We start from the raw sequence: 57,671 nt of genomic DNA on the forward strand, positions 1-57,671 counted from the left end.
CGCGTACCACGCCGGGGCAGCCCCTCAAGCTCCAGCGCGGTGCGGCTAACATCGCGGTGCGTGGGGGGCTGGACGTCACCCCGGTGCGCATCTCGTGCACACCGCTGACGCTGGGGAAAGGGGAGAAGTGGTATCGTGTGCCGCCGATGCGGTTCCATATGGTGATCGATGTTCAGGAAGACCTGCCGATCGCCCCGTTCCTGAACGGAACGGAGGGGGGGGATCCGTTGGCGGGGGGAGAGGCGCTGGCAGCCCGGCGACTCACGGACTATCTGGCCAACTATTTTGCGGGAGATCCATCGCGTGCAGGCACTTGAGCACGAGATCAAGGAATTGATCATTTCGTCGTTGTCGCTGGAAGACATTTCCCCGGACGACATCGACACCACCGCGCCGCTGTTCGTGGAGGGCTTGGGCCTCGATTCAATCGATGCGCTCGAGCTGGGACTCGCGCTGCAGAAGCGCTATGGAGTCAGCCTGTCGGCCGACTCGCAGGAGACCCGCCGGCATTTCGCCAGCGTGCGGGCACTGGCGGATTTCGTCGTCGCCCAGGGCAAGGCTTGAGCGACGGCAGGACTGGCAAGATGACCAAGAACGAACTCTTTGAACGGATCGTCACGATCCTGCACGACAGCTTCGAGATCGACCCCGCGCGCATTACGCCGGAGGCGAAGCTCTACGACGACCTGGACATCGACAGCATCGATGCGGTCGACCTGATCGTGCAACTCAAGCCGCTGCTGGGACGGAACCTCCAGCCGGACGCGTTCAAGTCGGTGCGCACGGTGCAGGACATCGTGGACGTGCTGTACGGACTGATCCGCGACGAAGCCGCCTGACGCAGGCCGCCCCGTGTCCCGGATAGGCGCGGCCATCTTCGTGGTCCTGTCGGTGGCGTACCCCCTGGTGGTGTACTGGGCCATGGGCCGCTTCGAGCCCCGTTGGCTGGCGGTACTGCTGCTGGTGCTTGCGTTGCTGCGTGCGGTCGCGACGCGACAGGCCGTGTGGCTTGTCGCAGCGGCCGGCGCCACGCTGCTTGCCTTGCTCGCCACGGTCTCGAACGAAGCGCTTCCACTGAAGCTGTATCCCGCGCTCGTCAACGCGGTGATGCTGGCCGTGTTCGCCACCAGCCTGGCGTTCCCGCCGTCGGCGGTGGAGCGCATCGCCCGCATGACCGAACCGGACCTGCCACCGGCCGGCGTCGTGTATACACGGCGGGTGACCCAGGTGTGGTGTGTGTTCTTCGTCTTCAACGGTGCGCTGGCGGTAGCGACCGCGCTGTGGACATCCGACCGCGTGTGGGCCCTGTACAACGGCCTGATCGCCTATGTGTTGATCGGCACGTTGTTCAGCGTGGAATGGCTGGTACGCCGTCGCGTGCGGGCGAGACACTCGCATGGCTGAGTGGTGCCCGCTGGCTGACGTAGCCCTGCAGCCGTTGCCTGGCCGCACCTTCGCGCGCAGCGGAGGGCGCGTGCTCGACCACGCGGCGTTCCATCGTGAGTTCGTGCGCTGGCATGCGGCGTTCGGGGCAGCGCCGGGCGCGAGGTTCGCGCTCCATTTCGAAGATGCGACCCGCTTTGCCGCGGCCCTGTTCGGCGCCTGGCATGCGGGGAAGACCGTCGTGCTTCCCGGCGACGCACTGAGCGGGACCCAAGCGCGCCTTCAGTCGCACGTGGACGGATTCGCAGGTGACTGGCCGGGCACGATGGCCCTGAGCGAAGGCGTGGCGAACGACGGCGTCTTCGCGCCACTGGATCCCGAAGCCACGCGACTCGTGGTGTTCACCTCGGGCAGCACCGGCGAGCCGGTGGCCATCGAGAAGCGGCTCCGCCAGCTCGATGCCGAGGTGCGCGCCTTGGAGCGCGCGCTCGGTGAAGGCCTGGAGGACGTCGCGATCCACGGCACGGTCTCGCACCAGCACATCTACGGTTTGTTGTTCCGCGTGCTGTGGCCGCTGGCGGCGGGTCGCGCGATCGTGCCGCGCGCGTTCTTCCCTGAGGATCTGTTGGCGGCCATGGAGGGTCACGATGCGGTGCTGTTCGCCAGCCCGGCCCACCTGAAGCGGCTGCCAGCGCAACTGGACTGGTCGCGGCTGCACGGGCGCCTGCGCGCGGTGTTCTCGTCAGGGGGCGCACTGCCGGCCGAGGCCGCCCATGATGTCGCCCGTTTGCTTGGGGTACCGCCGGCGGAAATCCTGGGCAGCAGCGAAACCGGCGGCATCGCCTGGCGTCGATGGGACCGCGAGCAGCCCGCCTGGCAGCCACTGCCCGGCGTGGACTGGAAACTCACGGAGGGTGCGCTGGAAGTGCGTTCGCCGCACTTGGCCGAACCCGCCTGGTGGCGTACCCAGGATCGCGCCGAAGCCGATGGCGTAGGTGGCTTCCGCCTGTTGGGGCGAGCCGATCGCATCGTGAAGGTGGAAGAGCGGCGGGTTTCGCTGGATGCACTGGAGCGACAGATCCTGGCCCATCCCGCCGTCCGTGAAGCGCGCGTGTTGTTGCTGGGCGGGAGCCGCAGTGCGTTGGCGGCCGTGGTCGCGGTTGAAGCGGACGTTCCGCTCCCCGATGACGCGGCGGGCCGCCGTGCCCTGGCGAACACCTTGTCGCATCATCTCGCGGGTGCACAGGACGCGGTAACGCGCCCGCGGCGCTGGCGTTTCGTGGCCGCGATGCCGGCGAACGCACAGGGCAAGGTGACCGAGGCGGCGCTGACGGCGCTGTTCCGCCCCGAACGTCCCGAGACGCGCTGGACGCTGCGCGAACCTGCGCATGCGCGGGTGGAACTGCCGCTTGATGCGTCGCTGGCCGTCTTCGAGGGGCACTTCACCCAGGCGGCGATCCTGCCAGGGGTCGCGCAACTGGACTGGGCGGTGCAGCTGGCGCGCGAAGCGTTCCCGTTGCCGCCGCGGTTCCTCCGCATGGAGGCGCTGAAGTTCCAGCGTGTCGCGCGGCCGGGTGACGTGATCCGCCTGGATCTCGAGTGGCAGGCCGAGCGCAACACGCTGGTGTTCCGCTATGTGTCGGAACACGGGCCGCATGCCAGCGGACGCGTGGTGTTTGCCGATGGGGAATGAATCCATGGCCGCGGCGAACGGTTTCCGTCCGCTCGTGGTGATCCCGGTCTTCGACCACGAGCACGCCATCGCGACGATGGTGGAAGGCGTGCGCGCGTCCGGCGTGCCATGCCTGCTGGTCGATGACGGTTCCGGGGCTTCCTGCGCCCGTGAACTGGATCGCCTGGCGGCACTGCATGCGTCCGACGTGAGGCTGCTGCGCCTGCCGGTGAACCAGGGCAAGGGTGGAGCCGTGCTGGCGGGCTTCCGCGAGGCGGCCAGGACGGGCTACACGCACGTGCTGCAGATCGACGCCGATGGCCAGCATGACCCGAGCGACATCCCGGGTTTCCTCGAAGACGCGCAAGCGCATGCGGACGCCATCATCTGCGGCGTGCCGCTGTACGACGCGAGCGTGCCGAAGGGTCGCCTCTACGGCCGCTACCTGACCCATGTCTGGGTCTGGATCAACACGCTCTCGTTCAAGATCCGCGACTCGATGTGCGGCTTCCGTGTCTATCCGCTGCCTCCAGTACTGCGTTTGATGGACGAAGAAACCATCGGCCGTCGGATGGATTTCGACGTCGAAGTGCTGGTGCGCTTGTTCTGGCGTGGCGTCGAGGTACGCAATCGCCCCACCCGGGTGACCTACCCGCTGGACGGCGTATCCCACTTCGATGTCTGGCGCGACAACGTGCGGATCAGCCGCATGCATACCCGCCTGTTCTTCGGCATGGTCTGGCGACTGCCACGCCTGCTGGCGCGCAAAGCGAGGGGTGGACGCGCGTGAGTGATCGCTCGCACCACTGGGCCGAAATCGGCGAATCCACGTCCGTGCGCGGCATCCTGCTGCTGTGTGCGGTACACCGCTGGCTGGGGCGCTGGCCGTTCCGCATCTGCGTGTATCCGGTCGTGTTCGTGCACTGGCTGCTCAATGGCACGGCGCGCCGCGCGTCCGGCCAGTACCTGGCGCGCCTGCACGACCATCTCGGCGTACCGCCGCGGCGCCCGTGGGCATGGCAAAGCCTGCGGCACTTCGCGGTGTTCGCCGAGACGCTGCTCGACAAGATCCTGGCGCTCGGCCAACGCTATCCGGTCGACAAGGTCACGATGGAACGCCAGGGCGTGCTGGCCCGGGTGAAGGCGGGCGAGGGCGGGCTGCTCGTCACCGCGCACCTCGGTTGCCTGGAGCTGTGCCAGGTGATGGCCGACCAGGTGCCGGGGTTCCGCCTGACCGCGTTGGTGCACACGGCGCATGCCGAACGCTTCAATCGGCTGATCCGTCGCCTGGATGCCGGCAGCCGCGTCGAACTGCTGCAGGTGACGGACCTGGGGCCGGCCGATGCGGTGAAGCTGGCCGAGCGCGTGGCGCGCGGCGAGTTCGTCGCCATCGCCGGCGACCGCGTGCCGTTGCGGGGCGGGCGTTCGGTGAAGGCGTCATTCCTCGGGCACGAGGCACCGTTGCCGATCGGTGCCTACGTGCTGGGTGCCGCGCTGCGTTGCCCGGTCTTCACCATGGCGTGCACCCACGTGGGCGACGGTTACCGCGTCCGCTTCGAGGCCTTCGCCGAGCGGATCGAGTTGCCGCGCGGATCGCGCGACGAGGCGCTGGCGCGCTACGCTGCGCAATTCGCGGCATGGATGGAGCGGCAGGTCCGCGATTCGCCGTACGACTGGTTCAACTTCTACCCCTTCTGGGATCAGGTAACGCATGACGCCCGCCATGAATGAATCCGCCGCGCCCGTGTTCGGGGACGCGCCCCTGCGCATCGAGGACGTGGTGGCGCTGTCGCAGCGACGCGTCCCGGCCGTGCTGTCGCGCGAGCCCGCGTTCCGTGCGCGCATCGCCAAGGGAGCCGACTTCCTCGACCGCCTGCTGCAAGAGGAAGGCGTGATCTACGGCGTGACCACTGGCTATGGCGACTCCTGCACGGTGAACATTCCGCCGGCGCTGGTCGCGGAGTTGCCGCATCACCTGTACACCTACCACGGCTGCGGACTGGGCCGTTTCCTCGACGCGACCGAAACGCGCGCCGTGCTGGCCGCGCGCCTGGCGTCGCTGGTGCGCGGCATGTCCGGTGTCAGCCTGCCGCTGCTGGAAGGGCTGGAAGGCCTGCTGCGCCACGACGTGCTGCCCCTGATCCCCGCCGAGGGTTCGGTGGGTGCCAGCGGCGACCTGACCCCGCTGTCGTACGTGGCCGCCGTCCTGTGCGGCGAACGCGACGTGCTGCATGAGGGCCGTATCCGCCCGGCGGCGGAGGTGTTGGCCGAGATAGGCCAGGCACCGTTGACGCTGCGGCCCAAGGAGGGCCTGGCGATCATGAACGGCACCGCGGTGATGACGGCACTCGCGTGCCTGGCCTTCGATCGCGCCGAGTACGTCTCGCGCCTGGCCACGCGCCTGACCGCGTTCAACGTGCTCGCCAGCAACGGCAATGCGCACCACTTCGACGCGGTGCTGTTCGCCGCCAAACCGCATCCCGGCCAGTCGCGGGTGGCGCAACGCCTGCGCGAAGACCTGCACAGCGATCGTCCGCCGCGCAACGAGCAACGCCTGCAGGACCGGTATTCGCTGCGTTGCGCGCCGCACGTGATCGGTGTGCTGGAAGATGCGCTGCCGTTCCTGCGCCAGTTGATCGAGACCGAGCTCAACAGCGCCAACGACAACCCGCTGATCGATCCCGAACGCGAGCAGATCCTGCATGGCGGCCACTTCTACGGCGGCCACATCGCGTTCGCGATGGATGCGCTGAAGAATACCGTCGCGAACGTTGCCGATCTGCTGGACCGCCAGTTGGCGTTGATCGTCGATGCTCGCTACAACCATGGGCTGCCGGCGAACCTGTCCGGTGCCACCGGGCCGCGCGCGGCGATCAACCATGGGTTGAAGGCGCTGCAGATCAGTGTGTCCGCCTGGACGGCGGAAGCGCTGAAGTTGACGATGCCGGCCTCGGTGTTCTCCCGTTCGACCGAATGCCACAACCAGGACAAGGTCAGCATGGGCACGATCGCCGCGCGCGACTGCCTGCGCGTGCTCGAACTCACCGAGCAGGTCGTCGCCGCCATGCTGATCGCGGCGCGCCAGGCCGTCGGCTTGCGCCAGCGCGTCGGCTTGCAATCGACACTGGGCGAAGGTCCGGCCGCGATGTACGACGACCTCTGCGCACGCATCACGCTGGTCGAGGAGGATCGCGCGCTCGACGGCGAGCTTCGCCAACTGGTGACGGACATCCGCGCCGCGCGATGGAATGTCTATGCCGGCTGAGCTTCGCGATGATCTGCGCATCGAAGTGGCGCTGAGTCCGGCGTTCCATGACTGCGACGCCATGCAGGTGGTGTGGCACGGGCACTATTTCAAATACCTCGAGATCGCCCGGTGCGCGCTGCTGCAGCGGTTCGACTACGACTATCCGCAGATGCAGGCGTCCGGCTACATGTGGCCCATCGTCGATACGCGGGTGAAGTACATCCGCCCACTGCGGTACATGCAGGCGCTGCGCGTATCGGCTCGGGTAACCGAGTGGGAAAACCGGCTGAAGATGGAGTACGAGATCCGCGACGAGGCGAGCGGGGAGGTCCTGACGCGTGCCCATACGCTGCAGGTCGCGGTCGACGCGGCTTCAGGCGAGATGCTGTATCAGTGCCCCCCGGTCCTGTGGGAACGCCTGGGAGTCCCTGCGCCATGAAGTCTTGCCGCTTGCTGGTTTCCTTGCTCCTCCTGGGTTTCGTCGTGTCCCCAGTTCATGCGGGTGCCGCGAATTCGTCTGCGCCCGATCCGTTGGCGCAGGTGCGCACGCAGGTCGCACAGGTGCCGTTGCTGCGGGGCGGGTTCTCGCAGGAGAAAGAGGTGGCCGGTTTCCGCAATCCGCTGCGCTCTTCCGGCCGTTTCGTGCTGGCGCGCGAGAAGGGCGTGATCTGGACGACGGTCGCACCGTTTCCGTCCGAAATCGTCATCACCCGCGATCGCATCGTCAGTCGCCAGCGCGACGGGAGTGCGCGAGTCGAGGTGGATGGTCGCCAGCAACCCGGGCTCCGGACCGTGAACGCGATGATGTTCGCCCTGATGAGCGGCGACATGAAGGCACTGACCACGACCTTCGACGTGAAGAGCGAGCCCGCTGCCGGGAAGGGATGGCGAATGGTGCTGTCGCCGCGTTCGCGCCAGCTCGCCCAGGCGTTCACGTCGGTGCGCCTGGCCGGCGACCGCTACGTGCGCGAAGTGGAACTGCGTGAGGCCAACGGCGACGTCACCCGCATCCGCTTCGACGGCATGAGCGAAACCCCCGCCACGCTGACGCGCGAAGAGGCGGGCCGGTTTGACTGAGTCGCAGGTGTCGCCGGAAGCGGACCGCAGGCTGCGCGGCTGGCGCTGGCTCGCGCTGGCGTGGCTGCTCGCGCTGGTGGCCGTGGCCTGGCACCAGTGGGGCTTCTGGCAGTCGCCACGGATCGACAGCGACATCCTGGCGTTGCTGCCGCAGGACGCAGGAGATCCTGCTGTCGCCGACGCCACGCGCCTGATCGCCGGCAACAGCTCGCGCGACGTCGTGGTGATGCTCGGGGCGGACGACACGGAAGCCGTGTTGCGTGCGCGCCAGGCGTTCGAAGCTTTCGTGCAGGATCGCGCGACGAAGGGAACGGATCTGCTGATGGCGGAGCGTTCCCCCGAAGACTGGTTCAGCCAGGCACGCGACGTCCTCGCGCCGCATCGCGATCGCCTGCTGACGGCGGCACAGCGGCAGCAGCTCGAAGACACGCCGGTGGACACGCTTGCCGAGTCGGCGCTGGCCGCCCTGTACGGTCCCATGGGTGCGCCGCGCCTGACCGAGTGGCGCAGCGATCCGCTCGGCTTGTGGCCGCAGTGGTGGCAGGCCCAGGCCGCTGCGTCGGGGATGACGCTGGATGGGGACGGTTTGCTGCAGGCCGAAGACCGTCATTGGGCGGTGCTGCAGTTCACCTTGCGCGATTCCGCCTTCAAGCTGGATGGCGAACGCAGGCTGCAGGACCTGCTGGATGGGGCGTCTGCGGCGGCGACCGCCGCCGCACCGGGCCTGCATGTACTGAAGGCGGGCGTACCGCTGCATGCGGAATCCGCGGCGGTCCAGGCCAATCGCGAGGTCAACACCATCGGCTGGGGTTCGCTGGCGGCCGTGCTGCTGCTGGTCTGGCTGGCGTTCCGCTCGCTACGCCCGCTGCTGCTGGTCGCGCTGTCGTTGTTGGTGGGCTGCGCGGTCGCGCTGACGGTCACCGTGCTGGTCTTCGGCAAGATCCACCTGCTGACGCTGATCTTCGGTGCGAGCCTGGTGGGCGTGGCGGAGGACTACGGCATCCACTGGTTCGCGTCCCGCCAGGGTGAACCCAAGGCACGGCGATGGTCGTTGCTGCGCCACCTGTTGCCCGGCTTGTGGCTGGCACTGCTGACCAGCGCGATGGCGTACCTCGCATTAGGCCTGGCGCCGTTTCCGGGGTTGCGGCAGATGGCGCTGTTCTCGGTGGTCGGCCTGGCGGCGGCGTTCCTCACCGTGATCTTCGCCTTCCCCTGGCTCGACGGTGGCGAGGTACGCGCGACGGCGTTCTCGCGCTGGCTGGGCGGCACGCTGGCGGGTTGGCCTCGCCTGGCGAGTCGCCGGAGCGGCATCGTGCTCGCGGTCATCATCCTGGTCGTGACGGTGCCCGGGCTTCTGCGCGTCCAGGGCAACGATGACCTTCGCAGCCTGCAGTCGTCTCCCCCCGCGCTGATCGCGCAGCAACGGGACGTCGGGCGCCTGCTGGGCATGCCGAGCCCAGCGCAGTTCTACCTGGTGCAAGGGCGCGATGCCGAGCAGGTCCTGCAGCGTGAAGAGCAACTGGTGGCGCGTCTGAGCGAGGCGGAAGCCAAAGGCCTTGTAGGCGGACACCGCGCACTCAGCGACTGGCTTCCTTCGCAGCAGCGACAGGACGCCGATGCCGCGCTGACCAGGCGCGTCGAGAACGAGGTATTGGCGAAGCTGTCGGCGGCGACGGGCGAAACCCTGGGGCGTGGGGCATTCGCAGCGCGTCCGCTCGACCTCGATACGTTCATCGCATCGCCGGCGGCATTGCCGGTGCGCCATCTCTGGCTGGGGCCGGTGGGGCAGGGCATGGCCTCGGTAGTGATGGTCAACGACCTGTCTCGCCCGGATGCGCTCGCCACCTTCGCCGCACAGGCGGATGGGCTCGACGGTGTGCGCTGGGTCGACCGCACGGCCGACATTTCCCGCCTGCTGCAGCACTACCGACGCATGATGACCGGCCTGCTGCTGGCGGGCGTGGTCGTCGTCTTCGGCGTGCTCGCGCTGCGCTACCGCTGGCAGGCCTGGCGCGTGATCACGCCTACCTTGCTCGCCGGCGTGCTGACCGTGGCGCTGCTGGGCTGGCTCGGCCAGCCGTTGCAGTTGTTCAACGTGCTGGCGCTGATGTTGCTGCTTGGCATGGGCATCGACTACGGCATCTTCCTGGTCGAACACCGCGGTGATGCCAGCGCCTGGCTGGCGGTCTGTGTCGGCGCAGCGAGCACATGGCTGTCCTTCGGCCTGCTGGGCCTGTCGGCGACGCCCGCGTTGCGTGCTTTTGGCTTGACGCTGTTGTTCGGCATCGGCCTGGTCTGGCTGTTGTCGCCGCTGTTCCGGCCCGCGCCGGATCATCTCCCCACGAACGGAAACACTGCTGCATGAAGACGGAACGCACTGACATCCTGATCATCGGCGCCGGCCCGGCCGGCTCGGTCGCCGCCGCGATGCTGCGCCAACAGGGCCGCAAGGTCCTGATCGTCGAGCGCGAGCAGTTCCCGCGCTTCTCTATCGGCGAGAGCCTGCTGCCGCAGAGCATGGAGTACATCGAAGCCGCCGGGCTGCTGCAGGACGTGGTCGAGGCCGGCTTCCAGTACAAGAACGGTGCCGCATTCGTGCGTGGCGAACGCACCACGGAGTTCGATTTCCGCGACAAGTTCTCGCCGGGCTGGGGCACGACCTACCAGGTCCAGCGCGCCGACTTCGATCACGTACTGGCGAAGGGCGCCGAGCGCATGGGCGCGGAAGTGCGCTACCGCCACGAAGTGCTGGCGGCCGAGCCGGGTGAAACGCCGCGCGTCACCGTGCGGTCGCCCGAGGGCGAGGAGTACGCGATCGAGGCGGACTTCATGCTCGACGCCAGCGGTTTCGGTCGCCTGCTGCCGCGCCTGCTGAAGCTCGAATCGCCGTCCAACTTCCCGGTGCGCGGTGCGATCTTCACGCACGTGCGCGACCACATCCCGGTGGATGCGGGTTTCGACCGCAACAAGATCCTGATCACCACGCACCCCGAGCATGTGGATGTCTGGTACTGGACCATTCCGTTCTCCAACGGCTGCTGCTCGCTGGGCGTGGTGGCCGAGCAATCCTTCCTCGATCGCTACACCGGTACCGAACTGGAACGCCTGCAGGCCGTCGTCGGCGAAGACCCGAACCTCACGCGCCTGCTGAAGAACGCCGAGTGGGCGGTGTTGCCTGTGCGGCAGATCACCGGCTATTCCGCGAACGTGCGCTCGCTGTGGGGGCCGGGCTACGCGTTGCTCGGCAACGCCGGCGAGTTCCTCGATCCGGTGTTCTCGTCCGGCGTCACCATCGCGTTCAAGTCAGCGCAGCTCGCGAGCGAATGCCTGCGTCGCCATTACGCAGGCGAGAAGGTGGATTGGGAAGCCGAGTTCGCCGAGCCGTTGCGCGGCGGCGTGCAGACCTTCCGACGGTTCGTGGAGTCGTGGTACGCCGGTGGCTTCCAGAAGATCATCTTCCATCCCGATCCGCAGCCCGACATCCGCCGGATGATCTGTTCGATCCTGGCCGGCTACGCCTGGGACAAGAAGAATCCGTACGTCGCCGAAACGCAGCGCCGGTTGCAGGTGCTGGAGCAGCTGTGCAGCGGCTGATCGCCCTGCTGCTGGCCATCCTGCTGACGGCGTGCGCGTCGCAGGCCAAGCGCGCGCCCGGTATCGCGTTGCCGCCGTTGCGGCTCGCGCCGGCCACGCTTGGGAAGGAGCTCGCGCTGCAGCAGCGCCTGGTGTTCCGGTTCGGATCGCAGCTGCGCGAAATGGATGCATTGCTCGAAGTCGATGCGCGCGACGTGCGGTTGGCGGTGCAGGCGATGGGCCGCACCGGGGTCACCCTGCAGTGGGACGGCGCCCAGCTGTCCGAACAACGTGCGCCCTGGTTGCCGTCGGCGGTGCGTAGCGAGCGGGTACTCGACGATGTCCAGTTCAGCTTGTGGCCGGCGGACGCCGTGCGCGCGGCGCTACCTCCCGATTGGACGCTTTCCGACAATGGCAGTACGCGTGAGCTTCTTCACGGGGGCCGTGCCTGGCTGATCCGTGAACGCGTGAATGCGACCACGCTGCAGGTTCGCAACGTCGCCGATGGCTATGATCTGACGATCGAATCGGTGGCCGGCGGAGACGTGCTTCCTTGAACGGCGACGCCATTTTCCTGAACGACCTCGGCATCGTGTGCGCCCTCGGTGAGGACAAGCCTGCGGTGCGCGAATCCCTGTTCCGCGACGACGCGCCCATGGGCGTGGCATCGGACGACACGCTGATCGCCGGCCATGGCCTTGCACTGGGCAGGGTCGTGGCACCGCTGCCTTCGCTCGACCACCATCCTGTGCAACTGCGCGGCCGCAACAACGCGCTGCTGCGCGCGGCTTACCTGCAGATCCACGACCGCGTGCAGCAGGCCATCGACCGCTACGGCCCCAGCCGCGTGGCCGTCGTGGTGGGCACCAGCACGTCGGGTATTGGCGAAGCCGAGAAGGCGATGGCGCATTGGCGCGCACAGGGCGAATGGCCTGCCAGCTTCCACTACGTGCAACAGGAGATCGGCGCGCCTTCGCGCTTCCTGGCGGCGGAAGCGGGTATTCGCGGACCGGCGTGGACGCTGTCCACCGCGTGTTCCTCCAGTGCCAAGGCGATGGCGTCCGCGGCACGCCTGCTGCGCACCGGCGTGGTCGACGCGGTGATCGCGGGCGGCGCGGATTCACTCTGTGAATTCACCGTGCGCGGCTTCATGGCGCTGGAGTCGGTGTCGGCCGAGCGCTGCAATCCCTTTTCCCAGCATCGCCATGGCATCAACATCGGAGAAGGCGCGGCCCTGTTCCTGATGACGCGCGAGCCCGGACCCGTACGGTTGGCAGGGTGGGGCGAAACATCGGACGCCCACCACATCTCGGCACCTGCACCCGAAGGCCATGGCGCAATCGCGGCCATCGCGCAGGCATTGGAGCGTGCAGGCCTCGACGCGGGACAGATCGACTACGTCAACCTGCATGGCACGGCGACGCCGCAGAACGATGCGATGGAAAGCCGCGCCGTGGCCGCGGCGCTGGGCACGCGCGTCCCGGTCAGTTCCACCAAGCCGTTGACGGGCCACACGCTCGGCGCCGCCGGCGCGATCGAGGCCGGCCTGTGCTGGCTCGCGATGGTGGACAACACCGGCCACCGGCTGCCGCCGCACTGGTGGGATGGCACCGCGGATGCCGCACTGCCGCCGCTTGCCTTCGTCGCGCCCGGCGACCGTGCTGCAGGGCCGTTGAAACATGTACTGAGCCAGTCCTTCGCGTTCGGTGGCAGCAACGCGGTGCTGGTGTTCGGGGGCGAATGAAGATGGACGTGCTGTACGACATCGAGCGCGTGGTGCCGCACCGGGGGACGATGCGGCTGGTCGACCGTCTGGTGGCCTGGGGCGAAGACACCGTGGCGGTCGAACTGCGCGTCCCGGAGGAGGGGCCGTTCAGCCACGCTGAGGGCGTGCCTGCCTGGGTGGGCGTGGAGTACATGGCCCAGGCCATCGCCGCGTGGGCGGGTTGTCATGCGCGCCAGGCGGGCCGGGAGCCTTCGATCGGCTTCCTGCTGGGCACGCGCCGCTACGAGAGCCGGGTGTCCTGGTTCCGGGCCGGGGCATTACTTCGGGTGGAGGCGCGGCGCGAGCTGCTGGGCGACAATGGCTTGGGAATGTTCAGCTGCCGCATCCTGGGGGACGGCGAAGAACTGGCAACCGCCAACGTCTCGGTGTTCGAACCGCCGGACGCGATGGCCTATCTGGAGAGTGCGCAGTAATGAGGGGAGAGACAACGGTCCTGGTCACCGGGGGGAGCCGGGGCATCGGCCGCGCGATCGCGCTGCGGCTGGCGCAGGATGGATTCGACGTGGTCGTGCATTGCCGTAGCCGGGTGGAGGAAGCCGAGGCCGTCGCTGCGCAGGTGCGCGCGCTCGGGCGCGACGCCCGCGTGCTGGCCTTCGATGTCGCCGACCGTGCGGCCGCCGCGCAGGCGCTCGACGCCGACATCGCCGAGCACGGCACGTACTACGGCGTGGTCTGCAACGCGGGCATCGCGCGCGACACCGCCTTCCCCGCGATGAGCGGCGAGGACTGGGATGCCGTGTTGGGCACCAACCTCGATGGCTTCTACAACGTGCTCAATCCGCTGGTGATGCCGCTGGTGCGCCGGCGCAAGCCCGGCCGCATCGTCACGCTGTCATCGGTGTCGGGCCTGGTCGGCAATCGCGGGCAGGTCAATTACAGCGCGGCGAAGGCCGGCATCATCGGCGCGACCAAGGCGCTGGCGCTGGAACTGGCCAGTCGCGAGATCACCGTCAACTGCGTGGCCCCCGGTCTGATCGATACCGAAATGGTCAGCGGCGAGGTGGTCGACGAAGCCCTGAAGATGATCCCGATGAAGCGGGTGGGCAAACCGGAGGAGGTCGCGGCCGTGGTGTCGTTCCTGATGTCGCCGCAGGCGTCCTATGTCACCCGCCAGGTGATCTCGGTCAACGGAGGGTTGGTCGGATGAGTCGCGTAGATCGACGCGTGGTGGTCACCGGCGCAGGCACCATCAGCCCGCTGGGACACGATTGGGAGAGCGTGCACCTGCGCCTGCGCGAGTGCCGCAATGCCGTGCGCCACATGGAAGACTGGGACAAGTACGAAGGCTTGAACACGCGCCTCGCGGCGCCGGCCGAGCCCTTCGACCTGCCTGCGCACTACAACCGCAAGACCACCCGCAGCATGGGGCGGGTGGCGGTGATGGCGGTGCGCGCCACCGAGCTGGCGCTGGAACAGGCCGGGCTGTTGGGGCATCCGGTGCTGAAGAGCGGCAAGGTCGGTGTGTCGTACGGCTCGTCGGCCGGCAGCCACGAAGCCATCGGTGACTTCGGTCGCATGCTCAACGCGCATACCACCGAAGGCATCAACGCCACCACGTACCTGAAGATGATGAGTCACACCGCACCGGTGAACATCGGTGTGTTCTTCGGTCTGACAGGGCGTGTCTATACGACGTCGAGTGCCTGTACCTCGGGCGGCCAGGGTGTCGGCTGCGCATACGAAGCGATCCGCAACGGCAAGCAGGTGGCGATGATCGCCGGCGGGGCCGAGCAGTTGGATGCGACCGCCGCTGCGGTGTTCGACACCTTGTTCGCCACCAGCGTGCGCAACCACGAACCGGAAAGTACGCCACGCCCGTTCGACGCGAACCGCGACGGCCTGGTGCTGGGCGAGGGCGCCTGCACGCTGGTGCTGGAGGAACTGGAACATGCGTTGGCACGCGGCGCGACCATCCTGGGCGAGATCGTCGGCTATGGCACCAACAGCGACGGGCAGCACGTGACCCAGCCCAGTGCGGACACGATGGCGCAGGCGATGCGTCTCGCACTGGAGGACGCCGAGCTGTCGCCGGACGTGATCGGCTACGTCAACGCACACGGCACGGCCACCGACCACGGCGACATCGCCGAAACGACCGCCACGGCGGCGGTGTTCGGCAGCCGCATGCCGATCAGTTCGCTCAAGAGCTATGTAGGCCACACGCTGGGGGCGTGCGGCGCCTACGAGGCGTGGATCACGCTGCAGATGATGCGCGAGGGCTGGTTCGCCCCCACGCTGAATCTGGAAACACGCGATCCGCGTTGCGCCGACCTGGACTACATCACCGGGGAAGGGCGCGAGTTGCAGACCGACTACGTGATGAACAACAACTTCGCGTTCGGCGGCATCAACACATCGATCATCTTCAAGCGCTGGAAAGACTGAGGTTCCACATCCACAGGGGGAGAGATGGACAAGCGTGTTGTTTCGCTGCTGCTTGCGGCCGTGTTTGCGTGCGCCGCAGCACCTGGGTTCGCTGGCAAGCATGATCCGATGGATATCCCCGTCTACGAGCGGGTCGAATCGACGAACGGGATCCCACCCAGCGCCGCGCGGATCAAGGCGGCCATCCTGCATGCGGGCAAGACGCGGGGCTGGACCATGGTGGAGAGCGAGCCGGGCCGCGTCACCCTGCGCTACGCGCCACGGACCCATGAGGTCGTGGTGGCGGTTCGTTACGACAACAACGGCTTCAAGATCGAGTACGTGTCCAGTGTGGAAATGAACTACCGGATGAAAGGCGGCGCGCCCGAGATTCACGGCAACTACAACCGCTGGATCCGCAACCTTTCCCAGGACATCCAGATGTCGCCCGTGTTCCACCGTGCAGAGGCGGCGGCGCCATGAGGTTGCGTCACGCGCTGCTGGGCCTGGGTTTGGCGATCGCGTCCTTGCCGGCGCTGGCCGACGACATCATCCGCACATCGCCGCAAATCGAACTGCGGGCAGGCTACAAAGGCTATCCCGAGTTCGAAGAATGCGCCTGGATGACGGAATACCCTGCGCATCTTGTGGTGTACGCCAGGGGACAGGTCGAGCTGACCGACGCGTCCCTCGATACGGTGCCGGGACGGACCTTGCGCGTGCGCATCATGCACATGCGCACCGCCGACGGTGGCGGCTTCTCGGGCCCCAAGTGGGCGATGATCCGCGCCGAGCTCTACGAAGACGGCAAGCTCATCGGGCAGTACCAGCCCTATCGGCGCACGATGACGATGTTCCGCGATGGCTGCTCGTCGCTCAGCAAGATCAGCGATGCATTGGCCGCGGACACGGCCGCCTGGCTGCGTCGGGGCGATTTCAGGATCGAGTATCCGGACGACCAAGCGGCGATCGAGATCGGCCCGGAAGAGGACGTCCCGCCGATCCAATGACCGACGCCGTGCAGTCGGCGCCTGCACGGTATCCGAACATCGCGGCTGGCAGCCTGTGCGAAGGCTGCGACCCCATCTCTTTCCCCCAAACAGGAGTAACACCATGAAACGATTTCTGATCGCTGGTCTCTTGACGATGGCGGTGCTGGCGCCGCGAGCGGATGCGGCCGACACCCGGGTCGAACTGCCGTTCCAGGAGCTGGTGAACTCGCCGGAAGCCAAAGCCGCCGGTATCGACGGAAGCGTGCGTTTCTACCTTGCCGGCCAGAAGACGCCCACGGTGGTGTCGCGCTTCGGTGAGGACGTGACCAACAAGAAGACCAATGGCGTGGGCAAGTCCGATGCCGAATCCTGCCGCTGGGTCGCCTTGTCGGCGTTGAAGGCCCTGCAGGAAGGTGCAAAGGATCGCGGCGCCAATGCGGTCATCGACATCGTCAGCTACTTCAAGAAGAACGAGTTCCGCAGCGCCACCAATTTCGAATGCCATGCGGGCGGCATCATGAGCGGCGTGGCCTTCAAGGCCACCTACGCGAAGGTCAAGTAATCGTCTTCGCAGTGCCCACGCGGCCGTCCTCGAACGGCCGCGTGCGTTTCATCAGTCGCCGGGCAGACGCACGCGCCGCAAGCGCAGCGCGTTGCCGACCACGGACGCCGAGCTAAGGCTCATCGCCAGCGCCGCGAACATCGGCGAGAGCATCGGCCCGCCCAACAGCCCCAGCACGCCGGCCGCGACCGGCACGCCCAGCGCGTTGTAGGCGAAGGCGAACGCCAGGTTCTGTCGCATGTTGCGCACCGCGGCTTCGGACAGCGCCTTGGCCCGTGCGATACCGCGCAGATCGCCCTTCACCAGCGTCACCTGCGCGCTGGACATGGCCACGTCCGTACCCGTGCCCATCGCGATGCCGACATCGGCCGATGCAAGGGCCGGGGCGTCGTTGATGCCGTCGCCCGCCATCGCGACATGACGGCCTTCCTGCTTCAACCGCGCAACGAGTGCAGCCTTGTCCGCGGGTCGAACGTCGCCATGGACCTCATCGATGCCGAGGCGCGCGGCGACCGCTCGCGCGGTGCGCTCTCCATCGCCGGTCGCCATGACGATGCGGAGCCCGCCTTCGCGCAACGTACGCAAGGCGTCGGGGGTGCTTGCCTTGATGGGGTCGGCTACCGCGATGCTCCCGGCGGGCGCGCCATCGACGGCAAGGAACATCACGCTGCCGCCTTCTTCGCGCACCCGGTCGGCATCGCCCTGTAGCGCCTGGACGGCGACACCTTCTTCGCTCATGAGGACGGTGTTGCCGAAGGCGATGCGATGACCGTCAACGCGCCCGCGGACGCCGATGCCGCTGCTGGATTCGAAATCGTGCGCCGGCGAGAGCGTCAGTCCTCGACGGCGTGCTTCCTGCACCACGGCGTGGGCCAGCGGATGCTCGCTGCCGGCGTCCAGGCTCGCGGCGAGGCGCAGCACGGTGTCTTCGTCGAACGGAGGCATTGCATGCACCGCTGTGAAGGCCGGACGGCCTTCGGTCAGCGTGCCGGTCTTGTCGACGATCAACGTGTCGACCTTGCGCAAGGTTTCGATCGCTTCCGCATCGCGGAACAGCACGCCAGCCTGCGCGGCGCGCCCGCTGGCCACCATCACCGACATCGGTGTGGCCAGGCCCAGCGCACAGGGGCAGGCGATGATCAACACCGAAACCGCATTGAGCACCGCGTGCGTCCACGACGGTTCGGGCCCGAAGAATCCCCAGCCCAGTAGCGTCGCCAGGGCCGCGCCGAGGACGGCAAGCACGAACCAGAACGACACCCGGTCCGCGAGCCGCTGCAGCGGTGCGCGGCTGCGTTGCGCCTGCGCGACCAACTGCACGATCTGCGCCAGCACGCTGTCGCTGCCGAGCTTCTCCGCGCGAATGACCAAGCTGCCGGCACCATTGAGCGTGGCGCCGATCACCCGATCGCCGGGACCGCGTTCCACGGGCATCGGTTCGCCGGTGAGCATCGATTCGTCGATATGGCTACGGCCGTCGATCACTGCGCCATCGACCGGTACTTTCTCGCCAGGCCGGACGCGCAAGCGGTCGCCGACGTGCACATGCGACAACGCGATGTCTTCTTCATCGCCATCGTCGCGCAGGCGACGGGCTGTCTTCGGTGCCAGGTCGAGCAAGGCGCGAATGGCGGCGGACGTCTGCGAGCGTGCCTTCAGTTCCAGCAACTGGCCCAACAGGGTCAGCGAGACGATCACCGCGGCGGCTTCGAAGTACACGCCGACGTGGCCGTGTTCGCGGAACGAGGGCGGGAACAGCTGGGGTGCCAGCACGGCGACCACGCTGTAACCGTAAGCCGCCGCCACGCCGGTGCCGATCAGCGTCCACATGTTGGGACTGCGATGGAGGATCGACTGTGACCAGCGCTGGAAGAAGGGCCAGGCGGCCCAGAGCACGACCGGGGTGCTGAAGGCGAACTCCAGCCACGTGCGCACGATCGGTGGGATCACGGAGAGGTACATGCCTCCCATCGCGAGCAGCAGGGTCGCCGCGCTGAAGGGCAGCGTCCACCAGAAGCGTCGGCGAAAATCGGTCAGCTCGGGGTTCTCTTCGTCGTCCAGCGAGGGCAGCATCGGTTCCAGCGCCATGCCGCACAGCGGACAGGTGCCGGGCGCATCGCGCACGATCTCCGGATGCATCGGGCAGGTGTACTGCGTGCCGGGTGGCGCGATAGCGGATGGCGTTGCCACCGACGGGGCCAGATAACGCGCGGGATCGGCAACGAACTTGGTGCGGCACCCGGCGGAGCAGAAGTGGTACGACGTGTCGCCGTGTTCCGCGTGGTGCGGCGTGGTGGCGGGATCCACCTGCATGCCACAGACCGGATCGGTGGCGATCGTCTCGTCGACCGCCGACGTGTCCTTGTGGCTGCTGCAGCATGCAGCCTTCCCCGGTGTCGCAACGTGTCCCTGAGATCCGTGGTGATGCATGCCGCTCATGCCTCGCCTCCCAGCGCGGAGAGGATCGGGCACTGGTCCAGCGCACCGTGGCCAGGGCAGGCGTCGACCAGCGTCCGCAGGCCGTCGCGCACGCGCGTCAGTTCGGCGAGGCGCCGCTCTACGTCGGCCAGCTTGTCGGCCGCGGCGGCGCGGATGCCGGCCATGTCGCCGCTGTCGTTCCGGCTGAGGGCGAGCAGGTCGCGGATCTCTTCGAGCGTGAAGCCGAGGACCTTCGCGCGGCGGATGAAGGTCAGCCGCAGCACGTCGTCCGCTTCGTAGTGCCGGTAGCCACTGGCGCTGCGTGTCGGCGCGGGCAGCAGGTGCTGCTTTTCGTAGTAGCGCACGGTGTCGATGGGAACGCCGGTGCGGCGGGACAATTGTCCGATGTTCATGCGGGGACTCCTCGAAGTACCTGCAGTCTGCACCCTGGAGTACGCTCCAGAGTCAAGGGGTAGGGCGGCGTCCGTGCCGCCCTTTCCGGATCACGGCGAATGTTCCGCGTAAGGCGTGGTGCTGCCGTCGCGGTGCAGTGCGAGCACGGTGTAGGAAGGCGCATCGACGCCTTCCACTTCCATTCCGGGCGAACCCATCGGCATGCCGGGCAGGACGAGTCCGCGGATGGCCGGCTTCTCGCTCAACAGGCGACGGATGTCCGATGCCGGTATATGACCCTCGATCACGTAACCGCCAATTTCGGCGGTATGGCAGGAGGCATGTGCGGGCAGGATGCCGAGGCGCTCCTTTACCGGGCTCATCGCCTCTTCGACGCGGTCGTCGACGTCGAAGCCTTCCTTGCGCAGGTGCTCGACCCACAGGTGGCAACAGCCACAGTACGCATCGCGATGCACGGTGATCTTCGGCGTCGCGACTTCCATGGCTTTCCGTTCCACGGCAGGCGCGGGCGTCGCTGCAAGGGCGCTGTCCATCGGCGCCGGGACCGCCTGTGTGCAGGCGACGAGCGTGGTCGCGAACAGCAACGTCGCGAGGTGGGGCAGGGGAATGCGATAGGACATGGCGTTCTCCTCAGAACCAGATCCGGACACCCGCAACGACGCGGGTATCGCGTGGCGATTCGCCTTCGGCGCGCCGCAGATCCGCGGTATCGCCGAGGGCGCGCTCGTGCACGACGCCGACATAGGGCGCGAAGCGGCGACTCGCTTCGTAGCGCAGGCGAAGCCCCGCTTCGATGCCGGTCAAACCCCGGGCGATGCCGTAGTCCGGATCGTCCTTGGCGGCGAGGTCCACTTCCACCAGCGGCTGCAGGATCAGGCGGTTGGTGATGCGCAGCGTGTATTCGGCTTCGACATTCGCCGCGATCTGGCCGCCTTCGCCGACATACGCGGTCGCCGACACCTCGAAGCGGTACGGCGCCATGCCCTGCACCCCGAACGCCGCCCAGGTGCGCGCATCGCCGGGCGTGAAGTCGTGTTTGATGCCGGCTACCACGTCCCACCACGGTGAAACGCTACGGCCGTAAAGTACCTCGAGATCGGCGCTCTCGGTGCGGCCGCCCATCCGCTCGCCCTCGCTGCGCAGCCAGAGGGTCGGCAGGGATTCGTGAGAAATACAGCCGAATCCGCTTTAAGTTTTTGATGTTGCGTGCTTTTCTTCTTCATACGCCGCTGAGGCCACGAAGTGGCCTATTAGCACTTCGCGTCGAAACTGAATAGACAGAGTCCGCTACCCTCTCGGCTCGGCGATCTGCGTCCAGTGGGGCTCCAAAACGATCTCGGTGAATTGGAGAGGCGCGACCTTACGTTCCAGGTCGAGCGTGTAGTCTCCGAACCGATTGATGTGGCTGGTCCGATACGGCGACAAGCCGCCCAGAACCTCGGGATTCAACTCCATCCCCTCCTCCTGCAGGCTGGCCAACGTGCGTGTCATCTGGTCTACGTTGTGCAGGATGATCATATTGGCCACGAGCTGGTTGTACTTCACGACCTTTCGCTGCTCATGAAGCACGTTCTCGGCAATGATCCCTTCTCCGCCGAAGAAAACCCATTTGACGAAGCCATTGAACTCTTCGCTTTTGTTGGTGGCCGCCTGGATAGTCCGACGCATGTCCACGTCATCGATGTAGCGCAGCAAGAACAGCGTGCGAATGACCTTCCCAAGCTCCCGGAAGGCGAAGTACAACTTGTTCTTCCGGCTGTAGGTTCCCAGCCGGCGAAGGATCGTCGAAGCGGTGATCTTGCCCAACTTGATCGACACCGTGACCCGCAGCATGTCGTGCAGATGCGTTTCGATCAGGCCCCAGTCGATGCTGTCGCCGAACAGCGCCTGGATGTTCTTGTACGGGCGACCCGCCTCCGCGCGGAAGAAGGTCAGATCCTTGATGTTGCGAATACGTGGCATCAACTGAATGCCCAACAGGTAGGACAAACCAAAGACCGGATAACTCTGGGCCTGGGTATCCCCATGCACGATTTCAGGCTGGATATCAGACGTGTTGGCCAGCAATCCGTCCAGAATGTAGATCGCTTCGTGCACACCGCACGGAATGAAGTGACTGAACAGCGCCACGTACTTGTCAGAGACGTGGTAGTAGCCGATGCCGCCATAACCACCGTAGCGGATGTGGTACTCCGAGAGCAGGTTCTGCTCGTACATGCTCCACTTGGTGCCATCGGCCGACGCACTCTTGCCCGAGCCCCAGTAGCCAGGCAGATCGAACTTGTTGAACGTATTGATCACCTGCACGATCGCCTTGTCCAACGTGTCTTCAGTGACGTACTTGAGGTTAAGCCAGGAAATCTGGCGCCGACTGAAGCCCTTGATTGAGCGCGCAGTCTGGGTCGGGCCCAGGTTGCACCCGTAGCAGAACAGCGTAGTGATCACCCGGCGCATGAGATCGTCCACGCGCGCATTGGTGCCCGCAATCGGCCGGAAATGACGGTGCAGCTTGAGCCATTGAGCCGCATCGATCAGCACGTCTACGATACTCATCGCCGGCAGCCTCTCGGTGATAAGAGCATCGACCGTGGCAATGGCGCTGGAGATCTCAGGCCGTTGCAGCTTCCGGAGCACCAGGCGCCCATCCACCACATCGGCGTGGACGTTCTCCGGAAAACGTGCATCCACCGTGTCGGCCAGTGAGCTCAGCTCTTGCTGCAAATGGCGCACGAACTCGCTGGCCTCGGTGGCCAGACCAGATACCTCACCGTAGGCCTCCAGCTCCTGGGCGAATGTGGCCTCATCCACCAGTTGCTCTCGGTAATCGTCGTAGCGCTCCCCGTGGGGAATGAACAGATCACCGGATTTGAGTTCGTCTTTGATCTGGGCCAGCACAGCTAGCTCAAAGTACTTGCGATGCACCCAGCCCGGCCCCAGCGAGTCCGCTTTGCGGCCGAAGACGTGCCTGCGCCAGTTGACTGACAACCAGCCCAGATCCTTTTCAACATCCAGACCGATCGAGCTGGCCTCAATCATGTCCCGCCGCTGACCGCGGAGCGACAGCAGAGCAGCGATCATGCGTTCCATGCCCGCGTCCTGGCTGGTGGAGCGCAGTTGCATGATCTCCAGGCAGTTGAACAGCAACGGGCGGACAACGCTGTAAGGCTGGATCAGGAATGGCAGGTAGTTGCGGCCTGCGTACGCCATATGTTCATCGCATTCGGCCAGCAGTGTGGAAATGTCCGCCACCAGACTCAGTCCGATGGCATCCACACGCTGTGTGTCCGTTCCGTCGATCTGATAAGCCTGCAGGATCTCCTTGAGCTGCGCGATAAGCGTATCAGCACGCTTGCCGTGCTCTACTTGGTAGGCCAACAGTCTTTGCTGGGCCGTGTTCTCCAGGTTCTGCATCAGCCGGATGTACAGGTCGGCCGCATCGTCCAATGTCTTGGCGTACTGGGACCGAATGAAGATCGTCGCCAAGGCATAGCGCTTGGCCGGCTTGAGTTCGGCCAGTTCGCTGGCATCGAGCGCACGCGCCATGGCGCGGAACTGCTTCAGCTTCGGAACCGGAATATCCACGGCCGGCAACTGCTGGGCCAGATGTTGCAGGCGTTGGATATGTTGCAGATAAAAGCGCACTTCCTTATTGGTGGGCCGTTTGGGCTCGCGCTTTAGCGCATTCCAGCCGGTATATGTGGCATTGGCCGGTGCGGCCAACAGTTCCTTGATCAAGCTCTTGGCTGGCGCGGTCAAGGCCTCATTGATGCTGCGGTAATACTGCTCATGCACCTGCTCGCGGGCCTGAACCGCAATCTTCTCCAGCGTACTGAAGCCCGGCAGCTCAAAGCGATGGTGAACCAGCTCCTCCAGCAGCACGTTGATGATGTCGGCGATGACATGCTTGGTTTGAGCGGCGGCCTGGGCCACCGTTGCCAGCCATTCCCTCCCGCTGACATCCAGCGGACGAACGCGCAGGAACTTTCGCAGGCGCGCCATATGGGCGCGTTTAGCGCCGGAGACGTCGTAGCGATTCAAGTCTCGGATGGATAGCGCCCGGCGCAGCCCGGCTGCCTGGGCAATATGTTGCCGAATCCGTTCTGGGACATCGGCTAGGATCACGAAGTAGCCCAGCCGCTGGAACATCTTCAGGTGAATGAGCACAGCCAACTGAGTGGTTGGCTGGGTCGCCATGCTACGTGCGAGGCGCACTTCGCCGCCGCTGGGCGTGTAAATCTCGTCCAGTTCCTTGGCCGTGGGATCAGGTTTCAGGCGCGGATACGCGGTCTCGTGCAGCGTCGCCATGCAGTGCCCTGGTCAGGGTTGAGGTCAATCCCAGTGACGCCCGTCCTCGGCGCGCACGGAGGCTTCCAGAAAGCAGTGGTGGTTATCGGCAACGCGATGCATCTCATCCAGCAGCATGGCCATCCTCTCGTCCATGTCCGCGGCGTCGACCACCGGCATCGTGAGTCGGTACTCGCTTCCCTCGGCATCAAGCCGATGGGCTTGAAACGGGGATAGGCACATCGCCTCAATGCGTGCCCGAGCGCGGCCAGCGCCCCTGCCTCGGGGCGTAAACGGGCTCACTAGCAGGCGCAGCGTCAGGCTCACGGTCGCGGCCGGCGCTGGCAGCGCCGCCGAGGCGAGCGCGGGGGGCGGCGCGGCCTGGAGGCCGGCTTCAACGCGTTGGCGGGCGAACGGATCGCGGCCCTGGATGTAACGCATGGCCGAGTGCACGTCTCGCCATCCGACGTACTCCATCAGGGCTTTCACGTCCCAGCCGTTGTCATTGGCCCAGCCCGCAAAGCCCCGGCGAAGGGAATGGCTGCTGTAGCCTCCCACGGCCTCCAGACCTGCGGACTGAAACAGGTCGCGCAGCAAGGGGATCAGGCTGTTCGGATGCAACCCTTGGCTGCCGACGTTGCCCCATTGATCGACACGCCGGAACAGCGGGCCTTGAGTTAGCGCGGCTGCCTGCACCCAGGCCTGCGTGGCACTGACCGCGCACAAGCGCGACAGAGCGGGCACCTTGTACGTATTGCCTGCCGACTGTCTGTCGCCCTTGCTGCGCGGCAGGAAGCAGATCATTCCCTGCTCGGGTACCAGTTCCAAGTACTCAATCTGCAGCCGGATCAACTCATCGCCGCGGAATCCTCGCCAAAAGCCCAGTAACACCAGCGCCTTGTCGCGCATGGCACGCAAGGCATACGCGTGGTCGGCGCGCTCCTGGGCCGCCAGCGTGGCTTGGTCCAGCCACCCGACTACTTGGGTCAGCTGGGCCAGCTGCAACGGCGTGGCCTGCTTTTCGATTCGGGGGTGTAGCGTCTGAATGCCCTTGAGGACCTTGCGTACCAGCGGCGTACGCGTGGGATCGACGAACCCGTGCTCGGCGTGCCAATGCGCCAGTGCTGCCAGTCGTTGCTTCAGCGTGTTGATTGCTGCCTTGGGGGCCTGCTCGGCCAGATAGCGGGCCACGCTATCGGGCGTCGCCGGCAGATGGCCACCCCATTCGACCTCGAAGTGGCGCAGCGCCGAGGCATAGCTGCGCTGCGTGTTCTGACGCGTGGCCGCTTCGAGGTAGCGGTCCACATCGCTCACGCCTGGCAGCACTCCGCCGACGCGCAACCGGCCGGTTGTCGCAGCGTAGAGAGGATCGTGCACTCGGCACGTTGTCCGCCATGGCAACTGGCGATCACCCGCTCCAGTTCCCGGGCCATCCTGCGCAGATCCTCCATCCGGGCCTGGATATCAGCCAAATGACTGCGTGCCAGCCGATCTACGTCCATGCAGGACATCTGGTCGTCCCCGGACAACTGCAGCAGGCTGCGGATCTCTTCCAGACTGAAACCCAGATCCCGGCCGCGGGTAATGAAGCGCAAACGCTCGATATCGGCAGGCTCGTAAACGCGATACCCGCTGCCGGTGCGACCAGGTTGGGGTAACAGGCCGATCCGCTCGTAATAGCGGATGGTTTCCAGATGGCACCCACTGGCCTCGGCGGCCTGACTGATCTTCATGTGGCGACTTGACTCTGTAGTAGCTACGGACTTTACCTTGCCCCCTGTCCAGCCGCCAGCCTCCCGCCCGCGCGCCTCTACCCGTGTCCGGAGCTCTCCATGTTGCGCTCACGCCTGATCCGGTATGCCGCGTATCCCGCCCTGATGGGCGCGGTTCTGGCCGGCACGGCCGCAGTATTGGCCGATGGCCTGCCGGCTTGGCCAACCTTGGCGATCCTGGCGACCGCGGGCATTGCCATGGTGGCGCTGCTGGAGTGGCTGCAGCCCTACGAGCCGTCTTGGCGCCATAGCCAAGGCGACCTCAAAGCCGACTTGATGCATGGCGCCGTCAACTTTGGCCTGCTGGCCGGCACCGCCTATGGATTGCATGCCTTTCGCGGCCTGCTGCCCGCCGGCAGCCTATGGCCGACCCAGTGGCCCCTGATCGGGCAGATGCTGCTGGCGGGGCTGGTGATCGACTTGGGCCTGTATGCCATGCACCGCTTCAGTCATCGGGTGCGATGGGCATGGAAACTGCACGCTATCCACCACAGCGCTGAGCGCTTGTATTGGCTCAATGGAGAACGTCGTCACCCGTTGAGTGCACTGCTGATGGCCGGCCCGGGCTTGGGGTTGACTGTCGCCTTGGGTGCGCCGCCGCTGGTGATCAGTGCGTGGCTGACACTGATGAGTGTTCAACTGGCTTTCCAACACGCCAACTTGGACTACCGCGTTGGCCCGCTACGTCGCTGGCTAGGCGTGGCCGAAGTACATCGGTGGCATCACAAGCGTGACTATGAAGATGCCCAGGTCAACTTCGGCGAGTTCTTCATGATCTGGGATCGTCTGTGCGGCACCTTCCTTGATCGCCCTGAAACGCTGCGCGCCGGCGAGGTCGGGTTGCGCGAGGAAACGATGCCTGCCAGCTATTGGGCGCAGATGTGCTGGCCGTTTAACGAGGCTCCAGATCAACGGGATACGGCCTTTGCGCAATATCTTTGGCAAGGCGATCAAGCGCTACAACAAGGCGATCTCACGACGGCCTACAAACGGTACGAATTGGCCCACGTGCTCTCGCAGCACCGCACGCGCTTGCACGTGCGTAGTCATTGGGCGTTCGCAAGATGGGCGTGGCAAGCCCACGACATGCGCGAAATGGCTGGACAACTGCTGCGCCTGATGGCCGCTGCGACCCTGACATGGGTGTGGATGCCTAAAGGCAATACCGGTGGCGCTCGGGTAAACGCCTTGCGCACGATGCCGATTCCTTCAGAACTGCGTAATTACATGGAGAACACCCGATGAGTGACTGTGGCTGCCATCACGAGGCCAAGAACGCCCAGGAGCGACGTGTACTGTGGATTGCCTTGGTCCTCAACGCGGCCATGGCCGTCATTGGTGGCATCGCCGGCTGGATTGCCCATTCCACAGGTCTGCTGGCTGACGCGCTGGATATGCTGTCTGATGCCACCGCGTACGCCATTGGATTGGTGGCCATCGGACGCACGGCCCGCTTCAAGGCCAATGCCGCTTGGCTCAGTGGCAGCATTCTGCTGGTGCTGGGTATTGGCGTGCTGGTGGAGGTCGGACGACGGGTACTACAGGGCGCCGAACCACTCAGCGGATGGATGATCGGCACCGCGCTGCTATCGCTTGTAGTCAACGTCATCGTGTTGCGCATGCTCTCGCCGCTGAAGTCCGGGGAGGTCCATCTGCGAGCAACGTGGCTGTTTACCCGAGCCGACGTGGTGGCCAACATCGGCGTCATTCTTGCGGGCGTACTGGTGTGGTGGCTGGCCAATCCCTATCCCGACTATGTGATTGGCACCCTTATCGGTTTGTACGTGATCAAGGAAGCCATCGAGATCCTGCGTGACGCACGTCGGGCCAGCACGCAAGTGGGCAAGCCGACCGCGTGAAGATGCGTGTGCGAGCTCTGCCCGCGTTCCGCTGGCTGCTGGCGCTGAGCCTGGCACTGGGTGCCATATGGCACCCGGTGCTTACGGCGGTGGGCGAAATGCACGAGGCAGCCCATACGTGGTCCGGCGCTCACGCAGTGCTGATGACGTCCCACGCGGCCGCTGATGAGAGCGCCTTGGGCAAATCGCTCCATCAGTTACATCAACTCGCGCATTGCTGCGCGCACGCAGTCGCCGCTCCGGCGATGACTTGGGCGCCACCTCCTGCTCCGCAGCAGCAGGCCGTAGAGCCACACGCGGTGGAGACGGTGCCCACAGGGCCATTGGTCGATCCGTTCCGACCGCCTATTGCGGGCCAAGCGCTGGCGTAGGCCAGTCCTTAACCCTTGGTCTGAACTTCTGGAGTGTTGCTATGCAAGTGCGACGTGCGGCGCTGGCCGCTTGGTTGCTGCTGGGTGCAGGGATACCTGCCTGGGCGGTCGACCCCATGACATTGGACGACGCATTCGACCGCGTTGCCCAAGCCCATCCAGACCTGCGCCTGGTGCAGGCACGTACCGCGGTACTGGCGGCCGAGCACGAGGGCGCCAATCAGCGCCCGCCTTGGACATTGGGTGCCGAGGTGGAGAATGCCCTGGGTACCGGAGATGCGAGAGGCTTGGACAGCGCCGAGTTCACCGTGAGTCTGAGCTCGGTGCTGGAGCGAGGCGGGAAACTGGATGCGCGCAGGGCCCTGGCGCAGAGCCGCATCGATGCGCTGGCTGTTCAGCGGGAAGCTCGTCGGCTGGATCTGTTGGCTGAAACGGCGCGGCGCTATCTGGCATTGGTTGCAGCGGACAAGGCCGCCAAGATTGCCCAAGTCGATATCCAACAGCGCCAGCGTACCGTGGCCGCTGCTCGTCAACGTGTGCAGGCCGGCGCCTCACCCGAGTCGGTGCTGTTGACTGCACAGGCTGCCTTGGCAAGAGCCGAGCTGGCCCAAGCAAGGGCCTCCCAGCAAGCCAGCGCTGCACGCCAGCATCTGGCCGCCCTCTGGGGGGAGCGTGAACCCGTGTCGGCGCCGGTCGCTGGCAACCCGCTCGCACTACCGGCGATCGGTTCTCTGGAAACCCTTTCCTCAGAACTGCAGCGTTCTCCCGAGCTGGCCCAGTTTGTCGACGAGCGGCGCATTGCCGAAGCACGTTTGAATCTGGCTCGCACAGCAGGCACGTCGGATCTGGCTTGGCAAGTCGGCGTGCGTCGGATGCAGGACACAAGCGACACCGCGCTCGTGGGGGGCATCTCGCTGCCTTTGGGTGCTCGAAGCCGGGCGCAACCAGAGATTCGTGCCGCTGAGGCGGAGTTGGAAGTGCTTTCGATCGAACGTGAGGCGCAGGGAATGGCGTTGTATTCCACCCTGGTCGAAGCCCACGGCCGTTACACCGTCGCCCGTGACGAAGTGGCCCGTCTTCAAGACGATGTGCTGCCCAAGCTGACCAAGGCTGAGCAAGCGGCCGAGCGTGCATATCGCGCTGGGGCCATCAGCTATCTGGAATGGGCGCAGCTGCAGTCCGAAAGGACCGCAGCTCTGCAGCAACAACTGGACGTCGCGCTCGATGCGCAACGTGCCCTCATCGAAATCCAACGGCTCACCGGCCAGGCCATGGTTGCCTCTGCCGCTGCCGCCACCTCCGGAGAGTTGACCCCATGAGCCGTTTCCCCTGGATCGCGCTGGCCCTGACATTGGCCCTGACGGCTTGTAGTGGCCCGGCACCCAATGCCCGTGGCGAGGCCGAAGAAGGCCATGAGGCCGAAGAACAAGGCGAGCACGAAGAACTGCCCCAACAGACCACGATCGAGGCCCAAACGGCACAGTCCGCCGGCATCCGCGCCGCCCGCGTGGGTCCTGGCCAGATCGCCGATGAGCAGGAAGTCCAAGGGCTGCTTACGCCGGTCGAAGGTCGCATCGCCCTGGTGACTGCACGTTTCCCCGGTCCTGTGCGTGCCGTTCGCGTAGGCGTGGGCGACCAGGTCAAGGCAGGACAGGTGCTCGCGACGGTGGAGAGCAACTTGAGCCTGACGACCTATTCCGTTACCGCCCCCATAAGCGGCGTGGTGATGGCGCGGACCGCCTCGGTCGGCACGTCTGCCGCCGAAGGCGCGCCCTTGTTCGAGATCGCAGATCTGTCCACCTTGTGGGTAGATCTGCATATCTTCGGACGGGACGCCGGGCACATCGAAGCTGGTGTGCCGGTGACCGTGAGCCGATTGAGTGATAGCGTTTCCGAGCAGACGACCTTGGAACGCGTGCTGCCCGGCACCGCCACGGCCAGCCAAAGCACGATCGCACGCGCGAGCTTGCGCAATGCCGATGGACGCTGGCGGCCAGGTTCCGCCGTTAAAGCACGCATTACCGTTGATCGCGCAGAAGCGGATCTGGTAGTCCCCGTGACCGCGCTGCAGACCGCCGAAGATCGGGACGTGGTGTACGTGCAACAGGGCGAGGTCTATCACACGCGCCCGGTGAAGCTAGGCCGACGCGACGCCGAACGGGTGGAAGTCTTAGAAGGCCTGAAGGCCGGTGAGCAGGTGGTGGTGGCCCAGAGCTTCCTGGTCAAGGCCGACATCGAGAAGTCCACCGTCGAAGAAGAAGAGTGAGGCCCGCCATGCTCGAACGCCTCATCCATTTTTCCATTCGCCATCGCTGGCTGATGCTGGTACTGACCGCAGCGCTTATTGCGCTCGGCGTGTGGAGCTATCGTCAGCTGTCCATTGACGCCACGCCCGACATCACCAACGTCCAGGTCCAGATCAACACCCAGGCGCCAGGTTACTCGCCGCTGGAAGCCGAGCAACGGGTGACATTCCCCATTGAAACGGCGATGGCCGGCTTGCCCCAGTTGGACTACAGCCGCTCGTTGTCTCGCTATGGGTTATCGCAGGTGACGGTCGTCTTCAAGGATGGGACGGACCTGTACTTCGCGCGCCAGCAGGTCGCCGAGCGCCTGCAGCAAATCACGTCTCAGCTTCCTGAGGGGCTAGATCCTGAGATGGGGCCGATCTCTACCGGTCTAGGTGAGATCTTCATGTACACGGTGGAAGCCGAGCCCGATGCCCGCAAGCCCGATGGCTCCCCGTACACGGCCACGGACCTGCGGACGCTGCAGGATTGGGTGATCCGCCCGCAACTGCGCACCACGCCTGGGGTGACCGAGGTCAACACCATCGGTGGCTTTGAACGGCAGATCCACATCACTCCCGATCCAGCGCAACTGGTAGCCCTGGGATTCACGCTCCAAGACGTTGTTGGCGCGGTGATGCGCAACAACCAGAACGTGGGAGCCGGCTACATCGAGCGCAACGGGCAGCAGTTCCTGGTGCGCGTACCGGGCCAGCTACGGGATGTGGACGCGGTCGGCAGCATCGTGCTGGATCGTCGTGATGGCGTCCCGATCCGCGTGCGCGATGTCGCCACCGTTGGCGAAGGCAAGGAGCTGCGCACCGGCGCGGCCACGCAGAACGGGCATGAGGTGGTCGTCGGTACGGCCTTTATGCTGTTTGGCGCCAACAGTCGCGACGTTTCTCGGGCCGCTGTGGCCAAGCTGGAGGCTGCCAACGCCAGTCTGCCCGAAGGTGTGCACGCCAAGGCGGTGTATGACCGCACGGCGTTGGTAGATCGCACCATAGGGACCGTTGCCAAGAACCTGATCGAAGGCGCGCTTCTGGTGGTGGTGGTGTTGTTCCTGTTACTGGGCAATGTCCGGGCGTCGTTGATCACCGCAGCTGTGATCCCGCTGGCCATGCTGTTCACCATCATCGGCATGGTGCGAGGCAACGTATCGGGCAATCTGATGAGCCTGGGCGCGTTGGACTTCGGGCTTATCGTGGATGGTGCGGTCATCATCATCGAGAACTGCCTGCGTCGTTTCGGCGAGGCGCAGAATGCGCTGGGCAGGCAACTCAACGATCAAGAGCGATATGACCTGACGGCTTCGGCAACGGCGGAAGTCATTCGACCGAGCCTGTTCGGCCTGGGCATTATCGCGGCCGTCTATCTGCCGATCTTTGCCCTCTCCGGCGTCGAGGGGAAGATGTTCCACCCCATGGCCATTACCGTCGTCCTGGCGCTGACCGGCGCGATGATGCTGTCGCTGACGTTCGTGCCAGCGGCCATTGCAACCTTCCTGCGTGGACGCGTGGCCGAGCACGATAACCGACTGATGCGCTGGTCACGAGCTCGCTACACGCCGCTGCTGGATTGGGCGCTACGCCGTCGATTGGCCGTACTGGGCGGCGCCACGGTACTGGTGGTCGCGTGCGGCATCCTGGCCACGCGGCTGGGATCGGAGTTCGTGCCCAGCCTGGATGAGGGCGACATCACGCTGCAGCCGATGCGGATTCCAGGCACGAGTCTGGAGCAATCGGTGGCGATGCAGGAAACATTGGAGAAGCGATTGGCGCAGTTTCCCGAGGTGGCCAACATTTTCTCCAAGATCGGTACCGCCGAGGTAGCCACCGATCCGATGCCCCCCTCGATGGCCGACACGTTCCTCATGCTCAAGCCGCGGGATCAGTGGCCAGATCCCCGCAAGCCCAAGGCAGAGTTGATCGAAGAACTGGAGCAAGCCGCCAAGAAAATCCCCGGTAGCAACTATGAGTTCACCCAGCCCATCCAGATGCGCACGAACGAACTGATCTCCGGCGTCCGCTCGGACGTGGCGATCAAGGTCTATGGCGATGATCTGGATCAGCTCGCACGACTTGCTGGCCGCATCGAGCGGGCAATGCGTGAAGTGCCTGGTGCTGAGGACGTGAAGTCTGAGCAAGTGAGCGGACTGCCGTTGCTCACGGTAACCCCAGACCCGGTAGCGCTGGCACGGTATGGATTGAATCCAGGAGATGTGCAGGAGACGGTGGCCACCGCTATCGGTGGTCAGGTAGCGGGCCAGTTCATTGAAGGCGATCGTCGCTTCGCTCTCGTGGTCCGGCTACCCGAAACATTGCGCTCAGATCCGGCGGTGCTGGCAGACCTGCCGATTCCGTTGCCCGAGGACAATAGTCCCGATGAGTCCAGCCGTGAGGCGACATGGCGTGGCGGTAGCCCTCGGACCGTGCCGTTACGTGAGGTCGCTACCATCCAAGTCGAGCGTGGACCGAACCAGGTGAACCGCGAGAACGGCAAGCGACGCGTGGTCATCACGGCCAATGTGCGCGAACGCGATCTGGGAAGTTTCGTGGGAGATTTGCGCACCAAAATCGGCGAGGAAGTGAAGATGCCGGAAGGCTACTGGGTGGCCTATGGAGGCACGTTCGAGCAATTGATCTCCGCCAGCCAGCGCCTTTCCGTAGTCGTTCCGGTCACCTTGGCTCTCATATTTGCTCTGCTGTTCATGGCCTTTGGGTCGGCAAAGGACGCTGCGATCGTGTTCAGCGGGGTACCGCTGGCGCTGACCGGCGGCGTCATCGCGCTGGCGCTGCGCGGAATTCCGTTGTCCATCTCCGCCGGCGTGGGCTTCATCGCCCTATCGGGCGTGGCGGTGTTGAACGGCTTGGTCATGATTGCCTTCATCCGACGCCTGCGCGAACAAGGCGATCCGCTGGATGAGGCCGTGCGCGATGGTGCGCTCGGCAGGCTGCGTCCGGTGCTGATGACCGCGCTGGTGGCTTCTTTGGGCTTCTTGCCGATGGCTCTCAATGTCGGTGCGGGTTCGGAAGTCCAGCGGCCCCTGGCGACCGTGGTGATCGGTGGCATCTTGTCCTCGACCGCCTTGACCCTGTTTGTATTGCCCGTGCTGTACCGGTGGTTACACCGAGAGCGCGACCGGCCCGTTCTCCCGACCACGGCGCTCGCATGAGGCAGCATCATGCCCAAGCCTGACCTGGAAATTGTGCGTGCGGCGATGTTCGCCGATCCCGGGGTGAAGGCGGTCGACGATCTGCGGTGGATGCCTGCCGCATCCGGGCTGGGCATTCAGGCCACGGTGACAGTGGCCTCATCGGCGGTGGACCTGGCCACAGTGCAGGCCGTCGTGGGCCAGATTCTCGCCACTCAGTTCGGCGTAACAGAACTACACCTGACATTCAACGATCCCGGGCCGGCACCGGCGCAACCGACCCGTGGGCCTATCGAAAAGAGGTAAAGCGGAGGGCGGCATTGCCGCCCTCCGAACCCTCAACCAATCCAACCGAAGGCAAACACCGTTCCCAAGGTCGTGCTGAGCGCTGCTACGCCCCACAACCCAAACGCTGATCCGTCGCAATCGCGTGCAGGTGGCGGCCAGCCTGGGGTCGGCTGGGCACGGAGGAGCGCGTGCTCGCCATAGCAGTGCGCCAGAGAGCGCCAGCAGGCCAAAGGCCAGGCCGAACACCAACGCCTTGTGCAGCCCACCGGGCGCGCCGGCAGCGTGGGAGCAGCACCCGACTAGTCTCGGGACTCATAGACTTGGTGCCCTGGCCAGGCGCAGGCGCCTGCCAGGACAAAGGCCACGCTTTGCCGGGCCCGCGTGAACGCCACGTAGTACTTCGCCGGTGAGGTGATACGGGAGGCGTCAGCGGTGCGCAGGAACTGGGCCAGGGGGCCATTGGGATAGATCAGCACGCGGGAGTATGTCCGTCCCTTGGCTTGTCCAAAGTTGACCGCAGGATAGCCATCGCAGGCTTCCCGCCGGTCGTAACGCAGGACGGTGGGCGCGAACTGCAGTACATATTTTTGCACCAGAGTGGGTGCCACCACATAAATGCCCTCATGCCCGGTCAGCTCGCTATTTCCTGACTCGGTGCGCGGCATCTGCGGATACAGCGCATCGGCCAGATCACACAGCGACTGCGCACAGCGGTGGCTGATCACCCGATGCTGGATCTGACACAAGTTCCGCGCCTGCCAGGCTTGGAAAAGCCCCATCATGGCCACACCACGGTATTGCTGGTGACGCGGAGAATGGTTGGTGGCGTAGGTCGCCTGGCGGGTATCACCCACCAGCGTGATCTCGATGCCGCTGGAGAGCAGGCGCTCGACCAGGTCCAGGTCGTAGCCGGCCAAGTCCTGGACCTCATCGATGTAGAGCTCGTCGTACATGGCCGCCAAACGCTCGATGACACGGCCTTGGGTAAGCTCATCGCAGCGCACGGCAAAGTCAGCGGCGCGATCGGAATATATTCGATCGCCGGCCAGATAGTGACGAGCCACCTGACTACGGGGAGCACGATTGTTGGTCCTGCCCTCAACGAAGAGGATGGACTCCACGCGGGGCTGGGCACACAGCGCCGCCTGATAGGGCCGAATGCACTCGCGCAGCAGAAAGCTGTACCAACTGTAGAGCGACACGTGCGCCGGCACGGCGCCAGCCTGCCGTTCAAACGCGCGCCTGATCTCTTCCAGGTTCTCAAGCGTGTAGGTCAGGATGGCGATCCGGCGTTGCGGGCGCGCCAGGGACTGGCGCACCAACATCGTCGTCTTGCCCGAACCGGCCGCCGAGAGCAGTACCTGATTAGGCGATGGCACGCTGGACATAGTCCGGAAACACGATCGAGTGGGGACTATTGAAGATGGCCAACGCTGTATCGGTCTTGTTGCCCTTCATGAACTTCAACAGCGCCGCCTCATCGGCGAACGTTTTATCCAACACCAGATTCAATTGCGCCAGCGTATTTGCCTTGATCAATTGTTGCTCCAGCGAGGGTGCGTCCTCATCGGAGTCATAGTAGATGTAGTTCAGGAAATCAGCGTAGCGTTCCTGCAGCAGGGCTACGTCGCCGTCGTTGTCGGTAACGACAGCGGTTGGGATATCCAGGCGTTGGGCGATCTGCAGAAATCGCTTGAAGGCCAGGGAGTTGACCGAGATCACGTCCACGCCACGGGCCAACGGCGACACGCCGTGGTGATCCTTGAAGGCTCGCTGGACGATCAACTCGTCCGAGGGGCCCTCGACAAGGATCGCCTGCTTGGCCAGGATCAACCGCAGGGTGTCATGACCCGGCAGCTTCATGAAGTAGTCGTGCGTATCGGTCGGCAGTTGGTCCAGTTTTATGTGTCCGCGTGCACTGAAGAGGATCACGTTGTCCACGCCGAGCTTGTTCAACACGAAGCTGCTATGCGTTGCAATGATGACTTGCTGGGCGGTGGACAGAGCTGCGATCTTGTCGATCAGTTGGGTCATACTGGAGAAGGACAGATGATTCTCGGGCTCTTCTACCAGCAGCACGTGCGCAGCACCGGCCGCGCGCATGGCCAGTTTCATTTTGACCGCACTCTGTTCGCCTTTGCCGGCGTGGGTGAAAGGAAGATCGTCCAGGTAGGGAGACAGACTGGCCTCCCACGTCGACCGCGCCGAGGTGTCCACACCCACGGTCAGCGTCTTATTGCTGACATCGCCCGCATTTTCGGCCAGGAACGTGTTGATGGCCGCCACGTCCGTTTCCTGGGAAAAGCTCTGCCGCATGCGGCGATAACTCAGCGACAAGGCCACGCGCTGAGCCGGAGAAAGCACCTGGTCGATGATGCTGCCGATGTAGCGATCCGTGCCTGAAAAGGTCTTGGCACTGGTGGTATCGATTATCGTGGAGTCGAATGGGATGCTGCGGGCGGTGACGCCATTGTTGGCGAAGGAATACCAGCGGATGGTGTAGTACTCCACCGGCAAGCTGCCCCCCTGGTGCTCGCGCAAATAGGCATCGAACTCGGGGCGATAGTCTTCGTTGAGTTCGATCAGCAGCCGAATGCCGGCCATGTCAGCGCCGAGGGAGTTGTTGGTACCCCGCAATGAAGCCAGGGTGGCATCCCGTCCGAGGTAAGCCTCGATCACGATCCGCGGAGGCGAACCAGGCTGTCCATCCCGCAGACGTGCCAGATACTCGTCGACAGCCGGTTGGTGGAACAGGTAGGGGGTGATTTCGTAGGCGATGCCTCGTCCGTGCAATTGGCCGGTCACGACAGCATGAATAGCTTCCAATAGCGTGGACTTGCCGACCTCGTTGTTGCCCACGATCAGGTTCATGTGGGGGTTGAGCGGCAAATCCAGGTGGCCAAACGCCTTGAAGTTCTCGATGACGACTCGTTCGATCGGCATGGTTCATCCCTGTACGACTGCAGCGCGAGCACGGCGCCCGGAGCCATCCGGACACGCCGGCATGGCGTTCATACTAAACCGGGCCAGTGGGGCGGATTTCGTACGGGTGAGACACCCCGGAGGCGGCTGGCGGCCGATCACGCGGGATAATTCAACATTATCCCGCCTGAGCAAAGCCGCCGCCGAACGGCCGCCTGCACTCTTTATTAGTATGTAATTACATGGTATGTAATACATTACGAAATAATTGGAGAACAGCATCATGGCGCGCGCAGGACTCTACAAAGGGGATGTCCAGAAAGCGCGTGACGCGCTGCTGGCCCAAGGCAAGAAGCCTTCCGTGGACGCGGTTCGGGTGGCTCTGGGCAACACGGGCTCCAAGACCACGATCCATCGCTACTTGCGTGAACTGGAAGAGGAGGAGGGCGGCGGTCCGTCACGTGCGGTGGCCGTGAGTGAGGCCTTGCAAGACTTGGTCGCGCGCCTGGCTGCGCGACTTCAAGAGGAGGCAGAAGCGATCCTCACCAGGGAGCGAGAACGCCATGGGGCCGAACTCCAGCGTCAGCAACAAGCGCTTTCCACCGCCCAACAGGAAGCCGCTGCCCTGGGCAGTCAGCTGCAGCGCACTGAGACCAGCTTGACGCAAGAGCAAGCCGCTCACGCCCTACTTCAGCAGAATCTGCGCGACAAGGTCGCGGAAATCGCCCAGTTGAATGAGCGCATCGCCGGCATGACGGTGCGGCTGGCTGATTACGAGGCGCATACGCGTTCTCTGGAGGACAAGCATGCCCACGCCCGGGAAGCGCTCGAGCACTACCGCGCTTCAACCAAAGAGCAGCGCGAGCAAGAGCTTCGCCGTCACGAGCATCAGATCCAAGAGCTGCAAGTAGCCTTACGTCAGGCCAATGAAGCCTTGGGCGCGAAGAATCAGGAGCTGTTGGTGCTTAACCGCGACAATGGCCAATGGCTGGAGCGCCATGGGCGGATTGAGCGTGAGCTTGTCCAGTTGAGGCAGGTCCACGAAGGCCAACACAGCGAGATCGTGGCGTTGCGCCAGACCGCAACGGACCACATGGCACTGCAGGAGCGCTGGAAGACTGACGTCAAGGCCTTGGATGCCCTGCGCAGCGAGCTAGCTCAAGTCCAAGACACCCTTGCGCAGGAGCGTGAGCGCCGCCAGAGCGCTGAAGCCGATGCGTTGCGTGCCAACGCGCGTCTTGAAGCGCTGGAGCCCCTGCTGAATCAACTGACGCCGGCACAAAATACGGTGAAGAGAACCCGGCGCAGCAGTACGCAGGGTGGGGGAGCGGACTAACGAGGCTACTCGTTTGCCTGCTAGCGGCCGGGATAGCGCTCCCCAGTCCAGTACGCCCATTCCATAGGTACGACCCAGTCTACGAACAGCTTGGCTACTGAGGACTCCGGTGCCAGATGGTAGGGCTTGAACATGCCTTGCTGGGGCGAACTGGTCATCAGGTAGCGCAAGCGCTTCTTGACCTCTTGAAAGATGGCCTCGCGCACATGGGCGCTGTCGTGCACGCCAAGACGCATTGCCACCGACGCGCCTTGGCGTACCGCCGCCCAGCAACAATAGCGCCACTGCGCGATCGGCAGACCCCGCGGTCCGGATTGAAACACGAACCCCACATCACGTGCCCAGCCTGGGTCGAAGTGATGTTTGAGCAATTGCTGCTCTAGAAACTGCTCGGTCTCCCAGAGTGCAAGTTCATCCCACAGCTCTAGTTTTGCGTCCGCCAGTTCTACATCGTGTGCCATATCACCGAGTTGGTCTTCCAGCACCGGGAGCAGGTGCCTGCGCTCGTGGGTAGACCAGGCGAAAGCCCATTGCAGATCTTCGATGGGCGTGACCTCGGCATCGGGTCGGATCTGCCATCGATCCGCTGGCCAGGGAACTTGGATCAGGGCCAAGTCTCGCAAGGCGTCCAGCACCAGCAAGGTGGAGCGGCGTGTGGGCGCCACCGGTATGCGTCGTAGCTGCGCGGCCAGCAGCGCGGCAAGGAAAAGGGTGCCACGAAGCCCCAACGCCTCGATGCTGGCGACCCCAGATGGCGTCATTGACGAGGTTCCGGGCATGCGGGTTCCGGGGGTGAGGGAGCGGCGTGGCTCCTGGCGATGGCAGCGCTACCGGGGTCGCCGGTTGCCTCAAAGCTAAGAATATCTTAGTATGCAAGGCAGGGTACATCCGCCATCCTTATGGGGTCTCCATGGGGTGCGCGCGTGACTTTGTCAGTCGACTCAACACCGACCTTCGCTCGACGCCTCAAACAAGCCCGCCTGCACACGGGCTTGTCGCAGAAGGAGTTGGGCATCCGGGCCGGTCTGGATCCTCACGTGGCCAGCCCCCGAATCAACCAGTACGAGCGTGGCAAGCACGAGCCGAAGCTGGAGACCGCTGAGCGGTTGGCTCAAGCGTTGGGGATCCCCGCCGCGTTGCTGTACACCGATGATGATCTGCTGGCGAAGTTGCTCCTACGCTGGGGCTCGCTCAGCAAGCAGCAGAAGCGCGAGCTGGTGAAGCTGATCGAGAGCACATCCGAGAAGTAGGCCGTACGGTCGCTCGCTTTATGGGCAGCACTTCGCTTCAACCCGGCCCTTTGGAGCGCCCCCGGATGGAACACCAGTGGGCGCGGCTAGCGCGACTAACGGGGCGCGGCATCTCAGGCCTGCCTGAGATTTTGTTCACGACCGATACACGCGCGCCTTGTCTAAAGTGATTTACCATGTCACCCGTGTCAGCCTCCTCACTTCTACTGCGACTGATCCTGATCGCCATGCTCGTGCTTAACGGGGCGTGGTCGGCGTTTGCGTCGGTCAGTATGAATCCGGTGATGGAAGAGCAGGCCAGCGAAGTCGCTGCCGCGGTGCAAGTCGACGAAGACTGCGTCGCCCATCACAGTGCTGAGCATCATCCCGATGCCACATCGATTGAAAAGGCTGGCACTGGGCACGGCGATCATGCCGGCCCCGACTGTTGCAAGTCGTCTGCGTGCCGGTGCGCCTGCGTGCACGCGTGCGCGAGCGCATTGCCTGCGCGCCTGCATGTTTCGGTACAACTGGCCTTGGGCCTGGATGTCATGCCGCTGCCCTTGGGGCATCCGGCGCCTGCCTTGCCTCATCTGATCCGACCACCGATCGGCTAAGCGTCCCTAGGCGCCGCAATGGCGCCGTTGGTGTGGCTTGCATGCCTGTATAGGCCAGCCACCCGCTCTGTACCACCGCCTGCCGGTGGCAACACGACGCTTGGAGCATTTACATGTCGCATGATGATTTTCGTGGTCCACATGGTGGACCGCTGCTGCCTTCGCGGCGGCGATTTGTCCAAGGCTTGGCCTTGGGAGGCGCAGTCGCAGGATTGGGGTTCTGGCCCAAAGCCAGTTGGGCGCTCAAGGGCCCCGGACAAGCCAACGTATTGTCGGGCACCGAGTTTGACCTGACCATCGGCGAGACGCCGATGAACTTCACCGGCAAGACCCGCACCGCGATCACGGTCAACGGGTCCGTTCCGGCGCCGTTGCTGCGGTGGCGGGAAGGCACCACGGTCAACCTGCGTGTCTCCAATGCATTGCCGGCCAACTCCCTCCATGGCACGGATACTTCCATCCATTGGCACGGCATCATTCTGCCGGCCAACATGGACGGCGTGCCGGGCCTGAGCTTTGACGGCATCGGACGTGGTGAGACCTACCACTATAGGTTCACCCTGCATCAGGGCGGAACCTACTGGTACCACAGCCACTCAGGTTTCCAGGAACAAGCTGGGCTTTATGGACCGATCGTGATCGATCCACTGGAGCCAGAGCCTTTCAGCTTCGATCGCGACTACGTCGTGATGCTGAGCGATTGGACAGACCTGGACCCGACGGCCCTGTTCGATCGTTTGAAGAAGATGCCGGGCCATGACAACTACTACAAGCGCACGGTCGGCGATTTCGCGCGCGATGTGAAGCGCAATGGTCTGTCGGCCACGTTGGAAGATCGCAAGATGTGGGGCGTGATGCGAATGACGCCCACGGATCTGTCCGACGTCAACGCCAACACCTACACCTACCTGATGAACGGCACGACCTCTCTGGGCAACTGGACCGGGTTGTTCCGCAGTGGCGAGAAGGTGCGTCTGCGTTTCATCAATGGCTCTGCCATGACGTACTTCGATGTGCGTATTCCGGGGTTGAAGATGACCGTGGTCGCGGCGGATGGCTTGTACGTCCATCCGGTTTCGGTCGACGAGTTCCGCATTGCAGTAGCAGAAACCTTCGATGTGATCGTGGAGCCCTCCGGGCAGGACGCATTCACCATCTTTGCCCAGGACTCCGGTCGCACCGGCTACGTCAGCGGCACGCTCGCCGTGCGCGAAGGACTACGCGCGCCTCTTCCGTCTGTGGATCCCCGGCCGCTGCTGACGATGGCAGACATGGGCATGGATCATGGATCGATGGATATGTCTGGCGGCAGCAAGGGCATGGAAGGCGGCTGTGGTGCAGCCATGGGCATGCCCGGCATGACCCCACCTGCCAGCGGCAATGAGGCCTCGGCCCATGCGGGTCACGCGATGCCCGCCGCCGGCGATGGTGCCATGGCCGGCATGCAGCATGGGGGCATGCAATCACACCCTGCCAGCGAGACCAACAATCCGCTGTTGGACAACCAAGCCATGAGCGTGACTTCGCGCTTGGACGATCCGGGCAATGGCCTGCGCGATAACGGCCGTCATGTACTGACGTATTCCATGCTCAAGAGCACCTTTGAAGACCCTGACGGACGCGACCCCGGTCGCGAGATCGAGCTGCATCTGACCGGACACATGGAGAAATTCTCCTGGGGTTTCAATGGTCAGAAGTTTTCCGATGTCGAGCCGCTACGGCTGAACTACGGCGAGCGCATGCGCATCGTATTGGTCAACGACACGATGATGACCCACCCGATCCATTTGCACGGCATGTGGAGCGATGTGGAAGACGATAGCGGCAACTTCATGGTGCGCAAGCACACGGTGGACATGCCGCCAGGCAGCCGACGTACGTATCGCGTGCGTGCCGATGCGTTGGGCAGCTGGGCGTTCCATTGCCACCTGCTCTATCACATGGAAGCCGGAATGATGCGCACGGTGAGGGTCGACGAATGAACATCAATAGACGCAATACCACCCTGACTGCGCTGACCCTGGCTATCTCGCTGGCCCTGGCCAATGCGGCCAGCGCCCAATCCATGCAGCACGGCTCCATGCCGATGGAGCAGGGCGCGCAGACCCAGGCTCAGGATCACTCTGCACATCAGGCGCCGACATCAAAGCCTGCGCCAGCCCCCAAACCTACAACACCGGCCAAGACCAGCGAAGCGACTATCGATCATGCGGCGATGGGCCATGCCGCGCCGCCGGCTCAAGCAGCCGAGCCTGCCATGCAGGGCATGGACCACTCGCAGATGGGGCACAGCTCGCCCGCGAGTACACCTGCAGCGCCCAAAGCGCAGACGCAGCCGATGCAGGGCATGGATCACAGTCAGATGGCACAGCCCGCTGCGTCCGACGCCTCCAGCACGTCCACGCCTGCGATGCAGGGGATGGACCATTCGCAGATGGGCCACGGTTCGCCCGCATCCGCTACGCCAGAAGCTGGCATGCAATCGATGGAGGGCATGGACCACAGTCAGATGGGACATGGGCCTGTCGCACCAACGCAGCCGCGCACCCCGATTCCTGCGGTGACCGAGGCTGATCGTCAGGCGGCCATCGCGCCCGCACACGCGCATCCGGTGCATGACAATTCGATCAAGAGCTACGTACTGCTCAATCGCCTGGAAGCCTGGGATGCCGATCCGGGCACCGGGCTGGGTTGGGAGGGTCAGGGTTGGATCGGTACGGACCTCAATCGCGTCTGGTTCCGCAGTGAAGGCGAACGCACAGATGGTCAGACCGAGTCGGCTGATCTGGAAGTGCTCTACGGCCGCAGTATCTCCACGTGGTGGGATGTGGTGGCCGGTGTGCGCCATGACTTCAAGCCGGGGGCTTCGCAGAACTTCGCCGCTATCGGCGTACAGGGCTTGGCACCGATGAAGTTCGAAGTATCCGCCACAGCCTATCTCGGCGAAGGCGGCCAGACTGCTGCCAATGTCGAGGCCGAGTACGAACTGCTGCTGACCAATCGGCTGATCCTGCAGCCGCTGGTGGAGGTCACGGCGTATGGCAAGAACGATCCATTGCGCGGAATAGGTTCGGGTCTGAGTACCGCTGAGGCGGGCCTGCGACTTCGTTATGAGTTCACCCGAAAGTTCGCTCCCTACATCGGCGTGGTGTATGAGCGTGCGTTTGGCAATACCGCAGACATGCGACGCGAGCATGGCGAGTCTTTTGAAGACACGCGCTTGGTCATCGGCCTTCGTACCTGGTTCTAAGGGGAACTGACAATGAAATCCAACAAGAAGATGTGGGTATGGCTCGGCGCCGGCGTGGCATTGGTTGCGGTGGTCGCAACCGCCGCGGTCTCTCTGGGCGTGTACAACGTGGCCGCTGATGATCCGCATAGTCGCCCGGTGTATGCGCTACTTGAAACGGCGCGTGAGCGTTCCATTGAGGTGCGCGCCGCCAAGCTTCAGGTACCCACGAACCTGGATGATCCTGAGCGTATCCGCCAGGGTGCGGGCAACTACAACGCTATGTGTGTGACCTGTCATCTTTCGCCAGATGCGGCGGCCACCGAGATGAGCAAGGGTCTGTACCCCGCGCCACCAAACCTAAGCAAGCACCCGGTGGGTCCAGCTGAGGCGTTCTGGGTGATCAAGCACGGCATCAAGGCCAGCGGCATGCCTGCGTGGGGCGGCAGCATGGACGATGAGTTCATCTGGAACATGTCGGCCTTCCTGCAGAAGCTGCCCAAGCTGGACAAGGCCGGCTACCAGGCGTTGGTAGCCAGCAGTGATGGCCATTCACACGGTGGCGGTGAGACCGGCGGGCACTCGCATGGCGAGGAAGCGGGTGCAGATCACCATGGCGGCGGTGATAGCGAAGAGATGGGTGATGGCCATGGCCATGGCCAGGGGCATGAAGCAGGTGGCATGGGCATGGACATGAGCAAGCCTAAGGAAGGCACCACGCATGTGCATGCCGACGGCAAGACGCACGTGCATGCGGCCGAGCCGGCAAAGCAACCTGCGCAGGCCAAGTCCGAGGGCGAGCACGATCAGCACGGCTCCATGCCAGCCAAACCAGCCGAGCCAGCTCCCAAGGCCGATGACGGCCACGATCACCAGCATTGATCCCTTCATGGAGCTGCCCCGGCTCCACGCCCGAGCGCCTCGGCGCTCGGGCATCTCTTAAGGAAGCATGATGAACACTTCACGCAGCTGTCTCTTTCTGCTGGCCACGGCTTTGTCGCTGACCGCATGCGCGCGCCCCGAATCGGCTGTCAATTCAGAGGCGGCATCGGACGCCCAATCTCCGACATCGGCGGCTGCGCAGCAGGTCACTCAACCGCAGCGTCCGTTGCCGTTGGTCAAAGTACATAAGAGTGCGACCTGCGGTTGCTGCCAACTGTGGGTGGAGCATCTGGAGAAAGCAGGTTTTACGGTTGAGGTGCACAACAGCGAAGACCTCAACCCGATCAAGGCGCGCTTGGGCGTTCCCTATGGACGCGGCTCGTGCCATACCGCCGAGATCGATGGCTACATCGTCGAAGGTCATGTGCCGGTGCAGGACATCCTGCGCCTGCTGCGTGAGCGCCCGGTAGGCCGTGGATTGGTGCTACCGGGGATGCCTGCCGGTTCTCCTGGCATGGAGATGCCCGACGGACGCGTTCAACCCTATACGGTGGAGTTCGTACTGCCCGATGGCACCACGCAGCCTTACGTCCTGCACGGTCAACGCAGCTGACAGTTTGCTCGCGATCCCTTCTTCCAGACCAGAGTGATCCATGTCCCCTCATTCCCACGATGAAGCCGGCAAGGCGATGCCGCAGGGTGCCAGCGATGGTCCAGACTCGGTGCGTGATCCGGTATGCGGTATGCAGGTCTCCGCGGCTAGAACGCCGTACCACGCCCTGCATGGCGGAACGAAGTATCACTTCTGCTCAGCCAAATGCCGAGAGCGGTTCATCACCAATCCCGTCCGCTCTACGGACGATGCTCCCCAGCAAGTTGAAGTGACCGCCCCAGCAGCGGTGGTCCAACCCAGCGGTACCCACGCCACGGTCTACACCTGCCCGATGCATCCGCAGATTCGTCAGCCAGGTCCCGGCACCTGTCCGATCTGCGGCATGGCGCTGGAGCCGGAGATGCCCTCGCTGGAGGGGGACGACAATCCGGAGTTACGCGATTTCACCCGAAGGTTCTGGTGGACATTGCCCTTGACCTTGATCGTCCTAGTCTTGGCCATGCTGGGACACCGTCTGCCCGGCTTGTCCACGCAGGCGCGCACCTGGATTGAGCTCGTGCTGAGCGCTCCAGTGGTGCTCTGGGCGGGGTGGCCATTCTTTGAACGCTGCCTGCAGTCCATCGGCAATCGCAGCCCCAACATGTGGACGCTGATCGGCATCGGCGTGGCCGCCGCGTTTGGCTACAGCGTGGTGGCCACCGTGGCACCGGGCCTGTTTCCGGACTCTTTCCGCGAGCATGGACGGGTAGGGGTCTACTTCGAGGCGGCAGCGGTCATCGTCTCGCTCACCCTGCTCGGACAACTGCTGGAACTGCGGGCGCGTTCCAAAACCTCGGCGGCCATCAAGTCCCTGCTGGGATTGGCGCCCAAGACGGCTCGCCGCGTCAAACCCGATGGTGGCGAAGAGGACGTTGCGCTGGATCACGTGCACGTGGGTGATCTGCTTCGCGTACGACCGGGCGAGAAGGTGCCGGTCGATGGGGAAGTCATCGAAGGCCGCACCAGTGTTGATGAGTCGATGCTGACCGGTGAACCCATTCCGGTGGAGAAGGCTGTCGGTGATCACGTTATAGGCGCCACGCTCAACGGGACGGGCGCCTTGGTCATCCGGGCGGACAAAGTGGGATCCGGGACGGTACTGGCGCAGATTGTGCAGTTGGTAGCCCAAGCCCAGCGCTCCCGCGCGCCGATGCAGCGTATGGCGGACAAGGTGGCGTACTGGTTTGTCCTGGCCGTGCTGGCCACGGCGGTGCTCACGTTCTTCGGATGGGGCCTGTTTGGACCCGAACCGTCCTGGACCTTTGCCGTCCTCAATGCCGTATCGGTTCTGATCATTGCGTGCCCGTGCGCCCTAGGTTTGGCTACCCCCATGTCGATCATGGTCGCCACCGGCCGCGCTGCACAGGTCGGGGTCCTGTTCCGCGATGCTCAGGCGATCGAACAGCTACGTCTGATCGACACGTTGATCGTGGACAAGACCGGTACGTTGACCGAGGGGCGTCCAGCCTTTCGCGACACGCTCTCCTACGCCGGCTTCGATGCCGATCAGATCCTCAGCTTGGCTGGCAGCTTGGAGCAGGGCAGTGAGCATCCCTTGGCCGAGGCCATCGTGGCTGAAGCCCAGCGACGTGGCTTGAACCTGGTGGCCGCCCAAGATTTCGATTCGCTCACCGGTCAAGGCGTTCGCGGGCGCGTGTCCGATCAGGATGTTGTGCTTGGCAACCAAAGCTTGATGGCATCGATAGGGGCTGATGTTGCGCCCTTGCAGAGCAGCGCTGAGCGTCTGCGCAAGGAAGGCGCCAGCGTGATGTTCCTGGCGGTCAATGGACGATTGGCCGGTGCCATTGCGGTAGCAGATCCAATCAAAACCACGACCTTGCCTGCCTTGAACCTGCTACGTGCCGATGGCCTGCACGTGGTGATGGCCTCCGGTGACGCACAGGCGACGGCCGAGGCCGTGGGGCGCACGCTGGGCATCGACGATGTGCGTGGCGGCGTCAAACCTCAGGACAAGGCCGAACTGGTCCAGCAACTCAAAGCCCAAGGGCGTCGTGTGGCCATGGCCGGCGATGGCATCAACGATGCGCCGGCCCTGGCGGCAGCCGATGTGGGCATCGCGATGGGGACGGGCACGGATGTGGCCATGTCCAGCGCCCAGCTCACCCTGGTCAAGGGTGATTTGAGGCGCATCGTGCAAGCCCGTGCCATCTCGTCTTCGACAGTGGCCAACATGAAGCAGAACCTGGGCTTCGCCTTCGTCTACAACGCCATCGGCGTGCCCATCGCCGCCGGCCTGCTGTACCCCAGCTTCGGCCTTTTGCTCAGTCCGATGATGGCGGCCCTGGCCATGAGCCTGAGCTCGGTTTCGGTGGTCACCAATGCCTTGCGTTTGTCCGGCTCCACCGTTGTTGCCACCTCTCACCCTGACCGCGCCGATGAGCCTGCGCGCGGCCATTCCTGTCACTGATGGCTCATATCCCACAAGGAGTACTGCAATGAAGCGTTATGCCTCCCTCTCGATGATGGCCCTGTTCCTGATGGCCGGCGCGGCCTTCGCCGGTGGCCAGACCACCACGCCCACCACCGACCACGGCCAGCACAAGCCGATGGATCATAAGAAGCAGGAGCATGGTCAGCACAAGCCGGCCGCGGCCGATGCCGACTTCACTAAGCTCGATGCCAACAAGGACGGCTCGTTGTCCAAGGAAGAGCTGGCCAAGCACAAGCTGGCACCCCACTTTGGCATGCTCGATAGCAACAAGGACGGCAAGCTGAGCCAGCAGGAATTCGCTGCCGGCAAGGGCATGTAAGTGTTGTCGGCCTGGGAGCCGCATCAGCGGCTCCCAGGTTCTTCTGCCGTTCTGCCATTCCCACGGAGATTGTTATGACCTCTTCGCACGGTACGCACGAAAACGCGCACGACCCGCAGTCCCGGCACGCAAAGCCGCACGCCTCGCACCCACCTGCCCACCAGGCCCAGCAAGGGCATCAAGGCCACTATGGCCGCCTGTTGTTGATGATGGGCCTGTCTTTCGTGGCCATGTACGCCTTGATGTACGCCATGGTCGATCAGTGGGCCAACGTCTATAACAACGTCAACCAGTTCTACATGGCGGGCCTGATGGCCGCTCCCATGCTGCTGATCGAGCTGTGGCTCATGTCCAGCATGTACCCCGATCGTCGACGCAATCTGATTCTGGCTGCTCTGACGCTCGCGTTCATGCTGTTCTGCTGGTGGGGAATTCGCACGCAAGCAGCGGTCACTGACAAGCAGTTCATCCGTTCGATGATTCCCCACCACGCTGGCGCCATCCTGATGTGCGAGGAGAATCGCCTGAAGGACCCTGAGTTGGTGAAGCTCTGCCAAGACATCATCACCTCGCAGACACAGGAGATCGCGCAGATGAAGCAACTGTTGGCTGACCGCTCCCGCTAGCTCACTGCCTTTTGCCAGCCGGTATCACCCCATTGAGCGTGCGCACTGACCATGCGGTGGATCAAACGCGCGGCCACACGTGCGGTGGCCTGATCCGGATCCAAGGGCGGACACAGTTCCGCCACGTCGACCACACGTACCTTGCCCGAGGCCATGACCAGATCCAGCAGGGCTTCCAGGACCTCCAGACTCACTCCGCGTGGGTTGGGGGCACTCACGCCCGGGGCCACAGCCTGCGGCAGCACGTCCAGGCACAGCGTCAGGTAGATCACGTCAACCGCCTCACACCACGCACGCAGCACCTCAGCCTGTGCCAGCCAGTTCCAGGTGCACAGCACGTCATCGGTGAGGTAATGGGCGCCTTCGCGCTCGGCCGTGGCGAATAGACGCGGTGTGTTGCCGGATCGACTTACACCAATGCAGTGATACTGCAGCGGGGAGCCACTGCTGCGGGCATGCTCCAGTGCCTGCAGGAAGGGCGTGCCCGAGCTCGCACTGCCTTGCTCACGCAGATCAAAGTGTGCATCGAAGTTGAAGATGCCGATGCGAGCGTTGGATGCGCCCAGGTGACCCCGCAGTGCGGCGTAGCTGGCATAGCCGATCTCGTGCCCGCCGCCCAGACCAATCACCCAATGTCCCTGATCCAGCAGTTGCTGCGCTCGATGGGAGTAGTGGGCCTGCGCCAACTCCAATGCCTGATCCGCGCAGGTGATGTCGCCCGCATCGTAGAGCGGAGCACAGTGGAGCACGGGCAGGTTGGCCAAGGCGTTGCGAAGTGCACCGGGTCCTTGTGCGGCGCCCAGTCGGCCGCTGTTACGACGAATCCCTTCATCGCTGGCAAATCCCAGCAGAGCAATGCCGGGCGCCTCAGGCTGCGGGTCCAAGACCACCCTTTGGTGCCAGCGTTGCGTATCGGCGGTGGCCGGCAGGTCCACGCGTCCGTGCCACGCCAGATTCACGCGCGCAGATCCTGCAGCGGCCAGTCCAGGAACGCGCGCAAACCGCCCCGCTCGATCAAGGCTTCCATCGCCTGCATTTCCGGGGCCAGATAGCGATCCTCATCGTAGCGGGGGACCTCGCTACGCACCTGTGCATGCACTGCCTCCAATGCCTGCGAAGACGCCAGCGGCCGCCTGAACTCAATGCCTTGGCAGGCGGCGAGCAGCTCGATGGCCACGATCCGGCGCACGTTGTCGGCTACCTCGCGCGACTTGCGCGCGGCGAAGGTGGCCATGCTGACGTGATCCTCCTGATTGGCCGAGGTGGGCAGGGAGTCCACGCTGGCCGGGTGGGAGAGGGTCTTGTTCTCGCTGGCCAGGGCGGCCGCGGTCACGTGCGCGATCATGAAGCCGGAGTTCACGCCCGGATTGGCGACCAGGAAGGCGGGCAAGCCGGAGATCGTGGCATCGATGAGTAGGGCGATGCGCCGTTCCGACAGTGCGCCAATCTCGGACACCGCCATCGTCAGCTGGTCCGCGGCAAAGGCCACCGGCTCGGCGTGGAAGTTGCCGCCGGAGATCACCTCGCCGGTGTCGGTGAATACCAGCGGATTGTCGGAGACTGCATTGGCTTCGGTCAGCAGCACGTGGGCGGCGTGCTGCATGACATCGCGCACCGCGCCCATGACCTGAGGCTGACACCGAAGGCTGTAAGGGTCTTGCACGCGGGTGTCGTTGTGAAGGTGCGATTGGCGAATGGCACTGCCGGCCAGCAGCCGCTGGTAGTGCGCAGCCACTGCTATCTGGCCCGGCTGGCCACGCACGGCGTGGATGCGCGGATCGAACGGAGCATCGGAGCCGCATGCCGCATCCACGCTCATCGCGCCGGTTAGCACGGCGGCTGCATAGACTTGTTCGGCAGCAAACAGCGCCATCAGCGCAATACCCGTGGACACTTGGGTACCGTTGAGCAGCGCCAGCCCTTCCTTGGCGGCCAGTCGGATGGGAGCGATCCCGGCGTCTTGCAGCGCTTGGCTGGCCGACATGATCTGCCCGTCGACGCGTACCTGGCCTTCGCCCATGGCCGCCAAGGTCAGATGCGCCAAGGGGGCCAGATCACCGGATGCACCGACCGAACCCTGGGCGGGGATACAGGGCCAGATCCCGGCGTTGTAGACCGCGATCAGGGTGGTCAGCGTCTGCTCGCGCACACCCGAGTAGCCCCGCGCCAGGGAAGCGATCTTGGTGGCGAAGATCAGGCGCACGCAGGCATCGTCGAGCAATGGCCCCATGCCCACGGCGTGCGAACGTACCAGGTTGGTTTGCAACTGTTCCAGTTGCTCGCGTGGGATGTGGACTTTGGCCAGTTTGCCGAAGCCGGTGTTGATGCCATAGGCCGGCTCGCCGGCGGCCACGATGGCCTGCACGGCCTGCGAAGAGGCGCGGACGTTGTCCCAGCAATCTGCGTCCAGGGCGATGGGATCAGTCCCTTGCGCGATCTGCCGCAGCTGGGCCAACGTCAGCTGGCCCGGTGTCAGGGTAAGCATGCGATTCACTCCAGAATGGCCGGCAGGGTCAGGCCATGCTCACGGGCACAGGCCAGTGCCTGCTCGTAACCCGCATCGGCGTGGCGCATCACGCCCGTGGCTGGGTCGTTCCACAGCACACGCGCCAGCCGGCGATCGGCTTGCTCGGTGCCATCGCACACGATGACCACGCCCGAGTGTTGCGAGAAGCCCATCCCGACGCCGCCGCCATGATGCAGGCTCACCCAGGTCGCACCGCCACTGGTGGCCAGCAGCGCGTTGAGCAGCGGCCAGTCCGAGACCGCATCGGAGCCATCGCGCATGCCTTCGGTTTCACGGTTGGGGCTGGCTACTGAGCCGCAGTCCAGGTGATCGCGTCCGATAACAATCGGTGCTTTGAGCTCGCCATTGCGCACCATTTCGTTGAAGGCCAGCGCGGCCTTGTGGCGCTCGCCCAAGCCCAACCAGCAGATCCGTGCGGGCAGACCTTGGAAGGCAATGCGCTCGCGGGCCTGGTCCAGCCAGTGGTGAAGATGCGTGTTGTCAGGAAACAGTTCTTTGACCTTGGCATCGGTCTTGTAGATGTCTTCTGGATCCCCGCTCAGGGCCACCCATCGGAACGGGCCCATGCCGCGGCAGAACAGCGGACGGATACAGGCGGGCACGAAGCCGGGGAAGGCAAAGGCGTTGTCCACGCCCTGATCCAGCGCCACCTGGCGGATGTTGTTGCCGTAATCGATCGTCGGCACGCCCATGGCGTGGAAATCGAGCATCGCGCGCACATGCGTGGCACACGAGGCCGCAGCAGCCTGCGCCAGCTCGCGTCGCTGACCATCGTCACCGCCGCGCGCCTGTTCCCACTGTGAGAGGGTCCATCCGGCGGGCAGATAGCCATTAATCAGGTCATGCGCTGAGGTCTGATCGGTCACGGCGTGAGGGCGGGAACCTCCATTGCGCGCGCGCGCGACGAACTGCGGCAACAGTTCGGCCGCATTACCCAGCAAGCCCACCGATACCGGCGTCGGGCTGTGTTCGATGATCTGCAAGGCTTCATCGATGGAGTAGGCCTTGTGATCGACATAGCGGGTGCGGATACGAAAATCGATCCGAGACTCCTGGCACTCGATCACGATGCTGCTGGCCCCGGCTAAGGTCGCCGCCAACGCCTGCGCGCCCCCCATACCGCCCAAGCCGGCGGTGAGGATCCACTTGTTCTGCCAGTTACCACCATAGTGCTGGCGACCCAGCTCAACGAACGTCTCGTAGGTCCCCTGCACGATGCCCTGGCTACCGATGTAGATCCAACTGCCGGCGGTCATCTGCCCGTACATCATCAAGCCCTTCTTATCGAGCTCGTTGAAATGCTCCCAGGTCGCCCAATGAGGCACCAGGTTGGAGTTGGCGATCAGTACGCGCGGTGCATCCGGATGCGTGCGGAACACGCCTACCGGTTTTCCCGATTGCACCAACAAGGATTCATCGTCCTCTAGCGCCTGCAACGTGGCCAGGATGCGATCAAAACTTTTCCAGTCACGCGCGGCACGACCGATTCCACCGTAGACCACCAGATCTTCCGGGCGCTCGGCCACGTCGGGATCCAGGTTGTTCTGGATCATGCGGTAGGCCGCTTCAGTCAGCCAGCTCTTGCAGTGCAACTGGGTGCCGATCGGAGCGCGAACGGTGCGCGTAGGGGAAGCGGAGCGTTCCAAGGTATCCATCAAATCCTCAAGGGGTCAGGGGGGCGCCAACCTGGAAGGTGCCCACAAAGCGGTAACGAGATGCCGGGTGAATCAACCGCACAAAGCTGGCCACCTGTCCGCGCGACCACGTACGTCGGGTCAGCACCAGCAACGGATCGCCTTCGTTGATCTTCAGTTGCGCGGCCAGACGCTTGCTTGCCGTCTCGGCTTCGATCACATGTTCGGCGCGCTCCAGCGGCGCAACACGCATCAGGTACTGGTGCGGAATCTCGGTGTGGAAATCGATGTCCAGGTAATCCGGCGCCACGCTGGGTTGCACGAAGCGATCCTCCAACTGCACCGGCTTGTCATCGCTGTGGTGGAGCAGGCGACTGTGGAACAGCTCCGTACCGGGTGTCAGGCCGAAGTTGGTCGTCACACTGGAGCGCGCCTCGACCGTCTCGCAGATCAGCACTTGGACCGAGTGTGTCTGGCCGCGTGACTGAATCTCTTCGCGAATATTGCGCACCTCGAACATCGCCGATTCGGCCTTGGGGCCGGCGACGAACGTGCCGACGCCTTGCACCCGGGTCAGTACGCCGGCATCGGTCAACTCGCGCAGCGCTCGATTCACTGTCATGCGAGACAAGCCAAACTTGGCCGTCAGTTCGTTCTCGCTGGGGACGCGACTGCGCGCGGGCCAGTCGCCGTTGGTGATGTGACGCAGGATGAAGTGCTTGAGCTTCTGGTAGTGCGGCTTGGGTTCGTCCATGGCCCAAGCATTACATGTCTATACAACCAGTCCAACCACTTTCGATGCTGTGCTGCACAAGCAGTTGACACTAAGAATTTCCTCGTGTTATTGCTGTGGTATAGACAACCTGCGGGTTCGCCACACGCTCATGCCGTCGCTTCGCGTGCTACTGCGTATGTTCCTGATCCTCGTGCTCTGCGCGGATGGGATCCTTAGCGCGCAGGCCACTACGCGGATGGCCGTGCGACACATTCCTCCCCCAGGCGCGGTGAATGGCACCCACTCGGTGCATGGCGGCGCGCGTGTCAATGAACGCGCCAAGATTAGTAACGATTGCAACAAAATTCTTCCCGGCGGCAAGCAAGCCGGGCAGGGTGATCAGAACGATCATCAGTGCGACTGCAGCACCACCTCCTGCGACTGCAGCTGTGTGCTCACCTTTTTCGCCGGGCGTGTGCCGGTCATCTTTGCCGCCCGGCACGCCCTGACGAGCACCTACCTACCTACGCCCGAGTTGCCGCCGCTGCGACGACAGGTATCCCGGCTGTTCCGACCTCCCATCGGCTAATGCTGCTTGGTCGCCATTGATTGGCGACGTCTACGCACGCCCTGATGTCGCATAGGCCCCCACGTCTGGGGCACCAGGGTCATACGCATGCATTGCCCTTCGGGGGAGAGAGAACCCATGTACTTCAAGCGCAATCCTTTGGCGGTATCCGTCGGTGCCCTTTTGTGCGCCGGTTTTTCCACGGTGGCTCTGGCTCAGCAGGCTGAACAGGGCGCCACGAGCGAGTCGGCCAAGACGCTGGACACCGTCCAGGTCACCGGCAGCCATATCAAACGACTGCAGCTCTCCGGTGTTGGTCCGGTCAGCGTGGTTGATGCCGAAGCCATCGAGCGCTCCGGCGCCACTTCGGTGGAGACGCTGCTGCAGCGCCTGCCGGCCTCGGCCGGTTTTGCCGGCAGCCAGTCCAATGCCTACTGGGCCGAGAACGGCTACGGCACTACTCAGGTCAATCTGCGCGGCCTGGGCATCAACCGCACGTTGGTTCTGCTCAATGGTCGTCGTGTGGTCAATGGTGGCACCGGTGCCAACAGCTCGGTTGACCTGAACATCATCCCGGTAGCGCTGATCGAGCGGATCGAGGTCCTCAAGGACGGCGCCTCAGCCATCTACGGTGCCGATGCCGTGGCGGGCGTGGTGAACATCATCACCAAGAAGAACTACGACGGTGCCGAGGCGGCGGTGCGGTACGGACAGACCTTCGAAAGTGATGGCGAAGAAAAGTCGTTCGATTTCGCCTGGGGTATTACGTCGGACCGCGGTTCGTTGATGGCCGGCATCAACTACTCGGAGACCGGCGCGGTCAACATGGCCTCACGCGCACCGTGCGGCTTGGGTGAGGTCGACGGGCAACTCGAATGTGTGGGCAGCTCGGCCACCATCGGTGGGCGCGCATTGCTAGCCGACGGCTCGCGTGTGAACTTCAACCAGGATCCCAATGGTGACGGGGATTTCTATGAACCGTATTCGGCGGCCAAGCACAACTACAACGGCAATCCCTATCTCAATGCCGTCAATCCGATCAAGCGTTTGAGCTTCAGCCTGTTCGGCGACAGCACTGTGAATGAAACCACGCGCGTGTTCACCGAGCTGATGTTCACCAACCGCCAATCCGATCAGCTGGCCACACCCGGCAGCCTGGGTGTCTATCGCCCGATCAACATCGCGGCCAGCCACCCGACCAACCCGACCGGCCAGGACCTGCTGCTGCAGCGCCGCCGTCTGGAAGAGGCCGGCCCGCGCGAGTTCTTCCAGGAAACCAATACCTTCCGCGTGGTCGCGGGCATTGAAGGCCAGTTGGGCATGAACTGGGACTGGTCGGCCGCGCTGAATTGGGGCCGCAACACTGGTGTGGATGGCTCGACCAATGTGGCGAACCTGGACCGGGTGGATGACACGCTCAACACCGCGCTGTGCAGCAACACTCCCGGCGCGGCGATCCCCTGCGGTGACTATCTCGGCTACGGCGACCTGACCCCCGAGGTGCTCAACTACATCCTGTTCAGGACGCGCGACAACGGCGGCAACGACCAGAAGAGCTTCACCGCCAACATCAGCGGCCAGCTATTCGAGATGCCGGCCGGTTGGGTGGGCTTTGCCTCCGGCATCGAGGTTCGCAAGGAGCGTGGTTGGCGCGATCCCGATCCGCTGACGGTACTGGGCATTGCCAACACGAACCAACAGGATCCGATCGCCGGTGAGTACACGGCCAAGGAAGCCTTCGCCGAGTTTGCCGTGCCGCTGCTTCAGGACAGCGTGATCGCCGAGAGCCTGACGCTCAATGCCGCCGTGCGCTACTCCGATTACGATCTGTTCGGCGAAGACGTGAACTACAAGGTGGGCCTGGATTGGCAGATCGTGCCGTCCTTGAAGGTGCGCGCCAACTACGCCACGGCTTTCCGCATCCCCAACATCCCCGAGTTGTTTGGTGGCGTAGCCGAGGGCAACCTGACCACGACCGATCCCTGTAGCGGCTGGAGCAGCTTGCCGGCTGATTCGGTAGTGCGTCAGAACTGTCAGGCGTACGGCGTGCCGGCAGGTTACGTACAGCCGGGCAACACGATCCTGACCACCTCCGGCGGCAATCCTGACCTCGAGCCGGAAGATGCCAAGTCCCTGACCGTGGGTGCGGTGTGGACGCCGAGCTTCTTGCCGGGACTGACGCTGACGGTGGACTACTTCAACATCAAGATCGACAACGCGATCCAGCGTATCGATGGCTCAACCAAGCTGTCGATCTGCTACAACACCCCGGGCCTGGCGCATCCGTTCTGCGGCAATGACAACTTCACCCGCAATCCGATCACCGGTGAAGTGGACTTCCTGTCGTCCCAGCCGGTCAATGCGGCCAACGAACGGGTACGGGGCATCGACCTGGGTGGTCTGTACGAGTTCGCGGTTGCTGGCTTCGATTCGACCTTGAGCGTGGATGTGTCCTATCTGGACCAGTACGACGTGCGGCCGTTCCCGGGCGCGGATGTGATCGAGTACGCCGGCAAGATCACTGGTGGCCGTGGCAGCTTTACTCACTGGCGCGCCTTGACCTCGCTGACGATGGAACGCGAAGCCTGGTCCGGTTCTTACAGCTTGCAGTACATCGGCAAGGCGGATGACATCAACGCTAGCCCCGGCGACATTGGCGATCACGCACCCAGCGTGACCTACCACAATGTCCAGCTCAAGTACGCACCGAACAAGACTTTCGATGTGTCCTTCGGCATCGACAATCTGTACGACAAGAAAGCCCCGTTTATCCAGAGCTACACCGACGCCAATACCGACACGATGACGTATGACCTGCTGGGTCGTCGTTGGTACGCCCGCGTGGGATACCACTGGTAAGACCTGCTTGGCCTGCTCCCGTCCTGGTGACGGGAGCAGGCGTTGTCCTCTTGTCGAACGAGATCACTATGAAATCGGCTTTCTGGGCACGCAAGGCCCACAAATGGATTGGCCTGATCATTGGCGTGCAAGCGCTGCTGTGGATGATCAGTGGCGTGTACATGACGGTCATCTCCTTGGACATCATCCATGGCGATCACTTGGCCCATGCCCATCAGCAGCCGCTGGTGGCACCCACCCACTTGTCCGGTGAGGAACTGCAGCGGCGCTATCCGGGCATGACGCAGGTCAAGCTCAAGCGACTGCTTGAGCGGGATGTCTACGAGATTCACGCGCGCGATCAGGTGTACCTGCTGGACGCCACGACGGGGGAGGTGCTCTCCCCAGGTGATCAGCAGATGGCGATCGCCTTGGCAAAAGACGTCTATCAGGGCCAGGCACCCGTAGCTCGGGTCGAGTGGGTCACTCAGGCGCCACAAGAAGTGGCCACCCGCCCGGTTCCCATGTGGGCGGTGCACTACGCCGATGCCGGTGAAACCACCCTGTATTTCTCGCCCTATAGCGGCGAGCTACTGGCGCGGCGGCACAGCCTGTGGCGCTGGTTTGATTTCCTGTGGATGTTCCACATCATGGACTACGAGGCCCGTTCGGACGTCAACAACACCTTGTTGCGCGTGGCCTCGGCAGTTGGCTTGGTGTTCGTGCTCAGCGGTGCCTGGTTGTTGTTCTACAGCTTTCGCAGGAGGGCCGCAGCATGACGCCCTGGATGAGAACGCTGCACAAATGGGTCGGCTTGATCATCGGCTTGCAGTTGCTGCTTTGGATGGCCAGTGGCGTGATGATGAGCTGGCTGGACCACGATCAGGTGCAGGGCCATGAGTTCCAGGCGCACGAGCATGCGGCCCATGAGTGGCCTGCCAATGCCCGTTCGCCGGCCAGTTTCCTGGGTGGAAACAAGAAAGTCAGTCGCGTCAGTTCGGGCTGGTTGCTGGATACCCCGGTCTATCAGTTGGCCGATGCCCAGGGCATTACCTTGGCCAACGCCGTGTCCGGCCAACCCATTGCCTTGGACGCGGCCTGGGCCACACGCCTGGCGCAAGCCTCCTATACCGGCCCCGGTACGTTGAAAGCACCGCGCCTGTTGGAGTGGAGTGGTGAGGTACGCGATCACGAAGGCCGACTGTGGCGCGTGGATACCGACGATGGCCAGGACACCACGGTGTACCTGTCTGCGCAGACGGGCGAGGTGCTTTACCACCGCAACAAGACCTGGCGCCTGTTCGATGTGTTCTGGATGTTGCACATCATGGACTACACCGGGCGCAAGAACTTCAACAACCCGTTGGTGGTCACCGCCGCGATCGGCGGTCTGTGGTTGGCCCTGACCGGCATCTGGCTGCTGTTTGCCAGCTTCCATTGGAGCGAGTTCGTGCCGCGCCGCTGGCGTCCGGCCCGCGAGTTGTCGGTATTCGGTCCGGATGGGACGCGGCTGCGTACCGTCCGGGCGTCGGCAGGCGACAACGTCTACGTATCGCTGGCGCGCGAAGGCGTGCAACTGCCGTCCAACTGCGGAGGAGGGCAGAGCTGCGGCCTGTGCGAG

General features: G+C 64.2%; 53 protein-coding genes and 1 pseudogene (2 of these 54 running past the window's edge). 40 read left to right on the forward strand and 14 right to left on the reverse strand.

All coding sequences use genetic code 11. From position 1 onward, the window contains the following. The 20 genes from ACSION_RS10415 to ACSION_RS10510 all read left to right on the forward strand — a co-directional run. Positions 1-317, forward strand: partial view of a lysophospholipid acyltransferase family protein gene (locus ACSION_RS10415; RefSeq protein WP_435305907.1) — the 3' portion only. Its footprint begins 532 nt before the window's first position; the window shows 317 of its 849 coding nt (coding positions 533-849); its start codon lies off the left edge, out of view; its stop codon occupies positions 315-317. Next, entirely contained in the window at positions 304-564 is a 261-nt protein-coding gene (locus ACSION_RS10420; RefSeq protein ID WP_435305908.1) for a phosphopantetheine-binding protein, read from the forward strand. The genes ACSION_RS10415 and ACSION_RS10420 overlap by 14 nt, the downstream gene beginning before the upstream one ends. Positions 565-584: 20 nt before the next feature. Then, on the forward strand, positions 585-839 hold the full coding sequence (locus ACSION_RS10425; RefSeq protein WP_435305909.1) for an acyl carrier protein: 255 nt from the start codon (positions 585-587) through the stop codon (positions 837-839). Between the two features lie 13 nt (positions 840-852). Continuing rightward, a complete protein-coding gene (locus ACSION_RS10430) occupies positions 853-1,404 on the forward strand; it encodes a hypothetical protein (protein ID WP_435305910.1) in 552 nt (183 codons plus the stop codon). Further along, the gene (locus tag ACSION_RS10435) at positions 1,397-3,076 is read left to right on the forward strand and encodes an AMP-binding protein (RefSeq protein WP_435305911.1); all 1,680 of its coding nucleotides are present in this window, start codon (positions 1,397-1,399) and stop codon (positions 3,074-3,076) included. Before ACSION_RS10430 ends, ACSION_RS10435 begins: the two co-directional genes overlap by 8 nt. A gap of 4 nt (positions 3,077-3,080) precedes the next feature. Next, a complete protein-coding gene (locus ACSION_RS10440; protein WP_435305912.1) occupies positions 3,081-3,845 on the forward strand; it encodes a glycosyltransferase family 2 protein in 765 nt (254 codons plus the stop codon). After that, the gene (locus ACSION_RS10445) at positions 3,842-4,786 is read left to right on the forward strand and encodes an LpxL/LpxP family acyltransferase (protein ID WP_435305913.1); all 945 of its coding nucleotides are present in this window, start codon (positions 3,842-3,844) and stop codon (positions 4,784-4,786) included. The genes ACSION_RS10440 and ACSION_RS10445 overlap by 4 nt, the downstream gene beginning before the upstream one ends. Then, positions 4,779-6,320 (forward strand): HAL/PAL/TAL family ammonia-lyase, encoded by a 1,542-nt coding sequence (locus ACSION_RS10450; RefSeq protein ID WP_435305914.1) that lies wholly within the window; start codon positions 4,779-4,781, stop codon positions 6,318-6,320. The genes ACSION_RS10445 and ACSION_RS10450 overlap by 8 nt, the downstream gene beginning before the upstream one ends. Next, on the forward strand, positions 6,310-6,741 hold the full coding sequence (locus tag ACSION_RS10455; protein WP_435305915.1) for an acyl-CoA thioesterase: 432 nt from the start codon (positions 6,310-6,312) through the stop codon (positions 6,739-6,741). Before ACSION_RS10450 ends, ACSION_RS10455 begins: the two co-directional genes overlap by 11 nt. Then, positions 6,738-7,379 (forward strand): outer membrane lipoprotein carrier protein LolA, encoded by a 642-nt coding sequence (locus tag ACSION_RS10460; RefSeq protein ID WP_435305916.1) that lies wholly within the window; start codon positions 6,738-6,740, stop codon positions 7,377-7,379. The genes ACSION_RS10455 and ACSION_RS10460 overlap by 4 nt, the downstream gene beginning before the upstream one ends. Next, positions 7,372-9,744, forward strand: coding sequence for an MMPL family transporter (locus ACSION_RS10465; RefSeq protein ID WP_435305917.1), 2,373 nt, complete (start codon positions 7,372-7,374; stop codon positions 9,742-9,744). Before ACSION_RS10460 ends, ACSION_RS10465 begins: the two co-directional genes overlap by 8 nt. After that, the gene (locus ACSION_RS10470) at positions 9,741-10,973 is read left to right on the forward strand and encodes an NAD(P)/FAD-dependent oxidoreductase (protein ID WP_435305918.1); all 1,233 of its coding nucleotides are present in this window, start codon (positions 9,741-9,743) and stop codon (positions 10,971-10,973) included. The genes ACSION_RS10465 and ACSION_RS10470 overlap by 4 nt, the downstream gene beginning before the upstream one ends. Continuing rightward, positions 10,961-11,509: a DUF3261 domain-containing protein gene (locus tag ACSION_RS10475; RefSeq protein WP_435305919.1), complete on the forward strand. Its 549-nt coding sequence runs from the start codon at positions 10,961-10,963 to the stop codon at positions 11,507-11,509. Before ACSION_RS10470 ends, ACSION_RS10475 begins: the two co-directional genes overlap by 13 nt. Next, entirely contained in the window at positions 11,506-12,696 is a 1,191-nt protein-coding gene (locus ACSION_RS10480) for a beta-ketoacyl-ACP synthase (RefSeq protein WP_435305920.1), read from the forward strand. Before ACSION_RS10475 ends, ACSION_RS10480 begins: the two co-directional genes overlap by 4 nt. A gap of 2 nt (positions 12,697-12,698) precedes the next feature. Beyond that, on the forward strand, positions 12,699-13,151 hold the full coding sequence (locus ACSION_RS10485; protein ID WP_435305921.1) for an ApeP family dehydratase: 453 nt from the start codon (positions 12,699-12,701) through the stop codon (positions 13,149-13,151). Continuing rightward, positions 13,151-13,885, forward strand: a complete 735-nt coding sequence (gene fabG / locus ACSION_RS10490; RefSeq protein WP_093485944.1) for a 3-oxoacyl-ACP reductase FabG — start codon at positions 13,151-13,153, stop codon at positions 13,883-13,885. Before ACSION_RS10485 ends, fabG begins: the two co-directional genes overlap by 1 nt. Continuing rightward, the gene (locus tag ACSION_RS10495; RefSeq protein ID WP_435305922.1) at positions 13,882-15,123 is read left to right on the forward strand and encodes a beta-ketoacyl-ACP synthase; all 1,242 of its coding nucleotides are present in this window, start codon (positions 13,882-13,884) and stop codon (positions 15,121-15,123) included. The genes fabG and ACSION_RS10495 overlap by 4 nt, the downstream gene beginning before the upstream one ends. Before the next feature lie 24 nt (positions 15,124-15,147). Continuing rightward, positions 15,148-15,585: a hypothetical protein gene (locus tag ACSION_RS10500; RefSeq protein WP_435305923.1), complete on the forward strand. Its 438-nt coding sequence runs from the start codon at positions 15,148-15,150 to the stop codon at positions 15,583-15,585. Beyond that, positions 15,582-16,112, forward strand: coding sequence for a hypothetical protein (locus ACSION_RS10505; RefSeq protein ID WP_435305924.1), 531 nt, complete (start codon positions 15,582-15,584; stop codon positions 16,110-16,112). Before ACSION_RS10500 ends, ACSION_RS10505 begins: the two co-directional genes overlap by 4 nt. A 103-nt stretch (positions 16,113-16,215) precedes the next feature. Next, positions 16,216-16,656, forward strand: a complete 441-nt coding sequence (locus ACSION_RS10510; RefSeq protein WP_435305925.1) for an excinuclease ATPase subunit — start codon at positions 16,216-16,218, stop codon at positions 16,654-16,656. A 51-nt stretch (positions 16,657-16,707) separates the two neighbouring features. On the opposite strand, the gene ACSION_RS10515 is transcribed toward ACSION_RS10510, so the two are convergent. The 7 genes and pseudogenes from ACSION_RS10515 to ACSION_RS10545 form a co-directional block, all read right to left on the reverse strand. Beyond that, a complete protein-coding gene (locus ACSION_RS10515; protein ID WP_435305926.1) occupies positions 16,708-19,095 on the reverse strand; it encodes a heavy metal translocating P-type ATPase in 2,388 nt (795 codons plus the stop codon). Beyond that, complete coding sequence (locus tag ACSION_RS10520; RefSeq protein ID WP_435305927.1) at positions 19,092-19,487, reverse strand: heavy metal-responsive transcriptional regulator; 396 nt, start codon at positions 19,485-19,487, stop codon at positions 19,092-19,094. The genes ACSION_RS10515 and ACSION_RS10520 overlap by 4 nt, the downstream gene beginning before the upstream one ends. A 90-nt stretch (positions 19,488-19,577) precedes the next feature. Beyond that, complete coding sequence (locus tag ACSION_RS10525; protein WP_435305928.1) at positions 19,578-20,108, reverse strand: DUF411 domain-containing protein; 531 nt, start codon at positions 20,106-20,108, stop codon at positions 19,578-19,580. Positions 20,109-20,118: 10 nt separating this feature from the next. Then, positions 20,119-20,637 (reverse strand): annotated as a pseudogene (locus ACSION_RS10530) (copper resistance protein B); the annotation flags it as partial. Positions 20,638-20,775: 138 nt separating this feature from the next. After that, entirely contained in the window at positions 20,776-23,793 is a 3,018-nt protein-coding gene (locus tag ACSION_RS10535) for a Tn3 family transposase (protein ID WP_046933271.1), read from the reverse strand. A 24-nt stretch (positions 23,794-23,817) separates the two neighbouring features. Further along, positions 23,818-25,086, reverse strand: a complete 1,269-nt coding sequence (locus ACSION_RS10540) for a site-specific integrase (RefSeq protein ID WP_046932193.1) — start codon at positions 25,084-25,086, stop codon at positions 23,818-23,820. Next, positions 25,083-25,505 carry a MerR family transcriptional regulator gene (locus ACSION_RS10545; RefSeq protein WP_046932166.1) on the reverse strand — a complete coding sequence of 141 codons (423 nt, stop codon included), beginning with the start codon at positions 25,503-25,505 and terminating at the stop codon, positions 25,083-25,085. The genes ACSION_RS10540 and ACSION_RS10545 overlap by 4 nt, the downstream gene beginning before the upstream one ends. 99 nt (positions 25,506-25,604) lie before the next feature. Here ACSION_RS10545 and ACSION_RS10550 point away from each other — a divergent pair, with 99 nt between their 5' ends. The 6 genes from ACSION_RS10550 (at position 25,605) to ACSION_RS10575 (ending at position 33,522) form a co-directional block, all read left to right on the forward strand. Further along, complete coding sequence (locus ACSION_RS10550) at positions 25,605-26,789, forward strand: DUF3703 domain-containing protein (RefSeq protein ID WP_127170488.1); 1,185 nt, start codon at positions 25,605-25,607, stop codon at positions 26,787-26,789. Further along, a complete protein-coding gene (locus ACSION_RS10555; RefSeq protein WP_046932167.1) occupies positions 26,786-27,403 on the forward strand; it encodes a cation diffusion facilitator family transporter in 618 nt (205 codons plus the stop codon). Before ACSION_RS10550 ends, ACSION_RS10555 begins: the two co-directional genes overlap by 4 nt. 412 nt (positions 27,404-27,815) lie before the next feature. Then, the gene (locus ACSION_RS10560; RefSeq protein ID WP_056878741.1) at positions 27,816-29,093 is read left to right on the forward strand and encodes a TolC family protein; all 1,278 of its coding nucleotides are present in this window, start codon (positions 27,816-27,818) and stop codon (positions 29,091-29,093) included. Continuing rightward, positions 29,090-30,040 carry an efflux RND transporter periplasmic adaptor subunit gene (locus ACSION_RS10565; RefSeq protein WP_080948168.1) on the forward strand — a complete coding sequence of 317 codons (951 nt, stop codon included), beginning with the start codon at positions 29,090-29,092 and terminating at the stop codon, positions 30,038-30,040. The genes ACSION_RS10560 and ACSION_RS10565 overlap by 4 nt, the downstream gene beginning before the upstream one ends. An 8-nt stretch (positions 30,041-30,048) precedes the next feature. After that, positions 30,049-33,237 (forward strand): efflux RND transporter permease subunit, encoded by a 3,189-nt coding sequence (locus ACSION_RS10570; RefSeq protein ID WP_046935219.1) that lies wholly within the window; start codon positions 30,049-30,051, stop codon positions 33,235-33,237. A 9-nt stretch (positions 33,238-33,246) separates the two neighbouring features. Then, the gene (locus tag ACSION_RS10575) at positions 33,247-33,522 is read left to right on the forward strand and encodes a hypothetical protein (protein WP_046935218.1); all 276 of its coding nucleotides are present in this window, start codon (positions 33,247-33,249) and stop codon (positions 33,520-33,522) included. A gap of 281 nt (positions 33,523-33,803) precedes the next feature. On the opposite strand, the gene ACSION_RS10580 is transcribed toward ACSION_RS10575, so the two are convergent. Both ACSION_RS10580 and ACSION_RS10585 read right to left on the reverse strand, forming a co-directional pair. Beyond that, a complete protein-coding gene (locus ACSION_RS10580) occupies positions 33,804-34,892 on the reverse strand; it encodes a UvrD-helicase domain-containing protein (protein ID WP_046933399.1) in 1,089 nt (362 codons plus the stop codon). Beyond that, on the reverse strand, positions 34,870-36,447 hold the full coding sequence (locus ACSION_RS10585) for an ATP-dependent nuclease (protein WP_312771612.1): 1,578 nt from the start codon (positions 36,445-36,447) through the stop codon (positions 34,870-34,872). Before ACSION_RS10585 ends, ACSION_RS10580 begins: the two co-directional genes overlap by 23 nt. 262 nt (positions 36,448-36,709) lie before the next feature. On the opposite strand from ACSION_RS10585, the gene ACSION_RS10590 reads away from it, so the two are divergent. Continuing rightward, positions 36,710-37,762: a DNA-binding protein gene (locus tag ACSION_RS10590; protein WP_054668669.1), complete on the forward strand. Its 1,053-nt coding sequence runs from the start codon at positions 36,710-36,712 to the stop codon at positions 37,760-37,762. 20 nt (positions 37,763-37,782) lie between these two features. Here the strand turns inward: ACSION_RS10590 and ACSION_RS10595 are convergent, their stop codons facing one another. Beyond that, positions 37,783-38,541 carry a hypothetical protein gene (locus tag ACSION_RS10595; protein ID WP_228903388.1) on the reverse strand — a complete coding sequence of 253 codons (759 nt, stop codon included), beginning with the start codon at positions 38,539-38,541 and terminating at the stop codon, positions 37,783-37,785. A 120-nt stretch (positions 38,542-38,661) separates the two neighbouring features. Between ACSION_RS10595 and ACSION_RS10600 the strand changes: the two genes are divergently transcribed. The 9 genes from ACSION_RS10600 to ACSION_RS10640 all read left to right on the forward strand — a co-directional run bounded on the left by ACSION_RS10600 (position 38,662) and on the right by ACSION_RS10640 (position 47,768). After that, positions 38,662-39,012, forward strand: a complete 351-nt coding sequence (locus ACSION_RS10600) for a helix-turn-helix domain-containing protein (RefSeq protein WP_046934799.1) — start codon at positions 38,662-38,664, stop codon at positions 39,010-39,012. 176 nt (positions 39,013-39,188) lie between these two features. Continuing rightward, positions 39,189-39,608, forward strand: a complete 420-nt coding sequence (copL, locus tag ACSION_RS10605; protein WP_046934798.1) for a transcriptional regulator CopL — start codon at positions 39,189-39,191, stop codon at positions 39,606-39,608. A 113-nt stretch (positions 39,609-39,721) separates the two neighbouring features. Then, positions 39,722-41,590 carry a copper resistance system multicopper oxidase gene (locus tag ACSION_RS10610; RefSeq protein ID WP_046934797.1) on the forward strand — a complete coding sequence of 623 codons (1,869 nt, stop codon included), beginning with the start codon at positions 39,722-39,724 and terminating at the stop codon, positions 41,588-41,590. Further along, positions 41,587-42,858 (forward strand): copper resistance protein B, encoded by a 1,272-nt coding sequence (locus ACSION_RS10615; RefSeq protein ID WP_046934796.1) that lies wholly within the window; start codon positions 41,587-41,589, stop codon positions 42,856-42,858. The genes ACSION_RS10610 and ACSION_RS10615 overlap by 4 nt, the downstream gene beginning before the upstream one ends. A gap of 12 nt (positions 42,859-42,870) precedes the next feature. Beyond that, positions 42,871-43,719, forward strand: a complete 849-nt coding sequence (locus ACSION_RS10620) for a c-type cytochrome (protein WP_228903386.1) — start codon at positions 42,871-42,873, stop codon at positions 43,717-43,719. A 70-nt stretch (positions 43,720-43,789) separates the two neighbouring features. After that, positions 43,790-44,332, forward strand: coding sequence for a DUF411 domain-containing protein (locus tag ACSION_RS10625; protein ID WP_080955570.1), 543 nt, complete (start codon positions 43,790-43,792; stop codon positions 44,330-44,332). 40 nt (positions 44,333-44,372) lie between these two features. Next, positions 44,373-46,799 carry a heavy metal translocating P-type ATPase gene (locus ACSION_RS10630; RefSeq protein ID WP_425504918.1) on the forward strand — a complete coding sequence of 809 codons (2,427 nt, stop codon included), beginning with the start codon at positions 44,373-44,375 and terminating at the stop codon, positions 46,797-46,799. 28 nt (positions 46,800-46,827) lie between these two features. Further along, positions 46,828-47,142 carry a hypothetical protein gene (locus ACSION_RS10635; protein WP_312771601.1) on the forward strand — a complete coding sequence of 105 codons (315 nt, stop codon included), beginning with the start codon at positions 46,828-46,830 and terminating at the stop codon, positions 47,140-47,142. A 74-nt stretch (positions 47,143-47,216) separates the two neighbouring features. Further along, positions 47,217-47,768 (forward strand): DUF305 domain-containing protein, encoded by a 552-nt coding sequence (locus ACSION_RS10640; protein ID WP_435305929.1) that lies wholly within the window; start codon positions 47,217-47,219, stop codon positions 47,766-47,768. Here ACSION_RS10640 and hutG read toward each other — a convergent pair. The 4 genes from hutG to hutC are packed head-to-tail and all read right to left on the reverse strand — an operon-like array spanning position 47,765 to position 52,683. Continuing rightward, positions 47,765-48,727: a formimidoylglutamase gene (gene hutG / locus ACSION_RS10645; protein WP_232310123.1), complete on the reverse strand. Its 963-nt coding sequence runs from the start codon at positions 48,725-48,727 to the stop codon at positions 47,765-47,767. The two genes, ACSION_RS10640 and hutG, sit on opposite strands and share 4 nt — an antisense overlap. Beyond that, positions 48,724-50,262: a histidine ammonia-lyase gene (gene hutH / locus ACSION_RS10650; RefSeq protein WP_198146936.1), complete on the reverse strand. Its 1,539-nt coding sequence runs from the start codon at positions 50,260-50,262 to the stop codon at positions 48,724-48,726. Before hutH ends, hutG begins: the two co-directional genes overlap by 4 nt. Beyond that, positions 50,259-51,950 (reverse strand): urocanate hydratase, encoded by a 1,692-nt coding sequence (gene hutU, locus ACSION_RS10655; protein ID WP_425504919.1) that lies wholly within the window; start codon positions 51,948-51,950, stop codon positions 50,259-50,261. The genes hutH and hutU overlap by 4 nt, the downstream gene beginning before the upstream one ends. Before the next feature lie 7 nt (positions 51,951-51,957). Beyond that, positions 51,958-52,683, reverse strand: a complete 726-nt coding sequence (hutC, locus tag ACSION_RS10660) for a histidine utilization repressor (RefSeq protein WP_046932594.1) — start codon at positions 52,681-52,683, stop codon at positions 51,958-51,960. Here hutC and ACSION_RS10665 point away from each other — a divergent pair. The 4 genes from ACSION_RS10665 to ACSION_RS10680 form a co-directional block, all read left to right on the forward strand. Next, positions 52,682-53,233, forward strand: a complete 552-nt coding sequence (locus ACSION_RS10665) for a CopL family metal-binding regulatory protein (RefSeq protein WP_155944463.1) — start codon at positions 52,682-52,684, stop codon at positions 53,231-53,233. The two genes, hutC and ACSION_RS10665, sit on opposite strands and share 2 nt — an antisense overlap. Before the next feature lie 183 nt (positions 53,234-53,416). Beyond that, positions 53,417-56,071, forward strand: coding sequence for a TonB-dependent receptor (locus ACSION_RS10670; RefSeq protein ID WP_435305930.1), 2,655 nt, complete (start codon positions 53,417-53,419; stop codon positions 56,069-56,071). A 68-nt stretch (positions 56,072-56,139) separates the two neighbouring features. Further along, positions 56,140-56,829, forward strand: coding sequence for a PepSY domain-containing protein (locus ACSION_RS10675; RefSeq protein WP_054668670.1), 690 nt, complete (start codon positions 56,140-56,142; stop codon positions 56,827-56,829). After that, positions 56,826-57,671, forward strand: partial view of a PepSY domain-containing protein gene (locus ACSION_RS10680; protein ID WP_277726205.1) — the beginning only. The gene runs 981 nt beyond the window's last position; only the first 846 of its 1,827 coding nucleotides appear in the window; the start codon lies at positions 56,826-56,828; the stop codon falls past the right edge of the window. Before ACSION_RS10675 ends, ACSION_RS10680 begins: the two co-directional genes overlap by 4 nt.

It is taken from the genome of Pseudoxanthomonas sp. LjRoot125 (genome assembly GCF_964252705.1).
Classification (GTDB): Bacteria; Pseudomonadota; Gammaproteobacteria; order Xanthomonadales; family Xanthomonadaceae; genus Pseudoxanthomonas_A.

Coding starts and splice junctions, on each gene's coding strand:
- copL (WP_046934798.1), top strand. CDS start 39,189: ATGTCACCCGTGTCAGCCTCCTCACTTCTACTGCGACTGATCCTGATC.
- hutC (WP_046932594.1), bottom strand. CDS start 52,683: ATGGACGAACCCAAGCCGCACTACCAGAAGCTCAAGCACTTCATCCTG.
- ACSION_RS10440 (WP_435305912.1), top strand. CDS start 3,081: ATGGCCGCGGCGAACGGTTTCCGTCCGCTCGTGGTGATCCCGGTCTTC.
- ACSION_RS10620 (WP_228903386.1), top strand. CDS start 42,871: ATGAAATCCAACAAGAAGATGTGGGTATGGCTCGGCGCCGGCGTGGCA.
- ACSION_RS10555 (WP_046932167.1), top strand. CDS start 26,786: ATGAGTGACTGTGGCTGCCATCACGAGGCCAAGAACGCCCAGGAGCGA.
- ACSION_RS10435 (WP_435305911.1), top strand. CDS start 1,397: ATGGCTGAGTGGTGCCCGCTGGCTGACGTAGCCCTGCAGCCGTTGCCT.
- ACSION_RS10615 (WP_046934796.1), top strand. CDS start 41,587: ATGAACATCAATAGACGCAATACCACCCTGACTGCGCTGACCCTGGCT.
- ACSION_RS10630 (WP_425504918.1), top strand. CDS start 44,373: ATGTCCCCTCATTCCCACGATGAAGCCGGCAAGGCGATGCCGCAGGGT.
- ACSION_RS10535 (WP_046933271.1), bottom strand. CDS start 23,793: ATGGCGACGCTGCACGAGACCGCGTATCCGCGCCTGAAACCTGATCCC.
- ACSION_RS10500 (WP_435305923.1), top strand. CDS start 15,148: ATGGACAAGCGTGTTGTTTCGCTGCTGCTTGCGGCCGTGTTTGCGTGC.
- ACSION_RS10460 (WP_435305916.1), top strand. CDS start 6,738: ATGAAGTCTTGCCGCTTGCTGGTTTCCTTGCTCCTCCTGGGTTTCGTC.
- ACSION_RS10505 (WP_435305924.1), top strand. CDS start 15,582: ATGAGGTTGCGTCACGCGCTGCTGGGCCTGGGTTTGGCGATCGCGTCC.
- ACSION_RS10565 (WP_080948168.1), top strand. CDS start 29,090: ATGAGCCGTTTCCCCTGGATCGCGCTGGCCCTGACATTGGCCCTGACG.
- ACSION_RS10610 (WP_046934797.1), top strand. CDS start 39,722: ATGTCGCATGATGATTTTCGTGGTCCACATGGTGGACCGCTGCTGCCT.
- ACSION_RS10595 (WP_228903388.1), bottom strand. CDS start 38,541: ATGCCCGGAACCTCGTCAATGACGCCATCTGGGGTCGCCAGCATCGAG.
- hutU (WP_425504919.1), bottom strand. CDS start 51,950: ATGGATACCTTGGAACGCTCCGCTTCCCCTACGCGCACCGTTCGCGCT.
- ACSION_RS10590 (WP_054668669.1), top strand. CDS start 36,710: ATGGCGCGCGCAGGACTCTACAAAGGGGATGTCCAGAAAGCGCGTGAC.
- ACSION_RS10575 (WP_046935218.1), top strand. CDS start 33,247: ATGCCCAAGCCTGACCTGGAAATTGTGCGTGCGGCGATGTTCGCCGAT.
- ACSION_RS10570 (WP_046935219.1), top strand. CDS start 30,049: ATGCTCGAACGCCTCATCCATTTTTCCATTCGCCATCGCTGGCTGATG.
- ACSION_RS10585 (WP_312771612.1), bottom strand. CDS start 36,447: ATGCCGATCGAACGAGTCGTCATCGAGAACTTCAAGGCGTTTGGCCAC.
- ACSION_RS10600 (WP_046934799.1), top strand. CDS start 38,662: ATGGGGTCTCCATGGGGTGCGCGCGTGACTTTGTCAGTCGACTCAACA.
- ACSION_RS10425 (WP_435305909.1), top strand. CDS start 585: ATGACCAAGAACGAACTCTTTGAACGGATCGTCACGATCCTGCACGAC.
- ACSION_RS10495 (WP_435305922.1), top strand. CDS start 13,882: ATGAGTCGCGTAGATCGACGCGTGGTGGTCACCGGCGCAGGCACCATC.
- ACSION_RS10625 (WP_080955570.1), top strand. CDS start 43,790: ATGAACACTTCACGCAGCTGTCTCTTTCTGCTGGCCACGGCTTTGTCG.
- ACSION_RS10640 (WP_435305929.1), top strand. CDS start 47,217: ATGACCTCTTCGCACGGTACGCACGAAAACGCGCACGACCCGCAGTCC.
- ACSION_RS10545 (WP_046932166.1), bottom strand. CDS start 25,505: ATGAAGATCAGTCAGGCCGCCGAGGCCAGTGGGTGCCATCTGGAAACC.
- ACSION_RS10520 (WP_435305927.1), bottom strand. CDS start 19,487: ATGAACATCGGACAATTGTCCCGCCGCACCGGCGTTCCCATCGACACC.
- ACSION_RS10550 (WP_127170488.1), top strand. CDS start 25,605: ATGTTGCGCTCACGCCTGATCCGGTATGCCGCGTATCCCGCCCTGATG.
- ACSION_RS10560 (WP_056878741.1), top strand. CDS start 27,816: ATGCAAGTGCGACGTGCGGCGCTGGCCGCTTGGTTGCTGCTGGGTGCA.
- ACSION_RS10455 (WP_435305915.1), top strand. CDS start 6,310: ATGCCGGCTGAGCTTCGCGATGATCTGCGCATCGAAGTGGCGCTGAGT.
- ACSION_RS10510 (WP_435305925.1), top strand. CDS start 16,216: ATGAAACGATTTCTGATCGCTGGTCTCTTGACGATGGCGGTGCTGGCG.
- ACSION_RS10665 (WP_155944463.1), top strand. CDS start 52,682: ATGGCCCAAGCATTACATGTCTATACAACCAGTCCAACCACTTTCGAT.
- ACSION_RS10485 (WP_435305921.1), top strand. CDS start 12,699: ATGGACGTGCTGTACGACATCGAGCGCGTGGTGCCGCACCGGGGGACG.
- ACSION_RS10525 (WP_435305928.1), bottom strand. CDS start 20,108: ATGTCCTATCGCATTCCCCTGCCCCACCTCGCGACGTTGCTGTTCGCG.
- ACSION_RS10580 (WP_046933399.1), bottom strand. CDS start 34,892: ATGTCCAGCGTGCCATCGCCTAATCAGGTACTGCTCTCGGCGGCCGGT.
- ACSION_RS10635 (WP_312771601.1), top strand. CDS start 46,828: ATGAAGCGTTATGCCTCCCTCTCGATGATGGCCCTGTTCCTGATGGCC.
- ACSION_RS10470 (WP_435305918.1), top strand. CDS start 9,741: ATGAAGACGGAACGCACTGACATCCTGATCATCGGCGCCGGCCCGGCC.
- ACSION_RS10515 (WP_435305926.1), bottom strand. CDS start 19,095: ATGAGCGGCATGCATCACCACGGATCTCAGGGACACGTTGCGACACCG.
- fabG (WP_093485944.1), top strand. CDS start 13,151: ATGAGGGGAGAGACAACGGTCCTGGTCACCGGGGGGAGCCGGGGCATC.
- ACSION_RS10675 (WP_054668670.1), top strand. CDS start 56,140: ATGAAATCGGCTTTCTGGGCACGCAAGGCCCACAAATGGATTGGCCTG.
- ACSION_RS10450 (WP_435305914.1), top strand. CDS start 4,779: ATGAATGAATCCGCCGCGCCCGTGTTCGGGGACGCGCCCCTGCGCATC.